At 45.5% G+C, this 55,812-nt stretch carries 60 protein-coding genes, 14 tRNA genes and 4 rRNA genes (2 of these 78 only partly in view); 10 read left to right on the forward strand and 68 right to left on the reverse strand.

The window, feature by feature from the left end; translation table 11 throughout:
- The 5 genes from cdaA to MKZ16_RS28890 all read right to left on the reverse strand — a co-directional run.
- Positions 1–551, reverse strand: the 5' portion of a protein-coding gene (cdaA, locus tag MKZ16_RS28870; RefSeq protein ID WP_036681290.1) for a diadenylate cyclase CdaA. It extends 280 nt beyond the left edge of the window; 551 of the gene's 831 nt are visible here — the first part of the coding sequence; the start codon lies at positions 549–551; the stop codon falls past the left edge of the window.
- Between the two features lie 214 nt (positions 552–765).
- Complete coding sequence (locus tag MKZ16_RS28875; RefSeq protein ID WP_036681404.1) at positions 766–1,380, reverse strand: zf-HC2 domain-containing protein; 615 nt, start codon at positions 1,378–1,380, stop codon at positions 766–768.
- Between the two features lie 121 nt (positions 1,381–1,501).
- The gene (gene sigW / locus MKZ16_RS28880) at positions 1,502–2,068 is read right to left on the reverse strand and encodes an RNA polymerase sigma factor SigW (RefSeq protein ID WP_036681288.1); all 567 of its coding nucleotides are present in this window, start codon (positions 2,066–2,068) and stop codon (positions 1,502–1,504) included.
- 514 nt (positions 2,069–2,582) lie between these two features.
- Positions 2,583–5,375, reverse strand: a complete 2,793-nt coding sequence (gene ppc, locus MKZ16_RS28885; protein ID WP_036681287.1) for a phosphoenolpyruvate carboxylase — start codon at positions 5,373–5,375, stop codon at positions 2,583–2,585.
- A 234-nt stretch (positions 5,376–5,609) separates the two neighbouring features.
- Entirely contained in the window at positions 5,610–6,503 is an 894-nt protein-coding gene (locus MKZ16_RS28890) for a LysR substrate-binding domain-containing protein (RefSeq protein WP_076105559.1), read from the reverse strand.
- Positions 6,504–6,668: 165 nt separating this feature from the next.
- On the opposite strand from MKZ16_RS28890, the gene MKZ16_RS28895 reads away from it, so the two are divergent.
- The 4 genes from MKZ16_RS28895 to MKZ16_RS28910 all read left to right on the forward strand — a co-directional run bounded on the left by MKZ16_RS28895 (position 6,669) and on the right by MKZ16_RS28910 (position 11,799).
- Positions 6,669–7,637, forward strand: coding sequence for an ABC transporter ATP-binding protein (locus MKZ16_RS28895; RefSeq protein WP_339815059.1), 969 nt, complete (start codon positions 6,669–6,671; stop codon positions 7,635–7,637).
- Between the two features lie 90 nt (positions 7,638–7,727).
- The gene (locus MKZ16_RS28900) at positions 7,728–8,807 is read left to right on the forward strand and encodes an ABC transporter substrate-binding protein (RefSeq protein WP_076105570.1); all 1,080 of its coding nucleotides are present in this window, start codon (positions 7,728–7,730) and stop codon (positions 8,805–8,807) included.
- A gap of 5 nt (positions 8,808–8,812) precedes the next feature.
- A complete protein-coding gene (locus tag MKZ16_RS28905; RefSeq protein ID WP_038573417.1) occupies positions 8,813–10,492 on the forward strand; it encodes an iron ABC transporter permease in 1,680 nt (559 codons plus the stop codon).
- A complete protein-coding gene (locus MKZ16_RS28910; RefSeq protein WP_076105558.1) occupies positions 10,489–11,799 on the forward strand; it encodes an MBL fold metallo-hydrolase in 1,311 nt (436 codons plus the stop codon). Before MKZ16_RS28905 ends, MKZ16_RS28910 begins: the two co-directional genes overlap by 4 nt.
- A 103-nt stretch (positions 11,800–11,902) precedes the next feature.
- Here MKZ16_RS28910 and MKZ16_RS28915 read toward each other — a convergent pair whose 3' ends face one another.
- From MKZ16_RS28915 to MKZ16_RS29030, 24 genes are all read right to left on the reverse strand, one after another.
- On the reverse strand, positions 11,903–12,184 hold the full coding sequence (locus MKZ16_RS28915; protein WP_076099882.1) for a holin: 282 nt from the start codon (positions 12,182–12,184) through the stop codon (positions 11,903–11,905).
- Between the two features lie 12 nt (positions 12,185–12,196).
- Positions 12,197–12,889 (reverse strand): M15 family metallopeptidase, encoded by a 693-nt coding sequence (locus MKZ16_RS28920; RefSeq protein ID WP_076105557.1) that lies wholly within the window; start codon positions 12,887–12,889, stop codon positions 12,197–12,199.
- Positions 12,861–13,274 (reverse strand): hypothetical protein, encoded by a 414-nt coding sequence (locus MKZ16_RS28925; protein ID WP_339815061.1) that lies wholly within the window; start codon positions 13,272–13,274, stop codon positions 12,861–12,863. The genes MKZ16_RS28920 and MKZ16_RS28925 overlap by 29 nt, the downstream gene beginning before the upstream one ends.
- Positions 13,243–13,443 carry a hypothetical protein gene (locus tag MKZ16_RS28930; RefSeq protein WP_036681274.1) on the reverse strand — a complete coding sequence of 67 codons (201 nt, stop codon included), beginning with the start codon at positions 13,441–13,443 and terminating at the stop codon, positions 13,243–13,245. The genes MKZ16_RS28925 and MKZ16_RS28930 overlap by 32 nt, the downstream gene beginning before the upstream one ends.
- A 2-nt stretch (positions 13,444–13,445) precedes the next feature.
- Positions 13,446–13,727 (reverse strand): hypothetical protein, encoded by a 282-nt coding sequence (locus MKZ16_RS28935; RefSeq protein ID WP_036681272.1) that lies wholly within the window; start codon positions 13,725–13,727, stop codon positions 13,446–13,448.
- Between the two features lie 94 nt (positions 13,728–13,821).
- A complete protein-coding gene (locus MKZ16_RS28940) occupies positions 13,822–14,040 on the reverse strand; it encodes a hypothetical protein (protein WP_036681268.1) in 219 nt (72 codons plus the stop codon).
- Positions 14,041–14,065: 25 nt separating this feature from the next.
- Complete coding sequence (locus MKZ16_RS28945; RefSeq protein WP_036681266.1) at positions 14,066–14,506, reverse strand: XkdW family protein; 441 nt, start codon at positions 14,504–14,506, stop codon at positions 14,066–14,068.
- 18 nt (positions 14,507–14,524) lie between these two features.
- Entirely contained in the window at positions 14,525–16,021 is a 1,497-nt protein-coding gene (locus MKZ16_RS28950) for a hypothetical protein (RefSeq protein WP_036681265.1), read from the reverse strand.
- Between the two features lie 11 nt (positions 16,022–16,032).
- Positions 16,033–16,644 carry a putative phage tail protein gene (locus MKZ16_RS28955; protein ID WP_076105556.1) on the reverse strand — a complete coding sequence of 204 codons (612 nt, stop codon included), beginning with the start codon at positions 16,642–16,644 and terminating at the stop codon, positions 16,033–16,035.
- Between the two features lie 3 nt (positions 16,645–16,647).
- Positions 16,648–16,983 (reverse strand): hypothetical protein, encoded by a 336-nt coding sequence (locus MKZ16_RS28960; protein WP_076099872.1) that lies wholly within the window; start codon positions 16,981–16,983, stop codon positions 16,648–16,650.
- An 11-nt stretch (positions 16,984–16,994) separates the two neighbouring features.
- Positions 16,995–18,017, reverse strand: coding sequence for a DUF2793 domain-containing protein (locus tag MKZ16_RS28965; protein ID WP_076105555.1), 1,023 nt, complete (start codon positions 18,015–18,017; stop codon positions 16,995–16,997).
- A gap of 1 nt (position 18,018) precedes the next feature.
- Positions 18,019–18,432, reverse strand: coding sequence for a hypothetical protein (locus tag MKZ16_RS28970; RefSeq protein ID WP_036681259.1), 414 nt, complete (start codon positions 18,430–18,432; stop codon positions 18,019–18,021).
- Between the two features lies 1 nt (position 18,433).
- On the reverse strand, positions 18,434–19,492 hold the full coding sequence (locus MKZ16_RS28975; RefSeq protein WP_076105554.1) for a baseplate J/gp47 family protein: 1,059 nt from the start codon (positions 19,490–19,492) through the stop codon (positions 18,434–18,436).
- Positions 19,485–19,916, reverse strand: coding sequence for a DUF2634 domain-containing protein (locus MKZ16_RS28980; protein ID WP_076099869.1), 432 nt, complete (start codon positions 19,914–19,916; stop codon positions 19,485–19,487). The genes MKZ16_RS28975 and MKZ16_RS28980 overlap by 8 nt, the downstream gene beginning before the upstream one ends.
- On the reverse strand, positions 19,913–20,209 hold the full coding sequence (locus MKZ16_RS28985; RefSeq protein WP_076105569.1) for a DUF2577 domain-containing protein: 297 nt from the start codon (positions 20,207–20,209) through the stop codon (positions 19,913–19,915). The genes MKZ16_RS28980 and MKZ16_RS28985 overlap by 4 nt, the downstream gene beginning before the upstream one ends.
- 5 nt (positions 20,210–20,214) lie before the next feature.
- Entirely contained in the window at positions 20,215–21,177 is a 963-nt protein-coding gene (locus MKZ16_RS28990) for a hypothetical protein (protein ID WP_076105553.1), read from the reverse strand.
- Between the two features lie 9 nt (positions 21,178–21,186).
- Positions 21,187–21,939: a LysM peptidoglycan-binding domain-containing protein gene (locus MKZ16_RS28995; RefSeq protein ID WP_076105552.1), complete on the reverse strand. Its 753-nt coding sequence runs from the start codon at positions 21,937–21,939 to the stop codon at positions 21,187–21,189.
- A gap of 1 nt (position 21,940) precedes the next feature.
- Positions 21,941–23,986 carry a hypothetical protein gene (locus MKZ16_RS29000; protein WP_038573435.1) on the reverse strand — a complete coding sequence of 682 codons (2,046 nt, stop codon included), beginning with the start codon at positions 23,984–23,986 and terminating at the stop codon, positions 21,941–21,943.
- 194 nt (positions 23,987–24,180) lie between these two features.
- Entirely contained in the window at positions 24,181–24,603 is a 423-nt protein-coding gene (locus MKZ16_RS29005; protein ID WP_036681247.1) for a phage portal protein, read from the reverse strand.
- 126 nt (positions 24,604–24,729) lie between these two features.
- Positions 24,730–25,200 carry a phage tail tube protein gene (locus MKZ16_RS29010; RefSeq protein WP_036681245.1) on the reverse strand — a complete coding sequence of 157 codons (471 nt, stop codon included), beginning with the start codon at positions 25,198–25,200 and terminating at the stop codon, positions 24,730–24,732.
- A gap of 1 nt (position 25,201) precedes the next feature.
- On the reverse strand, positions 25,202–26,524 hold the full coding sequence (locus MKZ16_RS29015) for a phage tail sheath family protein (protein ID WP_038573439.1): 1,323 nt from the start codon (positions 26,522–26,524) through the stop codon (positions 25,202–25,204).
- Positions 26,524–26,703, reverse strand: a complete 180-nt coding sequence (locus tag MKZ16_RS29020) for a hypothetical protein (protein WP_036681241.1) — start codon at positions 26,701–26,703, stop codon at positions 26,524–26,526. The genes MKZ16_RS29015 and MKZ16_RS29020 overlap by 1 nt, the downstream gene beginning before the upstream one ends.
- The gene (locus MKZ16_RS29025) at positions 26,700–27,113 is read right to left on the reverse strand and encodes a DUF6838 family protein (protein WP_076105551.1); all 414 of its coding nucleotides are present in this window, start codon (positions 27,111–27,113) and stop codon (positions 26,700–26,702) included. The genes MKZ16_RS29020 and MKZ16_RS29025 overlap by 4 nt, the downstream gene beginning before the upstream one ends.
- A gap of 531 nt (positions 27,114–27,644) precedes the next feature.
- On the reverse strand, positions 27,645–28,145 hold the full coding sequence (locus MKZ16_RS29030) for an ArpU family phage packaging/lysis transcriptional regulator (protein WP_094902361.1): 501 nt from the start codon (positions 28,143–28,145) through the stop codon (positions 27,645–27,647).
- Between the two features lie 286 nt (positions 28,146–28,431).
- On the opposite strand from MKZ16_RS29030, the gene MKZ16_RS29035 reads away from it, so the two are divergent.
- The gene (locus MKZ16_RS29035; RefSeq protein WP_038573442.1) at positions 28,432–28,863 is read left to right on the forward strand and encodes a transcriptional regulator; all 432 of its coding nucleotides are present in this window, start codon (positions 28,432–28,434) and stop codon (positions 28,861–28,863) included.
- Positions 28,864–28,891: 28 nt separating this feature from the next.
- The gene (locus tag MKZ16_RS29040; RefSeq protein WP_036681396.1) at positions 28,892–29,305 is read left to right on the forward strand and encodes an ImmA/IrrE family metallo-endopeptidase; all 414 of its coding nucleotides are present in this window, start codon (positions 28,892–28,894) and stop codon (positions 29,303–29,305) included.
- A 100-nt stretch (positions 29,306–29,405) separates the two neighbouring features.
- Here the strand turns inward: MKZ16_RS29040 and MKZ16_RS29045 are convergent.
- The 20 genes from MKZ16_RS29045 to MKZ16_RS29140 all read right to left on the reverse strand — a co-directional run bounded on the left by MKZ16_RS29045 (position 29,406) and on the right by MKZ16_RS29140 (position 37,267).
- Positions 29,406–29,479 (reverse strand) — tRNA-Pro (locus MKZ16_RS29045).
- 14 nt (positions 29,480–29,493) lie between these two features.
- Positions 29,494–29,567 (reverse strand) — tRNA-Gly (locus tag MKZ16_RS29050).
- 11 nt (positions 29,568–29,578) lie between these two features.
- Positions 29,579–29,652, reverse strand: a tRNA-Pro gene (locus MKZ16_RS29055).
- Positions 29,653–29,684: 32 nt separating this feature from the next.
- Positions 29,685–29,761: transfer RNA gene (locus MKZ16_RS29060), tRNA-Arg, on the reverse strand.
- Positions 29,762–29,768: 7 nt separating this feature from the next.
- Positions 29,769–29,843 (reverse strand) — tRNA-Gly (locus MKZ16_RS29065).
- Between the two features lie 6 nt (positions 29,844–29,849).
- Positions 29,850–29,933, reverse strand: a tRNA-Leu gene (locus MKZ16_RS29070).
- Between the two features lie 16 nt (positions 29,934–29,949).
- Positions 29,950–30,022 (reverse strand) — tRNA-Lys (locus tag MKZ16_RS29075).
- A gap of 5 nt (positions 30,023–30,027) precedes the next feature.
- Positions 30,028–30,102: transfer RNA gene (locus MKZ16_RS29080), tRNA-Gln, on the reverse strand.
- Positions 30,103–30,145: 43 nt separating this feature from the next.
- Positions 30,146–30,221: transfer RNA gene (locus tag MKZ16_RS29085), tRNA-Val, on the reverse strand.
- 40 nt (positions 30,222–30,261) lie between these two features.
- A tRNA-Glu gene (locus MKZ16_RS29090) sits at positions 30,262–30,336 on the reverse strand.
- 11 nt (positions 30,337–30,347) lie between these two features.
- A tRNA-Thr gene (locus MKZ16_RS29095) sits at positions 30,348–30,423 on the reverse strand.
- 1 nt (position 30,424) lies between these two features.
- Positions 30,425–30,500, reverse strand: a tRNA-Asn gene (locus MKZ16_RS29100).
- A 6-nt stretch (positions 30,501–30,506) separates the two neighbouring features.
- Positions 30,507–30,623, reverse strand: a 5S ribosomal RNA gene (gene rrf, locus MKZ16_RS29105).
- Positions 30,624–30,697: 74 nt separating this feature from the next.
- Positions 30,698–33,623 (reverse strand): 23S ribosomal RNA (locus MKZ16_RS29110).
- A gap of 170 nt (positions 33,624–33,793) precedes the next feature.
- A tRNA-Ala gene (locus MKZ16_RS29115) sits at positions 33,794–33,869 on the reverse strand.
- A gap of 24 nt (positions 33,870–33,893) precedes the next feature.
- Positions 33,894–33,970 (reverse strand) — tRNA-Ile (locus MKZ16_RS29120).
- Positions 33,971–34,016: 46 nt separating this feature from the next.
- Positions 34,017–34,133: ribosomal RNA gene (rrf, locus tag MKZ16_RS29125) — 5S ribosomal RNA — on the reverse strand.
- 124 nt (positions 34,134–34,257) lie between these two features.
- A 16S ribosomal RNA gene (locus tag MKZ16_RS29130) occupies positions 34,258–35,815 on the reverse strand.
- Together the 16S, 23S and 5S rRNA genes with 14 tRNA genes alongside form the textbook arrangement of a ribosomal RNA operon.
- A gap of 358 nt (positions 35,816–36,173) precedes the next feature.
- Positions 36,174–36,404: a hypothetical protein gene (locus MKZ16_RS29135; protein WP_036680631.1), complete on the reverse strand. Its 231-nt coding sequence runs from the start codon at positions 36,402–36,404 to the stop codon at positions 36,174–36,176.
- A gap of 251 nt (positions 36,405–36,655) precedes the next feature.
- The gene (locus MKZ16_RS29140) at positions 36,656–37,267 is read right to left on the reverse strand and encodes a stage II sporulation protein M (protein WP_036680630.1); all 612 of its coding nucleotides are present in this window, start codon (positions 37,265–37,267) and stop codon (positions 36,656–36,658) included.
- 108 nt (positions 37,268–37,375) lie between these two features.
- On the opposite strand from MKZ16_RS29140, the gene pdaB reads away from it, so the two are divergent.
- A complete protein-coding gene (pdaB, locus tag MKZ16_RS29145) occupies positions 37,376–38,179 on the forward strand; it encodes a polysaccharide deacetylase family sporulation protein PdaB (RefSeq protein WP_036680629.1) in 804 nt (267 codons plus the stop codon).
- Positions 38,180–38,229: 50 nt separating this feature from the next.
- On the opposite strand, the gene MKZ16_RS29150 is transcribed toward pdaB, so the two are convergent.
- Both MKZ16_RS29150 and MKZ16_RS29155 read right to left on the reverse strand, forming a co-directional pair.
- Positions 38,230–39,051 (reverse strand): PPK2 family polyphosphate kinase, encoded by an 822-nt coding sequence (locus MKZ16_RS29150; protein ID WP_052097348.1) that lies wholly within the window; start codon positions 39,049–39,051, stop codon positions 38,230–38,232.
- Between the two features lie 241 nt (positions 39,052–39,292).
- The gene (locus tag MKZ16_RS29155; RefSeq protein ID WP_038574906.1) at positions 39,293–39,883 is read right to left on the reverse strand and encodes a KinB-signaling pathway activation protein; all 591 of its coding nucleotides are present in this window, start codon (positions 39,881–39,883) and stop codon (positions 39,293–39,295) included.
- Between the two features lie 131 nt (positions 39,884–40,014).
- Here MKZ16_RS29155 and gerD point away from each other — a divergent pair, with 131 nt between their 5' ends.
- Positions 40,015–40,701: a spore germination lipoprotein GerD gene (gene gerD / locus MKZ16_RS29160; protein WP_036680627.1), complete on the forward strand. Its 687-nt coding sequence runs from the start codon at positions 40,015–40,017 to the stop codon at positions 40,699–40,701.
- A 59-nt stretch (positions 40,702–40,760) separates the two neighbouring features.
- Here gerD and MKZ16_RS29165 read toward each other — a convergent pair whose 3' ends face one another.
- From MKZ16_RS29165 to MKZ16_RS29180, 4 genes are all read right to left on the reverse strand, one after another.
- Positions 40,761–41,870, reverse strand: coding sequence for an Mrp/NBP35 family ATP-binding protein (locus MKZ16_RS29165; RefSeq protein ID WP_076106548.1), 1,110 nt, complete (start codon positions 41,868–41,870; stop codon positions 40,761–40,763).
- 90 nt (positions 41,871–41,960) lie between these two features.
- Positions 41,961–42,701: an N-acetylmuramoyl-L-alanine amidase CwlD gene (gene cwlD, locus MKZ16_RS29170; protein WP_038573445.1), complete on the reverse strand. Its 741-nt coding sequence runs from the start codon at positions 42,699–42,701 to the stop codon at positions 41,961–41,963.
- A gap of 86 nt (positions 42,702–42,787) precedes the next feature.
- Positions 42,788–43,948, reverse strand: a complete 1,161-nt coding sequence (gene sat / locus MKZ16_RS29175; RefSeq protein WP_076106550.1) for a sulfate adenylyltransferase — start codon at positions 43,946–43,948, stop codon at positions 42,788–42,790.
- 37 nt (positions 43,949–43,985) lie between these two features.
- Positions 43,986–44,678 carry a phosphoadenylyl-sulfate reductase gene (locus MKZ16_RS29180; protein ID WP_036680616.1) on the reverse strand — a complete coding sequence of 231 codons (693 nt, stop codon included), beginning with the start codon at positions 44,676–44,678 and terminating at the stop codon, positions 43,986–43,988.
- 657 nt (positions 44,679–45,335) lie between these two features.
- Here MKZ16_RS29180 and MKZ16_RS29185 point away from each other — a divergent pair.
- Positions 45,336–45,524 (forward strand): type II toxin-antitoxin system HicA family toxin, encoded by a 189-nt coding sequence (locus MKZ16_RS29185; RefSeq protein ID WP_076106552.1) that lies wholly within the window; start codon positions 45,336–45,338, stop codon positions 45,522–45,524.
- A 37-nt stretch (positions 45,525–45,561) separates the two neighbouring features.
- Entirely contained in the window at positions 45,562–45,981 is a 420-nt protein-coding gene (locus MKZ16_RS29190) for a type II toxin-antitoxin system HicB family antitoxin (protein ID WP_076106554.1), read from the forward strand.
- 163 nt (positions 45,982–46,144) lie between these two features.
- Here the strand turns inward: MKZ16_RS29190 and MKZ16_RS29195 are convergent, their stop codons facing one another.
- The 13 genes from MKZ16_RS29195 to MKZ16_RS29255 all read right to left on the reverse strand — a co-directional run.
- Positions 46,145–46,681, reverse strand: a complete 537-nt coding sequence (locus MKZ16_RS29195; RefSeq protein ID WP_076106556.1) for a hypothetical protein — start codon at positions 46,679–46,681, stop codon at positions 46,145–46,147.
- 117 nt (positions 46,682–46,798) lie between these two features.
- A complete protein-coding gene (locus tag MKZ16_RS29200; protein WP_076106558.1) occupies positions 46,799–47,131 on the reverse strand; it encodes a YolD-like family protein in 333 nt (110 codons plus the stop codon).
- An 11-nt stretch (positions 47,132–47,142) separates the two neighbouring features.
- On the reverse strand, positions 47,143–47,451 hold the full coding sequence (locus tag MKZ16_RS29205; RefSeq protein WP_076106559.1) for a hypothetical protein: 309 nt from the start codon (positions 47,449–47,451) through the stop codon (positions 47,143–47,145).
- Between the two features lie 84 nt (positions 47,452–47,535).
- The gene (locus MKZ16_RS29210) at positions 47,536–47,751 is read right to left on the reverse strand and encodes a helix-turn-helix transcriptional regulator (protein ID WP_036689206.1); all 216 of its coding nucleotides are present in this window, start codon (positions 47,749–47,751) and stop codon (positions 47,536–47,538) included.
- Between the two features lie 657 nt (positions 47,752–48,408).
- Positions 48,409–48,978, reverse strand: a complete 570-nt coding sequence (locus MKZ16_RS29215) for a lysozyme (protein WP_339815071.1) — start codon at positions 48,976–48,978, stop codon at positions 48,409–48,411.
- Between the two features lie 77 nt (positions 48,979–49,055).
- Positions 49,056–49,322: a phage holin family protein gene (locus tag MKZ16_RS29220; protein ID WP_339815073.1), complete on the reverse strand. Its 267-nt coding sequence runs from the start codon at positions 49,320–49,322 to the stop codon at positions 49,056–49,058.
- Positions 49,322–49,618 (reverse strand): hypothetical protein, encoded by a 297-nt coding sequence (locus tag MKZ16_RS29225; RefSeq protein ID WP_076106565.1) that lies wholly within the window; start codon positions 49,616–49,618, stop codon positions 49,322–49,324. The genes MKZ16_RS29220 and MKZ16_RS29225 overlap by 1 nt, the downstream gene beginning before the upstream one ends.
- A gap of 85 nt (positions 49,619–49,703) precedes the next feature.
- Positions 49,704–49,805, reverse strand: a complete 102-nt coding sequence (locus MKZ16_RS29230; protein ID WP_218640545.1) for a CD1375 family protein — start codon at positions 49,803–49,805, stop codon at positions 49,704–49,706.
- The gene (locus tag MKZ16_RS29235) at positions 49,798–50,088 is read right to left on the reverse strand and encodes a hypothetical protein (protein ID WP_339815075.1); all 291 of its coding nucleotides are present in this window, start codon (positions 50,086–50,088) and stop codon (positions 49,798–49,800) included. Before MKZ16_RS29235 ends, MKZ16_RS29230 begins: the two co-directional genes overlap by 8 nt.
- A complete protein-coding gene (locus MKZ16_RS29240; protein WP_339815077.1) occupies positions 50,078–50,350 on the reverse strand; it encodes a hypothetical protein in 273 nt (90 codons plus the stop codon). Before MKZ16_RS29240 ends, MKZ16_RS29235 begins: the two co-directional genes overlap by 11 nt.
- A gap of 53 nt (positions 50,351–50,403) precedes the next feature.
- Positions 50,404–54,912 carry a phage tail protein gene (locus MKZ16_RS29245; protein WP_076106907.1) on the reverse strand — a complete coding sequence of 1,503 codons (4,509 nt, stop codon included), beginning with the start codon at positions 54,910–54,912 and terminating at the stop codon, positions 50,404–50,406.
- The gene (locus MKZ16_RS29250) at positions 54,913–55,470 is read right to left on the reverse strand and encodes a phage tail protein I (protein ID WP_076106963.1); all 558 of its coding nucleotides are present in this window, start codon (positions 55,468–55,470) and stop codon (positions 54,913–54,915) included.
- Positions 55,463–55,812 carry the 3' end of a baseplate J/gp47 family protein gene (locus MKZ16_RS29255; protein WP_256715547.1) on the reverse strand. 778 nt of this gene lie beyond the right edge of the window, so the window shows 350 of its 1,128 coding nt (coding positions 779–1,128); its start codon lies off the right edge, out of view; its stop codon occupies positions 55,463–55,465. The genes MKZ16_RS29250 and MKZ16_RS29255 overlap by 8 nt, the downstream gene beginning before the upstream one ends.

The raw sequence follows: 55,812 nt of genomic DNA on the forward strand, positions 1-55,812 counted from the left end.
GCCGCAGCAATCTGATTTCCCTGCATAATAAGGGCTCCGTCATGCAGAGGTGTATTGGGAATGAAGATGTTAATGAGTAATTCGGAGCTGACCAGGGAACGCATGGGTATACCTGACTCTGTATATTCGTTTAGCCCCGTCTCCCGCTCAAAAACGATTAACGCCCCTATTTTTCTACGAGATAAATAATTCACGGCTTTAATCACTTCGCCGATTAACTTACTGATCTCTTCGTCACTTTCTCCAGCCCGTCCGAAAAATCTGCCCCGTCCAAGCTGCTCAAGTCCCCTTCGTAGTTCCGGCTGAAAAATGATAAAGACAGCTAGGACCCCGAAAGTAAACATTTGATTCATTAGCCATTTAAGTGTATACAAGTCCAAGATTGTGCTTACCGCCCAAATCAAGACCAGAACCAGTATCCCTTTTAAAAGCTGAATCGCCCGCGTCCCGCGTACCATATTAAGCACTTTATAAATAATGTAACTGACGATCAGGATATCAATTATATCTTTAATGGAATCTTTCCATGTTAGCTCAGTAAAATAACTCATTGCCTAAAACCCCCGTCATTTCAAATTAGCTGGGTTTATGTAAAATGTCTGTTAGCTCTGTATCATATCTAGGTTATAACGTTCGGGCTTCAGTTGCAAGTTTAGTCCCTCAATCCTTTCCGAAACCACCCAATTTAAGGAAACAAAAAAGCGCCATCTTTCCGGAAAAAGAGGCGCTAATTAATATTCCTGCTCAAGGTAACCACTGCCCGCATTAACGGTAGGCAACTTCAGAGAACATGTTCGTCACTTTATACCAGAACCAGCTTACTGCCTGGTCTATGCTTTTGACTTGCCCAGAAATATGAGCTGTTGAAGCCTGATATAGAGATCCGTCAATGACTGTCACGTTGCCGTTCACTTCTCCATATACCTGTGCTTTACCGTTCTCTATGGTAAGGTCTCCGGTAATTATTTTGCCGGAAGGTACAATTACAGTATCCCCTTTGATGACCACTTGATCCAAATCAACACCTCTAACTACAAGCTGTCTGTCTGGACTCCAAAAAGTTACGGTGCTCATCAGCATAACGACAAGGAATAGAGATGCCGCTGTAAGTGCAGGGTGTCTCTTGATCCAGGTAATAAAGGCTTTTTCTTTCTTAGTCTTTGGCAATGAACTCATTATCCGGCTCACAAGATCATCTGAAGCTACAGGATTCTGATGCATTAGGGAGAACATCAACATATCTGTCTGTTCCAATTCTTTAAACTTTGCACGGCAATCTGGACAGGATAGAAGATGCTCCTTCAATTCCCTCTGCTGCTGTTCGGGCAAGTCGTCATCCAAGTAGTCATGCATCATAGAGACGGCCAGTTTGCATTCCATAGGAGCCAATCCTTTCATGAGTGCTATTTAATTATCCTAAGACAAAGGGTCAGGACACATAAGACTTGCTTAACTTACATACGTCGCTCTCGAAAAGATGTTTCATAAAAAAAATCTATTTTTACATTTTCGGGCCTAATTTTTTACGCAAAAATTCACGGCCTCGGTGTACACGCGTCTTAATCGTGGTCACGGGCATATCCAGGACATCACTAATCTCCTGAAGTGACAGATCCTGCAGGTACCTCAGAATCATCACCGACCTGTATTTCACAGGCAGACTGTCAATCGCCTCATAGATTAGCCCCTGCGTCTCAGAGAGCAATAGTTCGGTCTCAGGTGTCACATTATCGCTCGGAATCAACGAGTAGCCATCAAGGCCCTCCTGATCGTTCATTTCAGCATCCAGCGAATAGGTTGGTTTTCGTTTACGCAATCTATCAATACAGAGGTTCGTTCCAATCCGGTAAATCCATGTGGAGAACTTCTGTTTATCATCATAACGATCCAAATTCCTATACACACGCAAAAAGGTCTCCTGAACAATATCCTCCGCCTCATGGCGATTGTTCAACATCCTGTAAGCTAAATGATATATTTTGTCTTTATATAGTTCCACAAGCTCGGCAAATGCCCTTTGGTCGCCCTTCAAGGCGAGCTTTGTCAATCTGCCTTCCAAATTCTCCACCTGTTAACTCCCCCAGACTTGCCGCCCTTGGTATTTCTTCGCAAATATCCACGGTACAAGCAATTAAATCGTAATTCAAGTTTGTGTAAAAATCAAGGATTGTATTGTAACCTTCTATGTAAACTGAGTTAAAAACTGGACAACTTGGTATAGGCGATTAAGTGCGGCTCCGAGAAATATTTGGACTTCCGGTCGCTGTTATCCTCACATTTTCTGATTATAAACCGCATATAGCGGTCGAAATCTGAGGATAAAGGCGAACGCTGGCGCTCCTACAGTTCCAAATATTCTCTACGCTGCTCCATCACCGAAGTAATAAGTGCCACGTTATTTACCTCCGATTACATCTCGGTTACTTGGGTAGGGTAATAAAAAAAATATCGGGTTTGACTCTCCAATATTTAGGCACAAGTAAAGTTCACAGCAGCAATATACAGTTTATGATCACAACAACTTGTATTAGGCAAAAAAAGTCCGCCCCAAATAGGGCGGACTTTTTGTTGTTAAGACTATATCAGCCGGTATTCCGAAGACCGGCGGCAATGCCGTTGATGGTAAGCAATACTTCGCGAAGCAGTTCGCTATCATCTCCATCGATTTCACGGAGCGCTCTAAGCTCGGATAGCAATTGAACCTGCAGGTAGCTAAGCGGATCAACGTATGGATTACGGAGTCTGATCGACTCTTGAATCACAGGAACGTTATCCAGAATATCCTGCTGGCCTGTAATCTTCAGGATCAGCTCAGAGGTCAGATTAAATTCATCTTCAATCTGGCCGAAGATCCGTTGACGTGCTTCCTCGTTCTTGCCCATGCTGGCGTATTCCTTAGCAATAATCAAGTCCGCTTTTGAAATAGCCATTTGCAGCGTATCTATCAGTGTAGTAAAGAATGAGAAGTTCTCATACATATGTTGCATTATCTTCAGATTCTCTTCCTTACCCTCATAGAAACTCTGCAGTCCGGTTCCAGCAGCGTACCAGGCTGGGAGCAAATAACGGCTTTGTGTCCATGCAAATACCCAAGGAATTGCACGCAGATCTTCAAAACGGTCGCTGTTCTTCCGCTTGGAAGGACGGGAACCGATATTAAGCTCTCCAACCTCAGGCAGAGGTGTTGATTCTTTGAAATAAGTCAGGAAATCCGGATCACGGAAGATCAAATCCTGATATTTGTTCAGCGAGACCTCAGAAATCCGGGCAACAATCTCTTCCCATTTCTCTTCATAAAGATCCGCTTGTGGCACTCTCGCACTAATTGCTGCTGTTACAAGCGCAGATGTTGCTTGCTCCAGACTGCGGTAAGCAATCCCCTGCATGGAGTAACGGGAGGAGATTACTTCTCCCTGCTCGGTAATCTTAATCCCGCCGCCAATTGTCGAAGCTGGCTGAGCAAGAATACTGCGGTTAAGCGGCATACCCCCGCGGCCGAGCGCTCCACCACGACCATGGAAGAACTTTAGCTTGATTCCGAACTGATCGGCTGTCGCTGTAATTTCTTTTAGGGCAACACGCAGTTCCCAGTTAGCAGTAACCACGCCGCCATCTTTATTACTATCTGAATATCCAAGCATGATTTCCTGCAAATCATTCATTGCTCTTACCGCATCACGGTAGATCGGCATACTGAGCAGTGTGTGCATAATTTGCGGTGCTTCATGCAAATCATCAATCGTTTCAAAAAGTGGCACAGCTTGCAGGGTACATACAACTGTACCGTCGTTATCCTTGCGGAATAGTCCTACCTCTTTGGCGAAGACCATAACCTCCAGAATGTCGCTTGCAGCTTCCGCCATACTGATCAGATAACTGGTGATACATTGTTTGCCGTACTCTTCCTGCGATGCGAAGATCGTCCGGTAAACCGCCAGACACTCCTCTGTACTTTCAGTGTAAGTCTGGTAAGAAGAGGTCAACGGACGTGGATCATTCAGCAATTTCTCCAGCAGATCAATCTTCTCGATCTCCGTCAACTTAGAGTAATCCGGCGAAATGTTCATCTTCGCCAAAATTTCTGTCATGGCATTCTCATGTTCTTGGCTGTGTTGACGCACGTCAAGAGTTGCCGTATGGAATCCGAACAGCTCCACTTGGCGGATTAGCTTTTTAATATAGGTATCGGCCACATAGTCGGCATAGTGATGTCGTAGACTGCGGTCAATGACATTCAAATCATCTATGAACTCCTCAGGTGTAGCATAACGCTCAGGAGTATCTTTTTTCTCATCATCCAAAACATTTTGTGTCTTAGAGATCATGTAGCTAAGTTTAATTCGGTAAGGTTCGTTGTCATTGCGCCATTCTTCCATCTTGCCTAGGTTAATGATCTCACGATCAGCTTCGATGGATTCTACTAGCTCAGGCGTCACTTTAACAATACTTGTGCTAAAGCTTAGATATTTCATGAGTTCACGCATAATCCGCTGATATTCACGAATGGCCAGCTTACGCTGCATGCGTAAAGTCTGCGCAGTGACTGTTGAGGTTACCGATGGGTTACCATCACGGTCTCCACCAATCCATGATCCAAAACGCAAGTAGGTTGGCACATGCCAATTCTGTCCAGGATAGTATTTGCTCAGACAGCGTTCAAGCTCTTGATACACATCCGGCAATACATGGAAAATAGTCTCATGGAAATAGTACATTCCATTGCGCACTTCATCGAGTACTGTCGGCTTGCGGTCACGTAGCTCATCCGTTTGCCAAAGCGTAATCACTTCATTCAATAGCTTCTCGCGAAGCTGTTCACGTTCACGGAAAGTTAGAGTAGGGTTATCAAGACCCATAACATCATCGGATATCCGTTTATGAATATCGAGAATCGCACGGCGCATGGCTTCCGTTGGATGTGCCGTCATTACAAGTTCCAGAGACAATCCTTCAATAATCTCGTTGACTTCCTCATGAGAGAAATCACGTTCACGAAGCTCTTGAATAGCGCTTTCTATAGAACCGGGTTGAACTGTCTCCCCAGCTGAACGTTCATAGTCACGTTTACGGCGAATCCGGTGGTTCTGTTCGGCAATATTCACCAATTGAAAATAAATGGCGAACGCTCTTATTACCTGATGACGGTTCTCCGGATCCAAAGAATTGATTAACTCCTTAAATTCACTATGCAGTTCAGGTAAAAATAGTGAGCGTAGCGATTTACTGGTCTCGCGGATCTTCTCCACGATCTCTAGCAGTTCGTTACCGCCTTGGTGAACCAAGACCTCTCCTAAAATGTTCCCCAAGAACCGTACGTCCCGTCGCAGCAGATTGTTAGAGTTGCTTTTGCTGACGGTAGTCGTAAGTTCGGTCATGCTGCTCCCCCCATTCTCTTCCGGATCAATGTGTTAAGTTTGTCTGTCTAAATATCGTCTATTAAAGCTTCCTCATATCATACAATAAAACCGTTTGAAAATCTGCAACTTTTTTGTGCTGTAAAGCGACACAGTACCTAAGATTATACACCAATTTCTGAATTTATACAGTCCTTATATTTTATGTATTCTTTCATATATATAATGGCTCTATCGTATATTCTCTATGTATGCTTATATTCGGATTGTGCGGAGCTGGTCAATGAACAGTCCAATTAAAGGAGAATAATGACGATCACGGTTATACGAATAATAAATATGTCTTTCAAAATTATAATCCGGAATGGCTCGCATTAGCAATCTTCCTCTGGCTACCTCGTCCTCCACAGCAAGTCGTGAAATAAATGAGACATGCTGTCCACTCATAAGCGATTGCTTAATCGCCTCCAGTGAATCGAGCAAAATATGCGGTTTTGATTCTTTTCCCTCTCGTTCAAACCATTTATCCGTCAAATGGCGTGTGCTTGATTCCTTGTCATGCAAAATAAAGCTCGCTGAAGCGATCATCGCCGAGTTTAAATTAGAAAATCCGGCAAAATCATGTGTAGGTGCAAAAACAAGGACAAGCTCATCTTCACATAAGGCTTGAGTATGCAGATCAGGCAGATAAAAAGATTCCGTAGACAAGATACCAAGATCAATCTCATGACTGGCAAGCATTTCTTTGATCACCGGTGAAGGCTTAACCGATAAAGAAATGGTAATCCCCGGATGTTGTTCGCCAAACAGCCCCAATATTTTTGGAAGAATATATGTAGCTGGAACATAACTGGCACCAATCTTCAGCGTCCCCCGGCCTGCCTGACTGAACTCTTTTACCACCCGCTCCGCTTCCGCTGCAAGCGCATTGATTTTAATCGCATAGTGAAGAAACGCTTTGCCACTCTCCGTAAGAATCATTTTATCCATTCTGGATTCAAATAACTTCTCCCCCAATTGCTGCTCTAAATTCTTCAAATGATACGTAACAGTGGGCTGCTTTAGTCCGAGTTTATCTGCTACCGTGGTAATTTTTTTATGTTTATACAGCAGTTCTACAATTTCCAGCTTCATTAGATTAAGGTTCATTCTCTTCCACTCCCTCGCCTTTTCCTAAACGGTAACATAGAAGAATTCTATGAATGTTAAAATAAATCGGCAAAAAAGTTAATATCACAGTTACATTCAGCAAATATAGCGGGAATTCTTTACCTTTACACTAAGAACAAGCTTAAGAACAGGCAGGTAGATAGAATGAAGGAAATTACAATCCACAGATTGGAAAAGAAATTCGGAGATGTGCATGCCCTGAAAGCTGCAGATCTGAAGATTCCCGCTGGAAGCTTTACGACATTACTCGGTCCTTCAGGTTGTGGAAAGACGACACTACTCCGTCTGATTGCTGGGCTGGAAACACCGGATGCAGGAGAAATTCTGATCGATGATGAGTTTATTTTTTCAGGCAGCAAAAGAATTAGCCACCCCATTCATCGCCGTAACTTTGGTATGGTTTTTCAAGATTTCGCCCTCTGGCCGCATCTGACTGTGTTCGAGAATGTAGCCTTCGGACTTCGAGCTTCCAAACAAAAAAAGAATTTACGGGTTCGGGTACAGGAGGCGCTTCGATCGGTCAAGCTGGAGGGGTTGGAGCTGCGTTTTCCACATCAGCTGTCCGGTGGACAACAGCAGCGGGTTGCTTTTGCCCGAGCCGTAGTCATGCGCCCTCAGCTTGTATTATTCGATGAGCCATTAAGTGCGCTAGATGCGGTCTTGCGAGATGAAATGAGGCAGGAGTTAATCTCCTTGGTGAAAAACATGGGCATTACAGCCCTGTATGTGACGCATGATCAAACCGAGGCGATGTCTATGTCAGATGAAGTAGTTGTAATGCAAGGTGGCACTATTTTACAGAGTGGTTCTCCTGAGGACATTTATCGTAAACCGAGTCATCCCTTTGTGGCACACTTTATTGGAAAATCCAACTGGATCGTTCCGGATAAACAGATGCTGCGTCCAGAACATTTACGCTGGTCTCAGGAGGATGCTTCCTTTCTTCCTTTTACAGGGACTATTCAGCATGTGAGTTATATGGGGGATCGCTATGAGATCATTCTGAACATGGAGCAAAATGGGACTTGGACCGCTTATCATGATCGGCGCCTACCTGTAGGGGAAAAGATTCAGCTGTACGCTTCAGAGCACCAAATCCATCATCTGAATTAAGCGTCCACTGCATGGAATGGCTCTATATGATGCTGTTCCATGCAGCAAGATGCACACAACAATATTAGGGAGGCAATTACATTGAATCAAATGAAAAAGACAAAAGGGTTAAGTTCACTTCTTCTAACAACCGCACTTGGCATTACTCTAGTGGGCTGCGGCTCCTCGAACACCCCTGCGGCTAACGCAAGCGACAACCAAACCGATACTGCGGCGGCGACGCAAACTGAAGCCCCACAACCAACAGAAAAGACACTAAGCGGCAATCTTGTCGTTTACAGTGCAGGCCCTGAAGGTTTAGCCAATAAAATCAAAGACGGCTTTGAAGCCAAAACTGGCGTTAAAGTTGAAATGTTCCAAGGCACTACAGGAAAAATACTTGCCCGCATGGAAGCAGAAAAATCCAATCCGGTCGTTGATGTTGTTGTCCTCGCCTCTCTTCCGTCCATGCAAGGAATGAAAAACGACGGATTATTACTTCCATATAAAGAAGCGATTAATGCAGACAAGCTGGTTAGCGATTGGTCAGATACAGATGAAGGTAACTATTTCAGTTACAGTGCATCCGCACTCGGTATCGTCTACAATACCAAAAAAGTAAGCTCACCGCCGACCTCCTGGGATGACCTCAGCAAAGCGGAATGGAAGGGTGCAGTCAATATCCCCGATCCTTCACTTTCCGGCTCGGCTCTTGATTTCATGACTGGGTATTTAAGTGCTAAGGGGGACAGTGGCTGGGATCTTTTTAAACAATATAAAAGCAATGAAGTAGCTATGTCAGGCGCCAATCAAGAGGCACTTGATCCGGTGATTACCGGTGCTAAATCCGTCGTTGCTGCTGGGGTAGATTACATGGCTTATAAAGCAAAAGCTGACGGAGAACCTGTGGATATCGTCTATCCTGCTGAAGGAACTGTAATCAGCCCTCGTCCGGCTGCGATCATTAAGACAAGCCCGAATGTAGATAACGCTAAGGCTTTTATCGACTACCTTCTCTCCGATGAAGCGCAAGCCCTTGTTGCCAAAGCCTATTTGCTGCCAGGCAGAACTGACGTGAAGGCAGAAAATCGTGCCAATCTTGAAGAAATCAAAACATTTGATGTGAATTGGGAATGGATGAATGAGCACAGCGATGAAGTTTCCTCGACCTTCACACAAATTTTTAAATAAGCGTAATGAATACTAACTCTTTGCGCTCATTTAAATGGGTGAGCGGTGGACTGGCTTTATTTATACTAACCGTGCTCGTGCTGCTGCCACTCCTGCTCATTTTCTGGACCAGTATTTATCCAGAGGGGCATCTCGACATAGCCGCACCACTACGAACCATTATGGGGAGCAATGACCTAGTAGAGGTGCTGCTGAATTCTATCGGGCTTGGGGTAAGCGTTATTCTGCTAACTACTTTGTTTGCGCTGCCTCTAGCCTGGATTATGGCAAAAACCGACTTAGGGCGTCACAACTGGCTGGATGTCGTGCTGTTAATTCCATTTATGACGCCGCCTTACATTGGTTCTATGGGCTGGATGTTGTTTATGCAGACGGGTGGGTATATGGAGCAATTTCTGCCCTCCTCCTCCGTGCTTACACCGTATTTCTTTAGTTATGGGGGTATGGTGCTGATCATGAGCCTTCACCTGTTCCCCTTCCTGTATCTGCTGCTGCGCAATGCGCTTTTGCAGATCGGGGGCAATCTGGAGGAAGCAGCCTCTGTTCACGGCGCCCCCTTCTTTTACAGATTTAAAAGAGTGATTATTCCTTTACTGCTCTCTAGCTATGGGCTTGGAGCACTGCTCATCTTCGTTAAAACAATTGCTGAATTCGGTACCCCTGCGACCTTTGGCCGTAGGATCGGCTTTTACGTTCTGACCTCTGAGATCCATAAATATATCTCCAGTTGGCCGATTGATTTCGGTAAGGCTACTTCACTAGCCTCCTTGCTGCTCGGAGTTTGCCTTGTCATGTGGTACATCCAAACTGTAATTAGCAGCCGCTACTCTTACCGTCTGATCGGTGGAAAAGGAACTCGTACTAACCGTTATAAGAGTACAGGAATCGTAGGGTTTCTTAGCTGGGGTTATGTTCTTCTATTGCTTCTGGCATCCATCGGCATTCCTTATTTCTCTATCATAACAGCCTCATTATTGAAGCTTCGGGGAGAAGGTGTATCCTGGAGCAATCTAACCTTAAAACATTATGCAGAGCTGTTATCCCCGGGTTCGCAAGGACTTGAGGCCTTATTAAATAGCTTTACATTAGCTATCGTTGCTTCCAGTATCGCTGTTATTCTCGGGACTTGGTTTGCCTTAACGGTAGGAAAAGGGGCTACATTCAAGCAGAAAATTACAGATTTATTCAGCTTGCTTCCAAATACAGTCCCGGGAATTGTAATTGTAGTAGGGCTAATTCTGCTGTGGAATGCCCGCTGGATGCCTATCCCGCTCTATAATACCTACTGGATGGTTGTACTGACTTATGTCGTACTTTTCCTTCCTTATACTGTTCAGTATGTAAAAGCAAGCTATGGGCAGATCGATTCCTCTCTGATGCAAGCGGGACAAGTATTCGGAGGAAGTAAGCTGTATGTGTTCCGCCGTATCCTGCTTCCCCTCATCCTTCCGGGGATGGTAGCTGGCTGGATGATGACCTTCACCATTTCCAACCGGGAACTGGTAGCCTCATTACTCATTCTGCCACCTTCAATGCAGACCTCGGCAACCTATATTTTTGCCCAGTTTGAACAAGGTGCGGTAGCCATGGGGATGGCCATGGCTGTTATCTCTGTAGGCATTACTACCCTACTACTATTAGTCTTAGAATATTTAAGCCCAGATAGAAAGCGGAGACAACAATGAGCAGACTAACGATTTGGGGAGGGGCCGGAGAGCATGGCCGTTCCTCCTATCTTTTGCAGGGCAAGGATTCACGAAATGGCATCCTGCTCGATTGTGGCGTAAAAAAAGAAGGCCCCGGTGAATACCCCCTACTTGATACGGATATTATTCCACATTTGCAGGCAGTATTTCTGTCTCATGCTCATGAGGATCATTCCATAGCGCTGCCCTTACTTTATAAACACGGATACAGAGGTAAGGTATGGACTACTAGATCCACCTCATTACAGCTTCCTGATTATTTCGAGGCCTGGGATAAATATGTGGCAGCTCAATCCGCCCCGCTCCCCTATGAGGAAACGGATAAAGAAGCTATTCAATTCAAGTATTTAGAGGAGTATGTCTCCCCTCAAACTTGGCTGACGCTTGCGCCTAACCTTCGAGTTCAATGGGGACGTAGCGGGCATTTAGCAGGTTCGGTTTGGCTGGGCCTAGAATGGGAGGACAAAACTGTATTTTTCTCAGGGGATTATACGGAGGAGTCACAGCTGCTCACGGCAGACACCCCAGCAATTATGGAAGCCGAAGCTAAAAATGTGGCTGATCTGTCCATTATCGATGCTGCTTATGGGGCAGATCCTGATGAGCAGCTTGTAAAATTACAGCAATTAGAGATAGCCATCCACAACACCTTGCAAAAAGAGGGTACAGTCCTCTTTCCTGTGCCTATCCATGGCAGAAGCCAGGAATTGATCGTATGGGCAAATGAATGTTTTCCAGATCATCAATTGATCGTTGAAGAAGCACTCGTCGCTCCTTTACGAGCATTAAGCGACAAGGTGGAATGGCTGAAAGAGGACGCTATTCCGCGCGCAAATGCGCTTTTTAACAGAAAAAACTTGTGTGTTGTATCTAATTCGGACGAACGCGCGAAGGCAATGTTGAATCTTAAGGGAGCTATCGTATTCACCAATGACGGGATGATGCAGTCGGCAAAAGCGCAAGAATACTTTCATCAACTCTCTGTTTCTCCTGACAACCATGTGATTTTTACGGGACATTTAGCGGCAGGAAGCTTTGGACATCGTCTCGTTAAGCAAGCTATGATCGAAGAATCTAGCAGCGTGCGCTGTACAGTCTCACTTATCCGCTATAAAGTCCATCAAGGCTTGCCGGACATTCGCAAAATGCTCCAAACGATTCCCAGCCACCGGACAGTGCTCGTCCATGCTCCCAAACCACATATCGACCATGTAGCTTCTATATTAAAAGAAGAAGGTTTCACAGGACTATATTCTTTACAACCCGGCAGCACGCTTTCGTTCTGAATCTTATTTATGTAATATCATGAGAAAAACAGTGGGGCTCTTCCTTAGGTCTTTTTCAGACTTTTTGGAACAGCCCTTTTTATGATTCGTACCTATTATCCGCTTACCCTTTCGTCGTGCCCGGGCGATCCTTAAAAGCTAGTTCAAACAACCCGGTTGCAGATAAGCCTGCAAGACCCCCAGCCCAAAGGCGAAGCACTAAATCAAGTTCGGTAAAAGGATACGCTACTACGCCGATGAACAAACCTATCAATAGTCCGATAATCGGTACTGCATTACGCGGGATGTTGATACTATTTTTGACCAACTGAACCAGTGCCAGTACGAATACTGCTAATATAGAGGCGAACGCCATAACATCATCTAAAATTGTTCCAGTTTCCATCCTTTTCCCTCCTTAGCGGGTACTTGTAATCTCAACCGTTCGAGTCGCAGAATCATAACCTACCTGAGCACCCAGCGCTTCTGCAATAACACGTACAGGGACGTAGGTGATGCCTTTTTCAAGCACTCCATCTGCAACCTTAACCCCATTAACCTTTACGACAGCAATAACATCACTCTTCAATTCTCCCTCCTCCTTCCGATTGATGACCTTATACGCTGACTCCACCGCAGATGTTGAGGGTTTTGTCCCTGCTCGTAACTGTGTGAGTGTTAACCCAAACGCCATTTGAAAATGGGGGTAATCCTTGAAGCTTGTCCAGTCGCCTCCCCACTCGAAGCCCAGCCCTTTTGCCTCCTTCACAACCTCCTGCCAATCTGCGATCTGGTTGTTATTGCCGTCCCGGCACATATCCCAAGACACACTAGATCCATTCGGCAGCAAAAGAGCAAAATCTACGGCCAATCCAAAATTATGATAGCTATATCCGCCACGTGCATTGGTGACAATCGCTCCGGGCTTGGTGCGGCCTTGGGCATATAGAGCATCCTGCTCGTCAATTGTGCGAAGTCCCTGCGTAATGAGAATGGGGATGTTGAGTTTGTAGCAACGTTCGATTAGAGCAGTAGCAGCGGAACGGACTACGGGGTGTAGGTTGGTTAGACGTTGGGCTGATTTATTTTTCACCTGAGTTATTGTCAGCATGAAGTTCCTCTTTTCTGTCTATCTTTTTCAGATAAATAAATTGGTCGTATTTCCCGGAACGTGTCAGTATCGCTAATATTATAATTCCACCAGTTGTACCGAATTGGGCAATAGCCCAGCTACAATTAAGCCAAGTCAGCCATGTTGCCATGTCCACTCCTAGTAATTCTGCCAAACGGAATAGTAGAACGATAAGCATATTGAATGTATAAGCCAATAAGAAAAAAAGCATAGCCAGCATAAACACGCTGACCACACCTTTTTGGAATCTTTCGTAAAAATATTGCCTGTGGCGATGAATAATGTATAATCCGCAAGCCGTATTAGTGCCATATAGCACCAATAATAAAAATTCAATCATGTGCATCATGATCCCCTCGATCATAAACTAAATATTTGGCGAACCGGTTACGATCAATCTCCTCCTGAATTTCCTGCGAGACATTTTTATAATGACTTATGGTCAGTGTAACGCTGGTAGAGGCTCTACGGAGCTCCATCTCTTTATCAACATGCCGGGGGAGAAGCAGCCGCCGAATCCATTGTGACAGCATTCCTAACTCCCCCTGTCTTCCGTATGGTCAATCTTCAGTTTCTTTAAGACGTCCAGTGTGGGCTGCATAAACTCCGAGCGCTCCTTATCCAAAATCGCTTGCAGACGATCCCGATCCTCCTCTGCCCGATCCAGCATTTCTCGCGGTACAAGGTTCCCTTTGACAATCGCACGCAATAACACCATCAGCACGATCATCAAAATGAAAGCAACAATATAAGCCAGCCCATACTTATCTGCCAGCGGCAGCAGCTTCTCCAATTGCGCAATATCCCCTTCGCCCATTCGTCCGCTCCTTTCTGTAATGATGTTGATGCGTAATAGCCCCCGGCACCACCGAGGGCACAAAAAAACACGCTCCTGTGTGGATGCGTGCTAATTATTTGGCTGATGAAGCTTGCTCAGTCGAATCGTTTTCAGCAAAATGAAATTCTGATCGTTTCTGGATAATCTGATCCTTAACCAAAATCTCATTATCCGGCTGCATGTTATAGGAAGAAATGATATTCTCTATCGGACCCTCCTCACGATCAAAACGAGTGATGCAGGCATTGGCCATCAAGCGGATTTTGGCGGCTGTTATTGAATCCATTGTCATAATTACAACTCACCTCCTTTTGGGTTTATATGCTGAGTAATTCAGCCATAATGACTTCGACATCTTGAAGCCTGTCTTGCAAAGCAGTATTCTCAGCACGGAGTTGCTCGACTTCGCTTAATTCTGGTGGTTTGTTAGCTTCTGCTTCTAGATATGCTTCCCACGCCGCTTCCAGTTCTTCTTCCGTTGGTTGCGGGGCGTCTAGGTTCCAAGCTGCGATGTATGGGCCACGTTCTACAATGTCATAGTCTTCACCCTCGACTAGTCGATTAAAATCCACTACATAACGATAGTGTACACCTTCTATATACTCGGTTTCGTCTTCATCTAATGGTCGGATTTCGTAGCGTGTCCGTCCGTGTACGCCTTCGTGTAATACGGGTTCAGCTCCATTATCTTGCACTATGAAATCTTTTATTGGGTCGGCGTTTGGGTATAGATACATAATTGCTTGTGCTATATTCATTGTTCCTCATCCCCTTTTCTATGCAACTTTAACTATTCTCAAATGACTGAAAAGACCGTCACCAGTTACCCCAACGTTAGATGTTCCGTAATGATAAATGTAAAATTCAAGCGTATGCCCAGCGCTAAGATCTGTATTAGAAACCCCAAGGACGGAAACGTCTTGCCCACTAGCTGACGCAACGGTTCTTCCAATGCACTGATCCCGCGCTCCGTTTTTATAAATTTGAATCTGAACCACAAATGGCAAGGGTACGGATGTGCATGTAGCCATAACATCAATAGCGTATATACCAGCAGCTTTTGCAGTGAAAACCCCGGTGGTCGCATTCCATTCACCTAAACGATCATAGTAAACCGATGGGAATAAAAGTTTAGTGAATGTGTTCGGTACGATTGTTTGTGTAGCGCTACCGCCGCACGCAATATTACTTCTGGAATTCGTTGTATTATCTCCCCATGGGTTAAGAACTCCACTTGTGATGATACCATTTAATGAGCCTTCGGGAGTTATTCCTGATGGCTGTGAGCCATATTTATAGATTGAACCGCCATGACTAGTGTAAAGACCTACGCCATTCGCTTGCCCCGTGTTTTCGAGTGATGTAACAATCGAAGCACTTCCGACTATTATTCCAAAGTTTCGTCCAGATACCGAAGAATTTCTAATGTCTGCGTTTTGACCTGCAATATTAATGCCCGGATAATTAGCGGTAGTTCCACAGGAGCAATTTTTAATGTCGATGTTTCCACCGTCATACGCATTAAAACCCATTGAGGTTGTGGTATTAGCAGAAAAACCGTCTATAACAATACGATTGCACCGTTCAGCCACGAAGGAGCGGATAGTTACAGAAGTACCCATAAATTGAACATGACCACCGCCTACTTTGCCGCTAATCCTCACATCTTCGGCATAGGTTCCAGATGTAACATTTATAGATGCAGTATGATTAACAACTTGAGGAATCATGCCGATAGCCCTATTGATTGTTTTAAATGCCCCTGCTGCCGTATTGGCTAAACCGTTGTTTATGTCATTCCCATCCGTCCGTACATAGTACGTAATATCCGCTGTCGTCTGCTGAGGCGTAGTAACCAACGGCGCCTTACCATTCAACTGCCCCTGAATCCCACTAGTCACCCCATCCAAATACCCAAACTCTGCGTTCGAGACCACGCCAGTCCCAATCTTCGAAGCATCAATTCCGGCTGAAGCATTAACATCGGCGTTTACAATCACCCCAGCCGCAATAGCCGTAACTCCATCACCAGTACTAGTGACATCCCCCGTGTGATTAGGATGCACATAATTATTCGCTCCCGTAGCAATCCCCGCCAGCTTCGTTTTCTCGGCAGCGGTGTAATCGTTCGTGGACAGCTGTTTGCCTGTTACTTTATCGACCTTACCATTCACTGCATTATCCAAAATGTCCATATTCCCGTTCAGATCGGCAATATCAACGATATCTGTTCCCTCTGGCTTCTTTAAGCCCAAATTTCCTGTGGTTTGCATATGTCACTCTCCTATCTATAAGTTCTTAATTCGTTCCATGTTTTACTGTGAGCACTCTCCCAAGTCAAAGCCTTAACAGAGTCCCACCAGGTATAGCTGAACACAAATTCATAAGCTAAATGCGCAGGTTTAATCTCTTCGATGATTTGAATCAACCCTGCCATATTCGGAGGAATCCCCAGTGTACTCACAAAATGAATCTCAAAACGGTACTCTTCAGGCACTTCCTTTACTTCAACCACTCCACCTGAAAAAGCTGACGCCGTCCGCTGAATCATTTCCGGTGTGGTCGTTCCATTTCCACGCAGCTTTGCCTTAATCATCTCTCGACGAGTGGCATAAGACTTGGATGGATCGCTGCTGAGTCCAAGTTCGGATTCCCAGCGCCCAAGGCTCACTGTAGCCGTTTCAATAAACGCCTGATCCAGTACATCTATAGTACCTACCTTCAGTCCACCAATTTCTAGCCCGATGGTCTCCTGAAGCTTCTCCATTTCGCGGACATCCTTATAATAATCCGGTAAATACTGCATTAGATCAGGCGCCTCGACTTCACCCGGATGGCTCGAATCTTTATCTGCGGAATATAACAATTCGCTGTATAAAGAGCTGCCGTAACTCATCCTCTACACCCCCTTCAGTTGATTCCAGGTTAGGGGGCCTTTGGGCAAATAATCATGTGTATGCGCCGCCGGAGGAAATACCACTGGTTTACCTGCTACCCCCGCCCAAGCTACACTATCCGCTTGTTGCGCAAAATCCACCTTGCCATTGTTATTCGTATCGTAAATGCTTTTCAGCATATCCCCGGTACTCTGCGCGGCTACCAGTAAGACATTGCCAGCGGCAGAACCAATGTACAGCTTGCCACTGTCTGTACAATACCCAAGCTCACCAATAGCCAGCGCTCCAATGGCGCTTTCCAAGCCGCGGCGTATTTGAATCAATGTTTTTAGAGCCATTGTCCCGCCCCCTAGAATGTTCCGCCATCAATACTGGCCACGGTAAGTTTATTGCCATTCGCAGCATCATAAACGATACTGCTTCCATCCACACTTACAGCTACACCGGCTGCATCCACGGTGATTCCTTTTCCAGCGGTAACCGCAATCGCGTCTGCAGTGACCGTGATCCCATTGCCCGCACCAATGTTCAGCGTCACAGCATCGGCTTGACCCCCACCAATCAGCCCGTTCCCGGCTGTAATGGTCTGTAGTGCACCACCGGTACGTACCCATGCGCTGCCGTTCCAGCTGTAAATCTTCTGCTCATCATCGACGTAAGCGGTCCAACCTACGGCAGGAACATAAAATACCCAAGCGGCAGATTGGTATTCAACAATTTGATTCGTTTTGCCCGCCCATGCCCCGGTTGCCCCTGCTGGAATAATATAACGATCCCCCTCAACCGGACTGGCAGGTGGAGCCAGCAGGTTCTGGTCTTTTACCGATGCTTGCGGTTCGATGTTATGCTTAGCCAGCTCAATTTCATTTTTAATCTTTTGCGCAGACCACAAGTCTGTAATCGTAGTCCCCGCATCATTGATCGTCCGGTGCTTGGCCACATCATCAATGTGAGTCTTGATCTCAGCGGCAGTCTTTACATTTGTCCCATCCGATACTTTATTGATATGTCCCGCACTAATATCCGCTTTAAGCACCTTCGCATAGGTTGCTCCATCAGCGATATCATCAATTGTACCTGTCAGATCGGTAAGCTTCTGCGCATTCACCCGCCGCCATGCTGCCCCATCATCAAAATATAAATATCCGCTATTCGAACCCGTAGTCACGTAATACAAACGACCAACGGATCCTGCAACCGGACGCGAAGCTTCTGGCCCTGACAGCGCCCTGCCGACCATGGAATTGGACGTGCCGTCACCAATATAAACTTCCTTAGTATCACTGCAAAAACCAAGCTCACCTGCCTTCAACACGCCATAACTCGTTAGCTCAGCCTTTGTACCCCGCTTTATTTGTATGGTCTGTGCCATTTTACACCTCTCTTCTAAATGATCCTCCGTCAATCTGGCCTTTGTTCTTATAACGCTCTATTTCAGTTTGGACAGCGGTAAGACTCACCTGCAAACCGTTAATATCCTCTGCTTCAACCGTATCGCCGGGGGTTTCGTAAGTCACATATACCTCAGGCACATCGGCAAAAATCTTAATCAACCGCCGCCAGGGCGCCTCATCCGGAAAAGACACAGTGAAATTGCGTAGCTCGATCCCGGAATACTGTGACCCTGTGTACACCGCAATGGTCTGATTATTAATATTGTCATGCGCTAGAAGACCACTGTAAACGCCATTTACAAGCGGTAATCTCTCTTCGATAACATAGCTGCTACCGTTTGCTTTTTTATTAAGTTTTTCTTGAAAAATATCAATTTGCTCTGGATAACCCATGCTACACCTCCAGTAGAACGTTACCGAACAACGGTACTTCTTCTTCGTTCAACATCACATTGCCCGCTCCACTGTTCAACTTCAGCTCTGTGTAATCCGCGACTCCTTCAGTAGCAAGCAATAATGCCCCGATGACAGACTGACTGATATAGGTTGCTGAAAAAGCCTTCTCCTTGCGATATTGCTCAAGCATCACCTGAAAGCCTTGGTTTACAGCTTGCAGTGCATAGCCAGAAGCAAGGGTTACCTTGGCGCTTATACTGATGTTTTTGCCCGCAGCCGGCGCCACGGTCACCACAGCCCCTACCGGTGCTTGTCCCTCACCCGCTCCTGAGACCGGATCAATGTATTGCTGCACCTGAGCCGCCAACAGCTCGGATGCAGGTTTTTTTTCGGCGTCCACAATAATCACCTTCACAGTTTTAGGACCTTTCCATAATGGAAAAACACGTGCGCCTCCTACACCCGGAACTTGCAGTCCCCACTCCATATAGTGATATTTATTTCCGCTAGTAGCTGGGCGTCTGGCTGAATCCAAATAACGCTGGCGTAGCGCATCATCCGTTTCAATGTCCTCCCCAGGGATCAGAAGAGAAGCTATTTCTCCGCGCGCTAGGTCTGAAATATAATCCACTGGCAGTAAAGAGCCAAAATATCGATTTCCTTCTTCTCCAGCGGTTTCACTTTCCAAGCGATACACTCCAGGAGATAACTTCTCCACAGCCGTATAATTCAGCATTTCGAGTGAGAAGCGGCTGCCGAGTGGAACATCCAACAATCCTCCATCCGCCTTATAAAAAATCCCTTTCAGCTGTGCCTTGCTGGCTTCACGCCTTACAATGCCTGACCAGGAGATGCTTCGCTCCAAGTACTCTCCGGTAGCCGTATCTGCAAAATACAGATTATTATTCACATCCAGCTCAATATACATCTGTGCCAACTCAGCGGCTGCTGGAGCCAACGCGTCATAAATGATGCTGCCCTCGCGTTTATCCAATCCTGATGGAATCCGGTCCAGCATCCGCTCCAAAAGAGCCTCATACGTCTGATCCTCATACATCCTCATTCCACTCCTTTCTCAGCTGAAAATTTCCGTAACGTGTGACGACCTTGCAGTCAAAAGTTAGATTATCTCCGGTAAACGAAACAACAATATTCTCTAAGCTAAGGATTCGTTCATCCTGAAGTAGTGCCTCACTAACGATACGTCTGATTTCAGCTCTAACCAGCAGCCGATCCTTGCCAAGCACCAACCGCCACTCTGTTCCGTAATCCGAACTGTAAATCAGATGTTCAAACCGATCGGTTCGCAAAATTTTTGCCGCTGCCTGTTGAACTGCTTCCAGTCCATCCGTTTGGCCTGTAATCCTTTTTCTCTCCCAATCCATTCGGTACGTAAGACTAGGACTTTCCCCACGCTCAAGGTTGACCTCCCCCTCAAGCAGGGCCGTTATCGGTCCAGCTTTTCCAATCGCCGGGATCATATCGGACTCACCAGCCGATCCAGAACAATGTAGCTTTGTCCGCCCTGCATTCGAACCATTAATACGCGGTCCCCACTCGCTAATCCTCGCCGAAGTATTACTTTTTTGCCCTCGATGTCGATCTTGCTTTCCATTACCGATTCAGGCAGCACTAACGCATTCCCCGATAAAACAAACCGCTGATCCACCTGAATCTGCAAAGGAGCTGCCACCGTTACCGTTCCATAAGAAAAAGCCACGGGATTTGTACTTCCCACGGCTCCTAGACTTGCTTTTTTAATAATATCTAACATCATTTCTACACCACCTTAATATCGAGGGACATTGTATGCTCCCCTCCAGAAATCTTATGGCTGCATTGGTCCACCAGAAACAATTGAGTCTCGAATTCATCCAATAGGACATAAATGAAATTGCCTGCTCTTACACGCATATCACCAATCGCCTGTATGGAGAGACTAAGCTTTTCACGATTGTGCATTTTCAGCAGATTGTTTGCCTTCTCCTGAATTTGTGCAGCATTCGCTTTGTCATCAGCCTTTTGATACAAGTGCAGGATACCCCAGCGTTTCACATTGTCCTTGTCACTGACCGGATAGAAATCGCGTTTGCCCGATGCCTCGTTGTCCTTGTACAGAAAAATCGTGTTGTACGTATCGTCATCAATACTTTTTTTGAGCGAATAATCGTACAGATAATGCCCCGCTCCCAGCACCAGGTTAAGCAGCATAGAATCCGGTTTACGCAGCGTCAGCTTCCCAAAATCATCGTAAAAAGCCATCAGCCGCCCCTTAAACTGAAGCTCACTGCCGATGGCTCCCATAATGATGTCCAACAGCTTTTTGTCATCTTCAATTAAAGAAGGAATCCGGTACTCTGTCTCCTCCAGCACACCTGTCTTTAATCCGTAGTCCGTTGTTATTTTCTTGATCACATCACTAGCCGTAACATCCTGCAAAACATAACTACCATTGCCCAGCAAATAACGAATCTGATCATAGGCAGTCAGCTTAATCTCTTGATCCGAGCCCGTATCAATGCTGAACACAAATCCGTAAAATACATCTACATTATCTTTACTGAACTGAATAATATCACCGTTGCTAATCCCGAACTTGGGGAGCTGATAAATTCCGTTGTCCACAAGCGTTAACTCTAGCGTTGACGGTTTACCTGACCGTGCAGTTTTCCAAGAAATATCTGAGACTATGCCAGAAATATCCCATATATTCCCTTCTTTATTCTTCACTAGCAGTTCCATAACAGCCTCCTACGGCAGCTTGATGACTTTACCGATGGGCAGCTTTTTCAGCTCACTATCCGGAATGCCATTAAGCTTCTGAATGGCTTTGTACTTCGAGCCATCTCCTAGGTTTTTTTGAGCGATGCTCCATAGACTGTCTCCAGCTTTTAAGGTATAGGTAGTAGGCTTTGCCTTTTCATTGGCCCTCTTCTGCTCCGCCTTCACTTCACCTTTAACAACCTTCACAGCTACCGCCTGATAGAATACGTATTTTTTGAGAGATAACGAATATTCAATATCCCCTGACGTACCCGCACTAAGCTTCCAAGTGAAACCTTCGATGCTCATAGCCATATTCACAGCAAAATCAATTTTTAAAGATGCATCCTCACTAATTGAAGATTCCTCTAGCCATTTCTGTGGTTTGTTTAACTTCTTTTTATCCTTTTTCGTATCATCGGGATACCTCACACCGGAGAACACAAACCGAATGGGCCGACGACTCGTCATCCATTTCTTAATAAGCTCCACATATTCAAAAGGTCTCTTCAGCCCGTCCTCCTGCACCAATACGAACGGATACCTTTGTGCCGGAAAAATACTTTCAATCGTGATCTCCGTAAGCTTCGGATAAGCAATCGTATTGATCTCACCCAGATCGATAATGGTATAGCTTTTTCCATCTCCACTCTCCTTGATTTCCAAGGTCTCTGGATTGACTGGCAGCCGGATTGCATCCTCCTGATTATTAAAACCCAAAAAAATCCCGTACTCTTCCACGTTACGTATACACCCCCTGCGCCGTAGAGACAAACTCCTCGTTCAGCTTTTGCCCGATCTTGTTGATAATCGTATCAATGTCTCCGGCATTGTTAATATTTCCGGTCGTCACCTGCACCGTCGGCGTAAGCTCCACAAAATTCTGGATCGCCTGAATCTCGGCCAGCTCGCGGAGCATTTTCAGATCATCACTGGAGATGTCTACGGTGTCGTTGATGGAGCCGAGCTCGTTCACACGGTTGACGGTGTTCAGATTACCAGGTACTCCTGCATTTTGAAAAGAACCTACAGCGGAAGGCGTATTTAACGCAGGAGTTTTCGTCACAGGAACTACTGGAACCTCAGGAATGGTAGGCGATTTCGGAGGTTTCGTTGAATCATCTTGATGAGTAGTATTCCATTGATTGATTGTAGTCTCGTTATTCGTATTCCCCCCTACGTTTAGGCTTTCTTTAAATTTGTTAACATCAAATTCTTGCGTATATTTCGCAGCCGTATCAAAAGTATTTTCAATGCTCATCTCCACGTTCTGTTTAAATTGACTGCTGTCAACCCGTTCAAGATGAAGATTAATCTCTGATTCTATACCTATAAATTTACCAACAGCCCCAATTACTTTATTAATACCACCTAATAAAAAATTGGCAGCATCAATGATACCATTAATAAATCCGGTCCATAGATCAATCACATAACCTACAAAATCTGCAACGATCTGTCCGAGAGCCCTGAACATATTGGCAAGAAAATCTCTTACTGGCTGAAGAGCTGCAACAATTCCTAAAAAAGCCACAATAAGTGCAATAACAAGTCCAATTACAAGCGCAATAGGATTGGCATTTAACACAGCGTTGTAAATCCCTTGCGCTGCGGTAGCGATCCCAGTCGCAATTGCTGACATATTTGTTGCGATTGCTGCTGCACCCATAGCAATTTTATAAGCAATAATCCCAGCAACAATTCCCAAAAGAATGGGTACTACATAAGGCAACGTGCTGCTAAGAACACTCCAAAGGAATAAGGCTCCCTGTACAACTTGTGAAAAACCTTGTGCTATAATAGCCAATCCAATGGCCATCCCATCGATAATAGGCTGAAAGGTTCCTTCTGAGAACGCATCGTTAAGAATGCTTAACAGCGGAGAAAATGCTGCAAGTGCCCCTTGTCCCATGCCAGCTAAGGAATTGTTATAGTTTCCAAGAAGTGTCTGCCACTGATTTACGGGTGAATCCATCATGGTTTGCAGCGAAGTACTCGTCATACCTGCCGTTGTCATGATATCTCCCAAAGTACTTAAAAAAGCGCCCATGTTCCCCGTACTGGCTACTAGGTCGAGTCCACCAAGCTCCTCTTCATCTACCTGAAGCATCGATGCTAAGTCACTAGAGTCTCCATCAAATGCAGAATTAATAGCTGATGAAGTATCGCCAATATCCTTACCTTCTGGAGACATCATACTAAGCCTTGTGGAATAATCCATTAGCTTATCTAGCTGGTCCGTATTTTGTGTTTTAGGATAAAACGACAAGACACTTTCCATAGACTTGCTGACGTCCTGTCCGGTTTCTAGCGCTCTCTTCTTGAATTTATCAAACATAGCTACACCAACATCAGCATTTCCGGTTTTTGCTTTGAAAAGATCTTCCCACTTTTGCTGCTCAGCAGCTGGCACAAGCACCTTCTCCATGACACCCTTAACTTTTTCCACCATACCCTTAGCCTTTTCAAAGGCCCCCGTAAGCTTTTCCCAGGTTCCTGCTTGCTTTTCAGCTCCTCCAGCCCCTCTATCAGCCGCATCATTCAGTCTCTCCTGAGCCTGAACCGCACCTCCAATAGAAGCTTGAATTCTGGTATAAGCTGCACTGTAATTATTAGTGATGTTGTACACGGGTTTATTGACTATTTTCATACTGATACGGTTTAAGGTTGCTGAAAAGGAATTTGAAATATTTGCCGAGACCTGTGTTGTAATCTGATTGGTTATATCATTGATCCATTGATTGGAAACTTGCTGTATTCCAGCTATATTATTTTGTACACCTGCCATTCTCTCACCCCCTAACTATCTCTTCCTCGCCTTACTCCGTGCCTGATCCCGCTTCTCCTTCTCCACACGAACAGCAATCATCGCATATATTGCGGCGCGTTCGCGGGAAGACAGCTTCATCAGCTCATGGGGTAAAATGTGCAGCTCATGGAGGGCGTAATAAGCAAAATTGGCTTCACTATCGCCCTCGTTGATTAGTTTTTTACTTCATCCACCAGCTCGTTCATGTCCGTGCCAAAACCATTTAAGGCCTGCACCCGCTCACCCAACGCCGCGAATTCACCCGGAAGCAGCATTTTACGCAGCAGTGTTTCAGCGCCAAGTACGCCATAAGAACGCTGCAATTCAGCATTTTTTAGATCCGGATGCATTACACTTGAGGTCATCAGCTTCGCCATATAATCGTTAGGCTCAATTTCAGAGGTATACACTCCGTTTTTCCCTTTGACTTTGCGGGTTGCGGCCTTGCGGCATTCCTGATTCTCATCCTCAGTCATACTGCGCAGCTTCCAGGCCACCGCATTTCCTTCCTTATCCTTAAAACGCTGGGATACCACAAACTCCTCGGTCGTGTCACATGCTACATTTTGGGCAAAAAACAAACTTAATTCGCTCATTGTCTTCCTCCTAGAATTATTTATTTAGATACTTCTCCTGCTACTAGCTGCCAATAGACAGAGAAGAGACCCGTCGCTCATTCTACGTTCGGGTCTTGCTTACTCCATTCTATCTAGTTGTCTTAATTAAAGCCCGGAACCTGCCGGAGCACCAAAAGCTTGCACAATCTGCACATCTTCAAAGGTAAAGCTAACTTCTTCTTCCAGAGCGTCTGACTCTGTATCGAGTGAGGCCATGATGACACTATCGAGGTTCACCCCTTTTAGAATAATCCGTTGTGCCCCCACGCTGGACGATGGATCCTCGTTCGTAACCTCAATATCGAAGTACTGATCAACACCCGTATTCATATAATCGAGCATCATCTGGCGGAAACGACTAGTCATATAAAAAATCGTCATCGAACCGCTGCCCGACCATCCAGTCGCTTTATGCTGAACACCCCGGCGGCCCAGTGTTTTCACTTCTGCTTTTGTTTTTTCTACTGTAGCTTCAAGAGTTTTCACATAGAACATCTCTTCAGTTTGCGTACCAATCACAGCATAAGCACGGCCCTCCTGGCCGGAAATCGTATCACTAGCTTTTAAAAATGCCATCTTAAACCACCTTCACTTTCATATATACTTTTTCTACGGAATCTACCGGTTTCACAGCCACATCCAGCACGATACTGTCACTATCTGCACCAGCCACAACTACAACATCTGTCTGCGCGTTAAAGCCCTCAATCGCACCCATATCCTGCAAATCATTCATATAAGTCGCACACTGTGACCAGAAAAGAGCACGGCCATCTTCATTATTCGCGACCTTACCGATATAGTAGTTCTCAAAAATACGCTTCATATCATTTGCAATTCCATCCAGCACGCGAAGTACACGATTTTTGGAGAATGCTTTGCCTTTGTCCGGTGAAAATGCGGTAAATGTATTAATATCCTGTTCCACCACAGCCCGTCCGCCACTGTAAGTAAAGATAAGCTCTCCTTTTAGCAACGCAGCTGTAGTCTCAGAATGGCTAAGTCTTACATCAGCATCCACCGAATCATCATAACCCTGATAAGTCAGCGATTCATTAACAGCTGCTGCTGCTGTAGCACCAGCTACCCAAGCAACGGCATTGACGTTATCAATCGTAGTTCCGTCGCTCAGTACTACCCCATTATTCACGCTAATCACACCTTCATGACCTGCAGCCGCATAATCGGATAGTACAGCCTGTACCTTTTTCCCTTCTGTATCCCGAAGCCGTCTCACAAAAGAACTGTAGAGTGCCTTGAGAGCACTATCCTGCGATACTAGACCCACGGTTTGGAATTCTTGCACCTCAAGAGCAGACAGGAAGTCACTATGTGCTCCATTCGTCACGGTTCCGTTAGCCCCCCCTGTAAGCGGCATGCCTGCAATTAGCTTCAAGCCTTCTGCACCATTTTTCTGGAATTGAACATAATCGTTCGCGACCAACTCCTCAGCCGTTCCAACCGTTTGCTTGTTCAGTTCTGTTCCATTAAGCAAAGTCTTTACATCAAAAAGAGCAACATTCTCTATATTTTTCTCAATCACAATCGAAAGATCATTTCCGCGTACACCGCCATATTTAGCTGTTACCTGAAGACCGTTATTTGTGACTGCCGCTTTAACGCCTTCATTCAATCGATAGAGCAGCAAGGTTCCCGCCCGTTTCAGCGCTTCACGCACTGGCAGTAGAGTTGGATGTTCCAAATCAACTCCTAGCAGCTTATTCACATCATCCTGCGGGGTAATCTTCATGATTACTCCCGGTTCTCCCCAAGATAGGGCAAGCGCCAATGCCGTAATCCCGCGTTCTCCCATTTTGCCGATGGCACCTTGATTTGATGCTACATTTACGTATACCCCAGGGCGCACCTTATTTTGCGTTGTCCATGTTCCGCCTGCCATTAGTTCATTACCTCCTTATTTTTGAACAATCCCATAGATTGCTTTGCTTCTTCGAGCGTATAGTTCTTGCCATCCTGCAAAATAACGTTCAATATATCCTTTTCCCTCGGCGTAAAAAGTGAGGAATTCACAATCTGTTCCTTACTGAACCCATTCCCGTTACTCCCTTTAGTACTCATTTCAATCGTTCTCCTCCAATCATTTGTCCCATCTTAATGCTGTCAGGCTTGTCGTTTTGCAAATACAACATATAGTCAACTGTAAACAGCGGCCCATGCCCCTCAGTTCCAGCTTCCCAAGCTTGCCTAACTACACGAAAAGCTCCACCATCCTGCTCCATCTCTGCCATCGCCTCACTTAGCTTATCTGCCATTCTTTCAGCTTCCAGCAAATTGCCTTGCTCATAACGGATGCCAAAACGGTAGACCGCTAAATACCTGCCCTCCCGCTGCCGATCCAGTGTTGCTGAGATCAGTCCGGGATGAAAATAGGCTGTTTGAGGTTTTTCTCCTTCTACATATACAGGCACATCAGGAAAATACCGTTCAAGTGTACTTGTAATGTGTTCTCGCAATTGTTGTACCGACATCACTCCATTCCTTTCTGATCTGCGATCGTTCGTCGATCTTTGATGGTGTTAACCTTCAACTGCATGAACATTAAGCAGACACCCCCTCAACTAGTTTAAGAAAAAAGGATACTATCCGAGGTTGGATAATATCCCTTCTTCATTAGGCAAATGCGAGAAGAATCTTTCACCGCTAGGTTTGTTCTCATCACCCTTAGGGCGGAACTATTAGCAGAGCATTCATGCTCTTGCGGTGTTCTTTTGCTTCATTTGCCATGTTATAATCATACCCCCATATTTTCCTTGCGGAGAGGGTAAACGGACGAGGTTTTGGCTAGCTTTTGGATGGTATAGAGCGGTTTTTCGGAGGAACATAATTGAAGACAAGCTTAAGAGCCTTCGTCCCTCCTTTTATGGACGGCAAGTTTTTGTGCGAGGATTATAAGGATAAAGTACATCCTGAAACTTATACTTTCTTATAATTCAAAAAAAGACCGCATCATCCACTCGGACGATACAGTCTTCTTTACTAATCACACTATTCTATTTCTATTAAGTAATACTCATTTTCTCTTTCTTTACCCTAGGCGCTGTTGTTACTAAAGTTTGCAGAGATAGTAAACCGAGATCCGTTAACGCTAATGCCATCTTGTAAAAAGCCTTCGAGCGTATCTTCACGTAAGTGTCCTTACTTACCGGTGGATCAAACACATGATTGTAAATCGTATAATCGTACATCTCGTCTCTTCTCATATACCTTTCCCGTACCAGCTGCTGTTCTCTCGTATCGAGTCTCTCTACCACAGAGTCTATTGCGGAACAATAAGCTCTCCTTGCGGCGGGGATGTCCACATTATAAGAAGCTATCGCAGCAGTCTGATCAGTTACAGTGTTAGTAGGACCATGGAATCTTTCTGTGTATGAATAGGTTGTGCTTGCTTCCTTAGCTTCAAATGTAACGGTCTTAAAAATACGGTATTTCTCCAACATGCTCTCTATAGCGACCTGGGTTCGGCGACGGTCCAACTCTGGTAAAGTTGATATGTTCATCATTTATGCACTCCTTTTGGGTTTAACTGAATGAGATTTAATTTGCGGAATTTTCCAGCCCAATGTGATAAAATAAATCTTGTTCGTATTCTGTTCGTATTTTTTCTATAATATACCACTTCTTTACCAATCTCGTAAAACCCCGTTTTAGGCTGTTTTTATCGAAAAAGAGCGTATATCCCTCCATTATCTTGCCTTTTGGCAATAATATACGCTTTGTTGTTTACCTATTGGCAAAAATGGCTTATATTATTATCATAAGGTTACAGCCAATAAGGAGTGAGTTGAGATGAAACAGGAATTCGGGGATTATATGAAGCATCTTCGGGAAACAAAGGGACTCACCATTAATCAATTAGCAGCAGCAGCCGGAATTAGCGGTTCGCAAATTTCCCGGATTGAGAATGGATTAAGAGGGGTTCCTAAACCAACCACGTTACGCAAAATTGCCGAGGCTACTGGTGTCCCCTACGAGGAGCTAATGGATCAGGCAGGGTATTTGCAGGACCAGACTCTTTCAAGCGATGAGGCTGTCCCAGATTGGGCTACAAGCAAAGATAAACGAGACTTTCGAAAAATGCTAGAGGATGATGGAGAGCTGATGTTTGATGGGATTCCATTAGACAAAGAAGATAAACAGAGGATAAAAGATGTACTAACCGGATTGTTCTGGGAAGCCAAACAGATGAATAAGAGAAAAAAATCCAAAGACACTAAATAACTATACTAACATGCTGCAGGTGAAGAACATGGATGAACTGATCAATAGTCTGATTAAAAAATATAAAACCAACTGCCCGTTCGAGCTTGCCGCAGCACTAGGCATTCAAATTCGCTTCATGAACCTGGGGACTGGCACAAAGGGATTATATTATCGAAAACTAAGAAGAAGGTTTATCGTCATTCATAATGAGTTGCCTGTAGAATGGCAGCGCTTCGTTTGTGCGCATGAATTAGGGCATGATCGGCTTCACAAGGGGATCAATCGCTTTTTTCTGGAGGAAAGCTCCTATTTCTCTCCTGGGAAGCTTGAACGTCAAGCTAATGTCTTTGCTGTAAAATTACTTTCTTCGGGCAGAAGCCCCGAACAAGAGGAATCATGGAGAAACTATTATCTACGGATTGGAATTCCACCGGAAGTCCGATTTTTTTTGGAGGAATAATAGAACATACGTTCTTAGTCTGTATTTATATGTTTATTCAATACATAACAAAAAAGCCCTTACCGAAGTAAGAGCTTTTGAGCAGCGATTAAGCTGAGTATCGGGATGACACGATTTGAACATGCGACCCCCTGGTCCCAAACCAGGTGCTCTACCAAGCTGAGCTACATCCCGTTACTATAAAATTATGGAGCGGGTGATGGGAATCGAACCCACGCTATCAGCTTGGAAGGCTGAAGTTCTACCATTGAACTACACCCGCAAAGGTGAAAATCGGGATGACACGATTTGAACATGCGACCCCCTGGTCCCAAACCAGGTGCTCTACCAAGCTGAGCTACATCCCGTTATAAATACTATAATTGCTTAATAATAAAAATGGCGCGCCCTGAGAGATTCGAACTCCCGGCCTTTTGATTCGTAGTCAAACGCTCTATCCAGCTGAGCTAAGGGCGCAAAATTATGGAGCGGACGACGGGAATCGAACCCGCGACCCTCGCCTTGGCAAGGCGATGCTCTACCGCTGAGCCACGTCCGCAATAAGTGGTGCGCGTGAAGGGACTTGAACCCCCACGTCGTGAAACGCCAGATCCTAAGTCTGGTGCGTCTGCCATTCCGCCACACGCGCATGATAATAATAAAAGTGAGCCATGAAGGACTCGAACCTTCGACACCCTGATTAAAAGTCAGGTGCTCTACCAACTGAGCTAATGGCTCGCACTTGGCTGGGGATATAGGATTCGAACCTATGAGTGACGGAGTCAAAGTCCGTTGCCTTACCGCTTGGCTAATCCCCATTGATGGTACCTCTATGTTGCCCACAATCTCTTAGGAAGATTATGGTGGAGGCTGAGGGGATCGAACCCCCGACCCTCTGCTTGTAAGGCAGATGCTCTCCCAGCTGAGCTAAGCCTCCATATCTATGGGACCCTCTAAGGGTAAGTACAAGTAAAAGTTGGTGACCCGTATGGGATTCGAACCCATGTTACCTCCGTGAAAGGGAGGTGTCTTAACCCCTTGACCAACGGGCCTTGCAAATCTGTGGAGCTCTCAACCGGATTCGAACCGGTGACCTCTTCCTTACCATGGAAGCACTCTACCTGCTGAGCTATGAGAGCATGGCTCCCCGAACAGGACTCGAACCTGTGACAACTCGATTAACAGTCGAGTGCTCTACCAACTGAGCTATCAGGGAATATCCGCTTGGCAACGTCCTACTCTCCCAGGACCCTTCGGTCCAAGTACCATCGGCGCTGGAGGGCTTAACGGTCGTGTTCGGGATGGGTACGTGTGGAACCCCTCCGCTATCGCCACCAAACGGGCATTTACAGCGTAAATGCTCAGGCTTAATCGCCTGAAAACTGAATCCGAAACGAATCTGCATTCTAAGTATAGGATAAGCCCTCGACCGATTAGTATTGGTCAGCTCCATGCATTGCTGCACTTCCACCTCCAACCTATCTACCTCGTCGTCTTCAAGGGGTCTTACTAATTGGGAAATCTCATCTTGAGGGGGGCTTCACGCTTAGATGCTTTCAGCGCTTATCCCGTCCGTACGTAGCTACCCAGCCATGCTCCTGGCGGAACAACTGGTGCACCAGCGGTACGTCCATCCCGGTCCTCTCGTACTAAGGACAGCTCCTCTCAAATTTCCTGCGCCCACGACAGATAGGGACCGAACTGTCTCACGACGTTCTGAACCCAGCTCGCGTACCGCTTTAATGGGCGAACAGCCCAACCCTTGGGACCTACTTCAGCCCCAGGATGCGATGAGCCGACATCGAGGTGCCAAACCTCCCCGTCGATGTGGACTCTTGGGGGAGATAAGCCTGTTATCCCCAGGGTAGCTTTTATCCGTTGAGCGATGGCCCTTCCATGCGGTACCACCGGATCACTAAGTCCGACTTTCGTCCCTGCTCGACTTGTAGGTCTCGCAGTCAAGCTCCCTTATGCCTTTGCACTCTGCGAATGATTTCCAACCATTCTGAGGGAACCTTGGAACGCCTCCGTTACTCTTTAGGAGGCGACCGCCCCAGTCAAACTGCCCGCCTGACACGGTCCCCGTACCCGATAAGGGTACTAGGTTAGAACCTAGATACGATCAGGGTGGTATCCCAACGGCGCCTCCACCGAAGCTTGCGCTCCGATTTCTACGGCTCCCACCTATCCTGTACAGATCGTACCCAAATTCAATATCAAGCTGCAGTAAAGCTCCATGGGGTCTTTCCGTCTTGTCGCGGGTAACCTGCATCTTCACAGGTATTAAAATTTCACCGGATCTCTCGTTGAGACAGCGCCCAAGTCGTTACGCCATTCGTGCGGGTCAGAATTTACCTGACAAGGAATTTCGCTACCTTAGGACCGTTATAGTTACGGCCGCCGTTTACTGGGGCTTCGGTTCATAGCTTCGGGTTACCCCTAACCACTCCCCTTAACCTTCCAGCACCGGGCAGGCGTCAGCCCGTATACTTCGCCTTGCGGCTTCGCACAGACCTGTGTTTTTGCTAAACAGTCGCTTGGGCCTTTTCACTGCGGCCCCCTCGTGCTATTCACACTACCGGGGCACCCCTTCTCCCGAAGTTACGGGGTCATTTTGCCGAGTTCCTTAACGAGAGTTCTTCCGCGCGCCTTAGAATTCTCTTCTCGCCTACCTGTGTCGGTTTGCGGTACGGGCACCTTCTCCTGGCTAGAGGCTTTTCTTGGCAGTGTGAGATCATGACCTTCGCTACTATAATTTTCGCTCCCCATCACAGCCCAGCCTTATCGATGTGCGGATTTGCCTACACATCAGCCTCACTGCTTAGACGGACATCCATCAGTCCGCGTCACTACCCTCCTGCGTCACCCCATCGCTCATAGCGGATTACGGTGGTACAGTAATTTCAAACTGTTGTCCTTCGACTACGCCTTTCGGCCTCGCCTTAGGTCCCGACTTACCCTGAGCGGACGAGCCTTCCTCAGGAAACCTTGGGCTTTCGGCGGATCAGATTCTCACTGATCTTTTCGTTACTCATACCGGCATTCTCACTTGTGTAGTGTCCAGCGCTCTTTTCAGTACACCTTCAACCCCTACACAACGCTCCCCTACCCCAGATACATAGTATCTAGCCATAGCTTCGGTGGTGTGTTTAGCCCCGTTACATTTTCGGCGCAGAGTCACTCGACCAGTGAGCTATTACGCACTCTTTCAATGGTGGCTGCTTCTAAGCCAACATCCTGGTTGTCTGTGCAACTCCACATCCTTTCCCACTTAACACACACTTGGGGACCTTAGCTGATGGTCTGGGCTGTTTCCCTTTTGACAATGGATCTTAGCACTCACTGTCTGACTCCCGGCAATAAGTATATGGCATTCGGAGTTTGACTGAGCTTGGTAATCCTTGCGGACCCCGCACCCAATCAGTGCTCTACCTCCACTACTCTTATACCGAGGCTAGCCCTAAAGCTATTTCGGGGAGAACCAGCTATCTCCGAGTTCGATTGGAATTTCTCCGCTACCCCCACCTCATCCCCGCACTTTTCAACGTACGTGGGTTCGGGCCTCCAGTGCGTGTTACCGCACCTTCACCCTGGACAGGGGTAGATCACACGGTTTCGGGTCTACGTCCACATACTAAATCGCCCTATTCAGACTCGCTTTCGCTGCGGCTCCACCTTCTCGGCTTAACCTTGCATGTTAAACGTAACTCGCCGGTTCATTCTACAAAAGGCACGCCATCACCCATAGATCGGGCTCTGACTTTTTGTAAGCACACGGTTTCAGGTTCTATTTCACTCCCCTTCCGGGGTGCTTTTCACCTTTCCCTCACGGTACTGTTTCACTATCGGTCGCCAGGTAGTATTTAGCCTTAGCAGATGGTCCTGCTGGATTCATACGGGGTTTCACGTGCCCCGCACTACTCGGGATCCGTCTCGGAGAGAATACAGTTTAGGTTACAGGGCTTTTACCTCTATCGCGGGCCTTTCCAGACCTCTTCACCTACCATATTCCTTTGTAACTCCATGTGAGACGTCCCACAACCCCAAGAGGCAAGCCCCTTGGTTTAGGCTGTTCCGCGTTCGCTCGCCGCTACTGACGGAATCACTATTGTTTTCTCTTCCTCAGGGTACTTAGATGTTTCAGTTCCCCTGGTCTGCCTCTACACACCCTATGTATTCAGGTATGAGTAACTGCGAATTACCACAGCTGGGTTTCCCCATTCGGACACCCCCGGATCAAAGCTTGCTTACAGCTCCCCGAGGCAGTTTCGTTGTTCGCCACGTCCTTCGTCGGCTCCTGGCGCCTAGGCATCCTCCGTGTGCTCTTATTAGCTTAACCTTGATTTTTCCGCAGGAAAATATCATACGATGACATTTTCTTTTGGAATCATCTCACTAATAACATTTACTTGTTTACACAAGTTGCTAAAAGATGTTCTAAAACGCAAATTCGTTTCGGTATCCAGTTTTCAAGGATCAAGTTAAAAAAATTATTCATTTAAAAATTTATGGTGGAGCCAAGCGGGATCGAACCGCTGACCTCCTGCTTGCAAGGCAGGCGCTCTCCCAGCTGAGCTATGGCCCCATAAAATTACTCTATAATGTTATATGGTGGGCCTTGGTGGACTCGAACCACCGACCTCACCCTTATCAGAGGTGCGCTCTAACCAACTGAGCTAAAAGCCCATATAACATATATAACATTGTGAATCAACCAATGAATTGGTTGTCCGCTTGGCAACGTCCTACTCTCCCAGGACCCTTCGGTCCAAGTACCATCGGCGCTGGAGGGCTTAACGGTCGTGTTCGGGATGGGTACGTGTGGAACCCCTCCGCTATCGCCACCAAACGCATGCGAAAGAGACTTGCTCTTTCAAAACTGAACACGAGTGAGTGTTCGAACCCGAAGGTCCTATTGTGGAAGCTTAGCTTCCGATTTGAATGTCCTCATTGCAGAGAACGATTCTCCATAGAAAGGAGGTGATCCAGCCGCACCTTCCGATACGGCTACCTTGTTACGACTTCACCCCAATCATCTACCCCACCTTCGGCGGCTGGCTCCCTTGCGGGTTACCCCACCGACTTCGGGTGTTGTAAACTCTCGTGGTGTGACGGGCGGTGTGTACAAGACCCGGGAACGTATTCACCGCGGCATGCTGATCCGCGATTACTAGCAATTCCGACTTCATGCAGGCGAGTTGCAGCCTGCAATCCGAACTGAGACCGGCTTTGATGGGATTGGCTCCACCTCGCGGCTTCGCTTCCCGTTGTACCGGCCATTGTAGTACGTGTGTAGCCCAGGTCATAAGGGGCATGATGATTTGACGTCATCCCCACCTTCCTCCGGTTTGTCACCGGCAGTCACTCTAGAGTGCCCAGCATTACCTGCTGGCAACTAAAGTTAAGGGTTGCGCTCGTTGCGGGACTTAACCCAACATCTCACGACACGAGCTGACGACAACCATGCACCACCTGTCTCCTCTGTCCCGAAGGCCGCTGCTATCTCTAGCAGATTCAGAGGGATGTCAAGACCTGGTAAGGTTCTTCGCGTTGCTTCGAATTAAACCACATACTCCACTGCTTGTGCGGGTCCCCGTCAATTCCTTTGAGTTTCAGTCTTGCGACCGTACTCCCCAGGCGGAGTGCTTACTGTGTTAACTTCGGCACCAAGGGTATCGAAACCCCTAACACCTAGCACTCATCGTTTACGGCGTGGACTACCAGGGTATCTAATCCTGTTTGCTCCCCACGCTTTCGCGCCTCAGCGTCAGTTACAGCCCAGAAAGTCGCCTTCGCCACTGGTGTTCCTCCACATATCTACGCATTTCACCGCTACACGTGGAATTCCACTTTCCTCTTCTGTACTCAAGCCACCCAGTTTCCAGTGCGACCTCAGGTTGAGCCCAAGGTTTAAACACCAGACTTAAATAGCCGCCTGCGCGCGCTTTACGCCCAATAATTCCGGACAACGCTTGCCCCCTACGTATTACCGCGGCTGCTGGCACGTAGTTAGCCGGGGCTTTCTTCTCAGGTACCGTCACTCCGGTAGCAGTTACTCTACCGGACGTTCTTCCCTGGCAACAGAGCTTTACGATCCGAAAACCTTCATCACTCACGCGGCGTTGCTCCGTCAGGCTTTCGCCCATTGCGGAAGATTCCCTACTGCTGCCTCCCGTAGGAGTCTGGGCCGTGTCTCAGTCCCAGTGTGGCCGTTCACCCTCTCAGGTCGGCTACGCATCGTCGCCTTGGTGGGCCGTTACCCCACCAACTAGCTAATGCGCCGCAGGCCCATCCCTCAGTGACAGATTGCTCCGTCTTTCATTCTTCTCTCAGGAGAAAAAAGAAATTATCCGGTATTAGCTACCGTTTCCGGTAGTTATCCCAGTCTGAAGGGCAGGTTGCCTACGTGTTACTCACCCGTCCGCCGCTAAGTTACTTTGAAAGCAAGCTTTCAAAGTAACTCCGCTCGACTTGCATGTATTAGGCACGCCGCCAGCGTTCGTCCTGAGCCAGGATCAAACTCTCCAATTAGTATTGAAAAGAGCGATATGCTCATTTTGAAACATCTGACGAGAAAATTAATTCTCTAATTTGGATTTCACTTACGTGATTTCCCACTCACTCGTTGTTCAGTTTTCAAAGATCAATGTCTCTCATTTCGTCGTCGTTGTTTATCAGCGGCGACCTTTATAATATATCACAGTGTTAAGCTGTTTGGCAAGTCTTTTTTTTGAAAAATCTTTTTTTCAATTTTTCTTGCCTTCCGCTTCCCTTTTACACAAGCAAAAGGAGCGCGAGATATAATTTATCATGAGCACTCCTTTTTAGTCAAGCTATTTTATTAAATAATCTGAAAACTTTATAAAACTGTAGCAATTCTCGTATATCTTCAGTGTTTATACTGAGAAGAACGCCCACCCCATGCATACTTGGAAAGCTCTTTCTGAGGAGCGAAGCGAGCATACATCCGGAATACAGTCTTATATCTATTAGCGATGGCGTGCCTGATATTTTGGTCCAAGCGCTGATCACTCAAATCTAACAGCATCTCATCTAGTTCTTTTCTCAAAACATAATCCAGTTCCTTGCATTCCTTTTCGTTAAACAACATTCCCAACATATGCTTGGCCTCCTTCATGAAGTTGCAATTAACACCTTCTCTAAACCCCCAAAACCTTTTTGCATAATCAGTAAGTACATCTCATGGAGAAAGCTGCCTTAAGATCCTCTTACACTAGATTAACCGGAGTCCTCTTTTTATAACCATAATTATTAAAATTCCCTTTATGGTTTCGTCTCGATTATATACTCCTTACCTTTAGGCAATCCTTGGATGAACGCCCTTAATGTTATGCTCTATTCCCGGAAGTTTTATGATAAAAGTGAAAAAGTAATTGTACTTTCAATAATGGCTGCAACAAATAACAGGATTACAGTCCATATAGAAGCCGTAAGTGTTTGACGCATGAATGCAGACCAGTCTGCGCTTCTTTCCTCTTTTCTATCTGTAGATCGAAATAAACTTGAAATCACTTTCCCGCCAAAATGCAGTCCAAAGGCACAAGCGATAATGATTGCCGGAATCTCTATAATCCCGTGTGGCAGCAATCCTTTTACGATTAAATCGAACAAATCCTGCCCTTGCAGTGCGGATAAATGTATCAAGTAGCCAATTACCGCTCCGTTTATAAATAAGAATATAGCTGGCAATATGCCGAACAACGCTCCCAGGAAAATAATAACCACTCCCTTGATGGCGTTATTCAGAAATATAAATACAAAGAAGTTCCATTGCGGATTAGAGGTATCTCTTAAGTTCCCACTGATCTCACTTAGCCCTTCCAATTGCTGAACCAATAGTTTTTCCAGACTACTTGTCGCTACCCAGCCAACAACCGCTCCTATTACGAAGAGCAGACAGGACAGCAGCAAAGCCTTGCGGATCGATTTAATATCTTTAACAAACGTGAAGAACGACAACATAAATACCTCCTGAAATTGTGATCTCTGTTTCTTAGGTCATAACCGTGCGGTACGAGCATACATTTAGAACAAACAAGCATTTCGCATGGGAGAGGAGCGCTGTCATTAATGAATTCTTTTTATGTATTCAGCGGCAAAAAGATCAAAAGGTTCATCTATATCTTCGCCGCTGTGCTTCTTGCTGCTGGAGTTGTCTATGTCGAGAGGGGTAATATCACCGTTTTTTCTGAAGCTGGACCTTCTGCCATTTACAGTGTGCCAACAGAGAAGAAGCTGATTGCCCTAACCTTCGATATTAGCTGGGGGGAAAAGAGACCCGAACCAATTTTGAAGGTACTTGAAGACAAGAAAGTGGACAAAGCCACCTTCTTCCTATCGTCACCATGGAGTAAGACTCACCCGGATATTGTAACAAGCATTAAAAACGCAGGATTCGAAATTGGCAGCCATGGCCATAAACACGTCAATTACAGCACTCTAAGTAACGAAGAGATTCGCACTCAGATCACAACGGCTCACACTGTGCTTACAGAATTAACCGGTAAAGAACCCAATCTAATTCGTATGCCTAATGGTGATTTTGACAAAAGAGTTCTGCAAGTGGCCAATGATCTTGGTTACAAAGTCATCCAGTGGGACACAGACTCTCTAGACTGGAAGAACATAGGTGTAGACAATATCGTGAAGCGTGTAACGACTAAAGCACATCCTGGTGATATCGTTCTACTGCATGCCAGTGATTCCTGCAAACAAACTCACGAAGCTCTTCCGCAAATTATCGATGAGCTCCGCAGACAAGGTTATGAATTCGTTACCGTCTCTGAGCTGATCAGCCAAAGCAACGCAGAGGGTAAAGAGGTTCGTGACTCAGCCTCACTAAATAGTGCCTTAGAGGATGCTGCCGGGCTGTAACGCTCCTCCCAATCTTAGGTACCGCAATAGATGTTGGTCTTATCCAAATATTAATGACGCGGGGAAATGAGCTCCGATATGTCGGGTGTGGGGGTATTCAGCTTCGGATAGCTCAGATCCAGACTCTCCAGTGTCTTTACAACGATGGATAAGGCCAAATAGTTGCGGTACCATTGATGATTGGCTGGTATCCAGTACCAGGGTGCTTTATCAATACTAGACTCCTTAAAAACATCTACATATGCCTCTTGGTAATCATCCCAAAACTCCCGCTCCTGTAGATCACTTGCGTCGAATTTCCAGTGTTTTTTGGGATCTTCAAGCCGTTCTTTGATTTTCTTAAGCTGCTTCTCTTTTGAAATATGCAGAAAAAGCTTGATAATTGTCGTTCCCTCTTCCACCAGCATCTCCTCAAACTGCCGTATGTAACGAAAGCGGCGCTTCAAATCATCCTTTTTCAATCCCCCATGTACCCGCGGTACCAATACATCTTCATAGTGTGAGCGGTTAAATGCAGAGATGTAGCCTTTAGGGGGTGTCTTTTGATGCACTCTCCATAAGAAATCGTGAGCTTCTTCCTCCAGAGAAGGTTTCTTGAAGCTGGTCACTATAAAGCCTTGTGGATTAATCCCTGAAAAAATATGTTTAACCGTTCCATCCTTACCGCTGGAATCCATCCCTTGCAGAATTACGAGCAGTGAATGCTTTTTCTGTGCAAAAAGAATATCTTGAAGCTCTGCCAACCGTTCCTTTAACTGCTCTGTTTTGGCTTCTGCTTCTTTTTTTGATTTAAAATTACCTGTATCGTCCGGGTCCAGCTTGTTAAGCTGGATTTCATTTGTGTCTTTTATCATATAGCGCTTGATGTCCATATATTCCCCTCCTGAAAGTTTTGTGAGCGATGCTACGCTTTGTATTACTACGTACAAAACTCGCTTCGGAAGCATCTACTTAGTTTTGTGAGCGTTGCTACACACAAAGAATCCGCTCTATTGTTCTTTAAGATTAACCTCCTCCAGCGGATTTTAATCGTTAGAATACATTAGAGCAAAAAACCCCGTCTTCTGAAGGCCAGAGCACGGGGTTCATGATTTGCTGAATTCGCCCCAGCCTTTATCCGGCTGCCGGCTTGAGAATACGGTGAAGCATCAAAATTTGGAATGCATTACAGGCGATGAGCGGAACAACAATAAACACTGTCGCACTATCAACACCTATACGGAGCACGCCGATAATTTCCACAATTGAAATAGCTGTCATAAAAAAGAGGGTTGGAATCCAAGCTGAGATGTTTGTACTTTTCACTTTGAAATAAGACACAATAATGGCAGCTAACAAAATAAAGATTCCTAGTATTAGATCAGACAAGACACTTCTTTCCCCGCCAACGACGGTACGCAAAAAAATCAGTTCAAGCAATGCAAGCACAGAAAGCACCAGTTGTATGTATTTCCAAATTTTTGGTGGGAAAACACCATTGCCCATGTAATTCAAAATTAGATAAGCAAAAAAACCAAGTTGCGCATAAACACTGACAAGCATACCGTAGCCGAATAGTATCAGCGGGTATAAAAAGAAATCAGCGACACTTTTGAAATCAATTCGACCGTTCACGAATTGCAGTGCCAGACCTGCGATTACTGCTCCGCCCGCTCCTATTAGAAGGGTTGTCCAAAATAAATAAAACCATTTTTTTATACTCAGCCACTTCACCTCCCCTATGTCAGATTTATTTTACCAAGGATACCGACAAAACACCATTACATCAGCAACATAAATGTGTGTTAATGCGGCATAATACAACTGGAGAATCCTAATAAAGGAGGGCAGCGCCAATGAAATGGAGATTTATCGGATCTGTGGGTTTGGCTTTAAGCTTTGTTATGGCCTTAACGGCTTGCGGAAGTGAGCAGAGCAGTTCTTCTTCTGGTCAGGGCAGTTATAAAGAAATGAAGACCATGGTTATTGATATATTAAAAAGTGAAGATGGGAAAAAAGCGGTTGAGGAATCATTATCAAATTCCAGTTCTGGAGGCACCAGCGGAATGAGTATGAAAATGATGCCACTTCAAACAACAGAGGATATAAAAACCGCTGTTAAAGATACCCTCACTGCACCGGAATATCAAAAGGAAATCGAGAAAATTATGACTGATCCCAAGTTCGCAGGCGATTTTGCTAAAGCCATTCAATCACAAAGCAAAGAATTGCACCTGCAACTAATTAAAGATCCCACATATCAAAAATCCGTCGAAGAAATCATGAAGTCTCCAGAAATGATGACCATGTTTCTTAATCTCACCAAAACACCTGACTACCGAAAGCAATCCATGAAGACCATCCAGGAATCTATGCAGACTCCATTATTCCGGATGGAGGTATTGAATTTACTTAAAAAGGTCGTTCAGGACGAGCTCGAGCCGAAGGAACAGAAAAAGGGCGGCGAAAGCGGCGATAAACAGGAAGGCAGCGGCAGCGGTGGTGAAAGTGGCAGCGGTAGCGGCGATGATTCAAGCACATAACAAAAAAGAGGCCTTATCCCACCTAACAACGTGGGACGGCCTCTTTTTATGCACAATAATTAGTGCTCATATTTCGCAATCAGCTTATCGGCGATATCAGCAAACAACAACGCAGTTGCTGTGTCTTCCTTGTATACAGAAGGTGAGAAATCCGGTTCAGAAATATGGTTGTCCGGTGCGCCCAATGGAACTTGTGCAAGCAGCTCCGTATGGAGTGTCTCCGCAAGCCGAGCGCCTCCGCCTCTGCCAAAAATATAATCTTTTTTACCGCAGTCTTTACACTCATAATAAGCCATGTTCTCAATGACCCCAATAATCTCATGTTCTGTCTGCAGAGCCATAGAGCCCGCTCTAGCCGCCACAAACGCTGCGGTAGCATGAGGGGTAGTAACAATAATCTCTTTGCTGTGAGGGAGCATCTGATGTACGTCAAGCGCCACATCACCTGTACCTGGAGGAAGATCAAGCAGCATATAATCAAGTTCTCCCCAGCCCACATCACCAAAGAATTGGCGCAGCATTTTGCCAAGCATAGGTCCCCGCCAAATTACCGGACTATTCTCACGGATAAAGAAGCCCATAGACATGACCTTCACTCCGAAACGTTCCACAGGAATAATGATTCCCTCTTCTACAACGGGGCCCTCTTCGATTCCCATCATATCAGGGATGCTAAACCCATAAATGTCCGCATCAATCAATCCAACCTTTTTACCTTTTCTAGCCAGAGCTACTGCCAAATTCACAGTAACCGTAGACTTTCCAACCCCGCCTTTACCACTGGCAATGGCGATAAAGTTAACACCAGAGTTCTCATTGATTAATTCATGATCGTCAAGGCCTGCTGCATGTCCCTTAAGTTTCCCCGGTTCATCAGCCAATGGCTCTTCCCCAGCACTCTCTCCGCGAAGCAGAGCACGTTCATAATCGGTTGCATCACGCAGCCGGATATGTACATTATTGACTCCACCCGCTTCAAGCAACTCACGAACCTGTTGTTCTAGGTCCATGCGACTTTGCTCTTCAGGATCAAGACATACGATTGACAAAGAAATACGATCTTCTTTAATCATAATGTCACGGATCAGCTGTAGTTCCACAAGGCTTTTTCCGGTTTCCGGGTCTGTTAATGACTGCAGTATTTCCTGGATATGTTCCCTAGTCAGCATGGAAAGCACCTCTGTTTCCTTTCCGGAGGAGAATTCTTCCGGAGTTTTTGTCTATTATAGCATTACCCATCTCCTGATGAGTAGTCCCGGCTACTCGGAAGCATAACGAAGAATGCCACGATATATGCTAGTCGCTACCTTGCGTTGATAAACATCATCTCCGAGCAGAACTGATTCCTGAGGGTGCGACAAGAAACCGACCTCTACAAGGATCGCAGGTATTTTTAATGCTTTTAATAGATAAACAGTATTTACAGTCTTAGCTACACGATCAGTATTTTCCAGGGTAGTCTTCAGCTCACTCTGTACAAACTCTGCTATAGCTTTATTATCCTTGTGATTGGGATAGTAAAAGGTCTGCGCCCCGCTCCACCGGTTCGAAGGCACACTGTTCATATGAACGCTTATAAAAAGATCTGCGCCCTTCTCCTCAATGCTTCTTACTCTTTGCTTAAGATCTTCAGTCTTGCGCTTAGAATAGCCCTTAGTGCCCTCCTGAGCTAAATCATAATCCCCTTCACGGGTCATGACAACAATAGCCCCTGCCTGTTGCAGGTAATCACGTAAATAAAGAGAGACCGCAAGATTAATGTCTTTCTCAATTAGCCCTTCCCGGCTAACTGCCCCTCCATCTGCTCCCCCATGTCCAGCGTCGATAGCGATCACTTTACCAGACAAAGGCAGACTCCAATAATTTAACGTTTTGGCAGTAGGCATGTCATACGCTATAATGCCGATCATTATAGCCAGCAGTGTCGCGCCCAGCATACATTTTTTGATACTGCTCCATGAGATCCAGACCGAGACTTTACTGTGTTTTCGGCCAGACATAACAAAGACCCCCTCGTCCCGATAGATAATACTCATCTATATGGGACAAGAAGGCCAAATAGTACTAGCTAACGATGATTAAGCTGTTACTCTTGAGTCATGCCTTCAATTAGAATCTGCGCAACCTCAGGTCGCGTAAATTCAGGAGGTGGACATTGACCCTCCCGAAGCAAAGCCCGTACCTTTGTACCCGACAAAGTCATATGATCGTCGCCAGGATGCGGGCAGGTTTTACTGGAAGCCATATTTCCGCATTTTTTACAGAAGAAGCTGTGTTCAAAAAATAATGGAGTAATATCAAGTTCCTCAGCGGTAAAATTCGCGAAAATTTCTTGTGCTTCATAAGTTCCGTAGTAATCACCTACACCCGCATGGTCACGTCCGACAATAAAATGGGTGCAGCCGTAATTTTTGCGAACCATAGCATGAAAAATCGCTTCTCTCGGACCTGCATAACGCATGGCTGCCGGGAAAACACCTAGAAAGGTACGATCCTCAGGATAATAATTCTCCAAAAGCGCCAGGTAGCTCTTCATTCGTACATTTGCCGGTACATCATCAGACTTCGTCTCACCCACAAGCGGGTTTAAGAACAGAGCGTCTACAACCTCCATAGCGCACTTCTGAATATATTCATGTGCACGATGAACTGGGTTACGCGTCTGGAAGCCTACAACTGTTCTCCAGCCTTTGTCTGCAAATATCTTACGTGTAGCTGAAGGGTCAAAATAAAATTCTCCGAACTTTTCTGGCTGTGGTCTATTCAGCACTGTAATTGGTCCTCCTACATAGGTAGCCGGGCGGGCCAACAGCTTACTTACTCCTGGATGTTCAGGGTCTGTTGTTTTGAATACATTTTGCGCTTCAAGGTTTTGATCAACCGTATAAAGACTCTCAATATCCAATAAACCGTAGATCTCGCCATCCTCTTCACCGATTAGAGATACTTTGTCTCCAATAGCTAAACCAGAGACCACATCCTCTTCTACAGCAAGTGTTATTGGAATGCTCCACACTGTGCCATCTGCTAAACGCATGTTTTTGACTACGGAGTGATAATCTTGTTCATTCAAAAATCCAGTCAGTGGAGAAAATGCACCTACCGCTATTAGATCCAAATCAGATAAAGTCCAGGTGTTCACGGCAATCGCCTTATATTCACGTGCAAGCTGCAGCAATTCTTCTCTTTCTGTACCCTCTACTACACGGTTAACTAATGTTCCGCCATGCGGACGTATTGAAGTCATTATCGTCTCTCCTTCTGGGTTCTCACGGGGATAGGTCTTACTTGTGTAATCCGCACTCAGTCTTCTCTGATCCAGCCCAACGTCCAGCACGCGGATCTTCACCAGGCATAACCTGCCGTGTACATTGCTCACAGCCGATACTTGGATAGTTACGGTCATGTAGAGGGTTATAAATTACATCATTTTCACGAATATAGTTCCATACATCCTCAGTTGTCCAATCCGCAATTGGATTAAACTTAACCAAACCAAATTTATAATCATACTCAACCTTTTTGGCATTAGCACGGGTAGGCGCTTGGTCACGACGAATGCCTGTAATCCAAGCTTCATATTGAGATAGGATACGAGTCAGCGGCTCTACTTTACGAATCCCACAACATTGGTTAGGATCTACTGTCCATAACGCATCACCGTGTTGAAGTGCTTGCTCCTGCGGAGTGATTTGTGGAGACACTCGTACGAACTCCAGCCCGTATTTATCCGCCATCAAATCTCTGGTCTCATAGGTTTCCTTAAAATGATAATCTGTATCGAGATAAAAGACGTCTGTAGAAGGACTAACTTTGTGAAGCATATCAACTAGCACTACATCTTCGGCACCAAAGCTGCAGGCAAAAGTAATGTTAGGAAATGTTTCTACAGCCCAGCGGATAATTTCCTCGGGTGAAGCAGTTTCTAATTCTTCGGCCTTAACTTTGATTAAATCCTCTTTCTCGAGCAGGTTCATTAAGGTATTCCTCCATCCAAAATATTAATCGTATGAATAAATGAGGTAAAAGAAGTAATAAAACCAACTAATTCTATATGAAATAGTATATAACTTTTACTGAGGAAGTCAATGCGTTTCAACCGTTAGAATTAGTAAATAGATGCAAAAAAAGCCCATTTCTTGTGGAAAGGGGCAATAAAAAATAAAACCCTCGGCCATAAGGCCAAGGGTTGAATTCTGTAGATATTAACGTTTCGAGAACTGAGGCGCACGACGTGCAGCCTTCAAGCCGTATTTCTTACGTTCTTAAATAATCACTTCCTATTAGTTCAGATTGCCGCATATAATAGGAAGTTTCTCGTTTTCAGTTCCTATTAATTCCGATTAGTTCAGATACAAATATGGTCAAAATATGGTCGCGGACTCAGGCATAAAAAGCTGGGTCCTCCACTTTCAAATATCTCGGAATGGTATCTTCACAATATCATTATACCCCCGACTGATATGAATTTGTTATTTGTCACCATCCAACTTTCTGGATATGCTAAGCCAGTGTTGGTGATACGGAAGAAGCCATATAGACAAGAAGAAGTTATCCGATTATTAAATACGTGTTATCTATACGTTGACACGTGTTATTTATACGTGTATAATAGAAGTATAAGGAGGGTTGAGATGAAGGTTTACAGTTCAAGGGAAATTATAAAAATTATCGAAGGAGACGGATGGTACTTAGTCGGAGTACATGGAAGTCATCATTACTACAAACATCCAAGTAAGCCCGGTAAAATAACGGTGCCGCATCCTAGAAGCAGCTTTCCTCCCAAGACACAAAAGAGTATTCTTAAATCAGCAGGGTTGTAGGGGCGCAAGCCCCTCTCCCCCAAGGAGGTTAATATAAATGAGTAAGAAAGATGTTTATCGCTACTGGGCGTTGCTAGACACTGCAGACGAAGGAATATCTGTTCGTTTTCCTGATTTGCCTGGATGCCTGACGGCTGGGGACACTGCCGAAGAAGCATACGCTGCAGCGCGGGAAGCCTTAGAGGGTTTTTTGTATGTGATGGAGCAAGACGGGGATTCCATTCCCGATCCGTCCACACTGGACATAATCTTAAAGCAGGCAGAAGCTGGAGAGGCTGCTTTGGACGTAATGGTATGGATGCCTACTGTTAGAGCGGCTATGGAGTCCAAAGCTATCAAGAAGACGCTGACCGTGCCTAAGTGGCTGAATGATGAAGCTGAGCGGCAACACCTTAATTTCAGCCAGGTTTTGCAAGAAGGATTGAAGCATAGTCTCGGAATTGAGAAGCGCTCATAAAACCGCCTGATGATGGGCGGAGGGGAACCGACTGAAATCATTTTGCATTACGGAGCAGGTGGTCGCGGGAATCCCTAGGGGCTATCTTTACAAGGATAGTCTCCGTATTGATTTAAAATAAAAATCCCCTGCCGTATAATAGCAGGGGATTTTTATTAATACTTTATTTCATTAGCATTGCCATTTGCCGATCCAATAACATAATACTATCTGCATATCCGTCATCATTGAACATAGCTGAAATTACATAGACTTTTGTGTTATCGTCAGACTTCTTTGACGATTCTTTTAAAAACTGCTTACTGATTGAATCGTAAACATAATCTAAGTTTTTTTCATAATCGCCTTGATGTTGATCTCCATAAACTTCTTTGATTTCATCTTTCAGCATTCCAATTTTTAAACCACTAACCGTTTCATAAGCATCGGCTGATTCATCGGTTAAAGAAATGCCTGCTACTTTATCATTTCGATACATAATTCTCACACCAGAATTGTACGTGAATGAATCGCCAATAGTCATCTTCTCGCCTTTACCCAGAACCTTTTCAGAATCAGCGCGACTCATCCCATACTTAATAACTGCTTTCTGGTCATCTACCTTTACTATCGCTAGGTCATCAACGGTAAGCCCACTTTTTGAAGATCCGCAAGCAGTTAATAGAATTAAAAACAATAAAACAAATACACCTCGGCGCATCTGTATCCCCCTCATCACTTTCCTAAAGTTTACCATGTCCCAATAAACAAAAAAAGAACTACCAAACAATATATAGTTTAATAGGCTTTGTCATAATCCCAAACGCTTGGGAATTTTCTATGTATTAGCACCTACAACATCCTCTATTTTAATCCAATCCCAATCATCATCATGACGAAACTTTATCTGACCCAGCTGACGGTCAACCCTCATAACTATGCCGTGAATTGATTTGTCCTCAATCGGATCAAACAACGCTAGTGTGATTGGGCTATGATCCTCCATTGATTGAGTTATTGTTTGTTGGATCTCTTCTATCGCTTGAGGATCTAGCTCAGGCTTGCTACGAACCTCTTCTTGCCGCGAATCAGAAAGAATACGCTGCTTGTGCTCAGGCATAATCATTCGACTTCCCTCCCATAGTCCATTAGCTTCTAATTTTCCAGCCATCCCAAATCCTCCTAGTACTTAGTCCAATATTCGATGTTTCCGCCATCCATGCCCCATTGAATCTCATTATTCACTGTCCCAAGCCTTTTAAAACGAGAATCTGTGCGTTCCCATCCTTCAATTATGATTGCTGTCTCAGGCGGTGTGTTTGGATTCCACTCGATATAGTTTTCTTGTATCAATTCAAGTAAAGCCGCTTTAATTGGTACTGGCATACGTCCACTTAGACGTTCCAGTTCAGGCAGACTCGGCATATGAGCATGATGATTCGCTGAGTGAGTCATGATCATGAGCAGTTTCCGTGCTGTGTCACTGAGCATTGTTTCCCCTCCAAAACAAGAACATTCGTTTGTATTATAACCAAACATACGTTCTTAAATCAATGTAAAAAAAAGGAGCCACGGTTATTCTCCGGGTTCCTCCACGTATTCAATCAATTGATCGATGTGCTTTAACTTGAAGTATTTCATGAGCGTTTCTAAGTGTTCAGGCGGCCAATGTTTAGCAGTGTTCTTCTCCATATCGCTTAGGGTGTTCCAACGTATACCAGTTGCTTCGCTTAATTGACGTACACTCAGATCTTCTAATTCTCTTAGTTGTTTAATTTTTAACCTAAGCATCCTTTTCACCTCAACTAGAATATACACTATTACAATAAATAGTTCAACGTTTTTCGTTGACATTCAACGAATTTCGTTGTATAATAAAGATAGAAAGGAGGTGAACAAGGCACATGAAAGATTGGGTTACGCTCCTTACAGCAATCATTCAACTCATTACCGCAACGCTGCTGCTAAAGGACAAAAAGAAAGGAACCAAAAAACGCCGCGGACCACGCAAACGTAAATAGGTTCCCGGAGAGTAAGGGTTGCACCCCTTGCTCTCCACCCAATCATAACATAAACGGTTTGAACGATACAATTAGTAAGCCGGGCATACACAGGAGGAAATACGGAAATGGCGAGATTAGCTATAGTTCTCTGGAGTTTTGGGGGATCAAATGAAATTTGGGTGACTGAAGATGAGCTTTTTGATCTTGAACAGTCACCGTCAGTTTCGAAGATTTTCTTTAAGTAACGGGGGGGGCTGCGGCCCCTCTAAAGGAGGAATAAATTATGTTGAACGTGATTACCTGGATAGTAATTGTGGCTGCATTGGTCCTCTCGATTGCAGCACTAATTAAAGCCAGTGGACGCCGTTAATCCATATAACAAAAAAGCCCCACTGACCTTATTTAGGTTAGTAGGGCTTTTTCATAATCTCAAACGTTTGAGTATTTACTTTTTAGCAACAGTAAACGACAGCCAAGCAAGCTCAGATGTCGTCAACGTCTTTTTGTCGATCTTATCAAGCCAAGTCTTGTCATTGATTGTACCAGCTGTCAGGAGAGTCTTAACCTGTGTTTGCAGCATTGTCCATTGATAATTAGTCAGTTCCAAAGTGTCGTCCTCCTTGGCATTTGGGGATTCTTTTTTGATTGATACGTCTTCTTTATTGAACAGATCGAGTTCCGCCTTACGCCGTCTTACTAGACCAGCTAAAACATTGCCGCCGCCTTTGTTGTACTTAGTAATGTTCTGAGCGATCTCTGTTATCGTCCGCCCTACGCAAAGTTTTTTTAAGCTGCCGTTGCCGCAGTTATAGCAAAAACTTGTGAGTGCATCAAATTGATTTTGACTGAGCCACGCTGTAATAAGCACGTACGACGCATCATTAACATATGCCTCATACTTTGCCAGATCGGATAGAAGCATACTGTCAGCCTGTGCCTGCGTGATGGTCATACCTGCTTTAACATCTGGACCATAGTGACCCCATCCGATTGTCCAGTATGTTTCAGTAGGCACAGGCTTGTACGCCGTGAGACGGCAGCCCTCAAAAGACTTGATAAGGGAAATTCCCACTTGCGAAATTTTGCGACTCATTACTCATCACCCGCTTTACGAGACTGCTTGACCAGTTGGTTACCATATACAGCTACAGCACCACATAGGATGCCTTGTATAAAGCTTGTAATGACAAACCCTAACATCAGTACAGCAAATACGATGGCCATCAGCGTAACGATGTATACAATACTCCAATCTGGCACTTTCGGCGTTTTTTTCAAAACATAGCCTATGATCCAACAAGCTACAACGACAGCCATTAATTCGGGATTAATAAACTCCATAACTGCATTCCATTCCATTACAAATCACCTCTTCTATTTTCTTCAAATCGGTCAAGCCGCTTGTGATACGATTTAGAAGCCTCTTCAATACGCGTTACACGCTCTGAAAGTAAATCAAATCTCTGCCCCTGGGCTCGCTGCTCTAAACGCATATCATCCACGCCCCGTTTGATATACTCAACGTCAGTACGAAGTGACGCACCATTACCAGCCTCTTGTGCAACATCCTTTTTAAATGCTTGGGTTTTCCCCGTCCAGCCCAAGACAACCCCACTTACTGCCGCAATCATTGCTACGATTGTTGTAGGCTCCACTCCCGTTTCCCCCTCAATATAAATAGCCCCCGGGAATCCCGAGGGCAAAATAAAAACGCCTACTATGTGGCGCTAGTAATTTAATCTATTCTTTTAGCTCTGCTGCGACATCCTCACGGATAATCTCCGGTACTTGCTCTAACTTCTTAAGTCCTTTACGGATCAAGCTTGCATATATTTTAGCCATTATCTATTTCACCTCCCACTACAGGTTCTGTAGGTGCTACGGGTTGTCCGGCAAGTACTAGCTCATAAAGCTCTGTGAGCGCCAATTGTGCGTCTGCCGCCTCTTGTTTGGCAGTCTGTAACTCTTCATAATTTTCTGTAAGAGCAAGCTGCGCTTCTTGCAGTTGTGTTTCGGTTTGATCAAGTCTTTCCAAGGTCTCTACAAGTTTCTTATTGGTTTGTTCTAGCTCCTGAACCGTTTTAGCATTTTCTCCCTCTACCATTTCGATTCGTTTAATTAACACATCTGCTTAAGCTTCCCCCAGGATAGGTAAACTCCAAATCCTCCGTATCAGGATTAACGCGGTAGCCATTGCACTCAGCGAACTCTCGACGAAACTGACCATATTTGAGCTTTACTACGCCAATAGTATCGCGGACCCGTTCAGCCAGTGCCTTATATGTTGCAAAGTCCTGATCCTCGGTTGTCTCCACTACCAACCTACCTACCTGTTCACCCGTATTTACTACCACGTTTCCTGTTGCTTTTTCAAAGTATATTTTCATGCCAATTTCCATCATAATCCCTCCCAATAAAATATCTAGCGGTTTGTCTACGTCTACTGTATTGCAATCCATGTATAAGGATAGTATCCGTTTATAACTGGTAGTTTAAAACCCGTACTGTTCACATATACAGGTGATGCCTCCCTGAATATGTTAAGGTCTGGAGTTGATGTTCTTCCACCTAGTGTTGTGATTCTGTAGTTCGCATCCATTCTAGCGTCATACACGATATGGTCTTTGTTTGTGTTGGATGCATTACCATTCTTTATAATGATCACTGTGGGCTTGAAGGTTAGTCCCGAAACGATTAGTGATGCGGCTATAACTGTGCTACCATCAGCCCTTGTGTACGTCTCAAGATCACCAGATTCAATCGTGCCGGAGGCAACTTGTGGTAGTCCAGCAGAATTCAGTTGGGCTACAGTCACTTTTATTTCTCCAGCACCCATCCCGCCTTTTCTATAACCTTCCAGTGGGTAGACAGCTAGATCACCGTTTCCCCATCTCCCCACACCCGAAGCTACATCAACCCCAGCTATAACAGGCATAGTCCCCTGTTTTCCGAACATCGTTCTGTCACTTCTCCAATTGCTAGGGTCTGCTAAGTTACCGTCATATGAATGGATAGAAGACGTTGTATTATAATACCCTTCCGGTGTATTTAAATATAAATCCCCACCGACCAAAGTAGTCCCTGCGGCATCCTTAGCAATACTACGATTATCAGGCATTGTCCCGTTTACCAGTCCGTTTTCTGTGCCTATCGTTTTTCCAGCCAGGACTTCCGCTGCTGTAGCTGTTCCATATTCACCCCCTTCACCCTGTAAGATAAAAGCCGTTCCATCGTATACAACCGTATAGACACCACCAAGAGCCAAAGGCGGGTTATTGCCGTTTGGCTTTTTGATAGATTTAGCGCCCAGACCATTTACATTGAGTGTAACCGGACCTGTTGTAGCTGCATGTGCTTTAAAAGATATTCGATCTCCAGCTATAAGAGATGTTATGACACCACCCGCGATACTTGCTGTTAACGCTGGAGCTGTACCTTTAGTTAACCCAGCATAGGTTAAGGTACCGTTTGCGATTTCTCCCATGTTTTTTCCAGCATGTAAATCCGCATCCAACCCACTACCTACCCCATCTACTGTAAGCAACTTTAATAAAATATCAGCAGCAGTGTATGAAGTCGCTGGCAAAGGGACGAAACCTAACGAAGAACCCATAACAGGCGAAGTGTGGACGCCTACACCAATACCGCCCGCAACAACCACAGGCATAGCTATCTGCACTATGTCACCCGACGTTGCGAAAATATTAGGAGCAGCATTCGAATATCCATTCGCCGAGGGTATTGTTTTTTCGATGTGTACCCATCCATCAGCAGGAGTCAAAGTAATATTAGCGGACATAGTAACACCATTTTTCCGTAACCTTGCTTCTTTGGTTATGACGGCATTTTTACCGGACTTAACCCTTATCCAGAAGGACACAGTAAATAGTTTATCGACCCCACCAGCAGGAAAATTGTTGTTCACAGTCATTAAATATGTTCCTGAAACGCTCCCTGCATTACTTATCCCAGAACCCATTGTAAACGAGGCTATGTTAAATTCAGTGCCATATCTTAACCCCCCTAGACCTAAAGCCGCTATGAGACTAATGACCTCATCTGTTAACGCCCCGTTTGTCCCTCCGTTAGTGGAATTATCATGGTAGAACCTGCCACCACTAGCGACTGTAGTCCCATTATAAGGAGAAAAGAAAGAATTATTAGCGAATGAGGCGGTGAGCTGTAATGATCTTGGGTCACCATCAGTACCCATAAATCTGCCTGAGTCCCCAAGTAAATTCACAACTCCACCATATGGCAGATTATTCACACTTACAAATCCATTATTGTCTAGTCCCGCATACCCGTTAGCTACGTTCTTTTTGTCGGTTGTTTCTGACATCCTCCAAGCAGACCATATAGTGCTCTTTGTTCGGGTATATATGTTTCCGTTAGTAACATCAATAACTTCTTGCTTAATGTAGTTAGTGCTAGTGTCCGCTTTGTACACAAACAAGATACCAAAAGAAATGTTTGGAGAATTGACATAAGTTATCGTCCCGCCTGCTTGGTACAGTGACCAAATTCCGTTAGTTGTTAGGTTGTTAAAGTCGGTATTGTTTGCTATTGCGGCTCTAGTCATAACTATAGGGGAGTCGTTATAGCCATTCCACATAGGAACCCAAGCCGCCCACGCACCCTCATTTACTTTCCGACGTGCCCACACACCGCCTAGTGTACTGTAGAATATTTGCCATATCCAGTTGGTAGTGTTGTTATGCAGGTCTCCTTGACTGACATGAACCATAAGCTGACCGTACTCTGAAGGAGCTGGACTACCTGTAGCACCCGAAAGTATGCTGTACACACCCGCCGTATATGCTGTGTTTAGATCGGAGATTCCACCTGCGCCACCTAAAGAGCTGTAGGTATTGGCACGAGGTACCTTTGCAGTAGCATCCAGCCCGGCATACCCGTTGTTGGCGTTTTTTTTGCCGGAATGCTCTAGCTCGTACCACTCGGAGATGGTCCCGTTATAGATGTTACGTGTGAACACACGCATATTAGCACCGGGTGAGTAAGACGTGAATGTCTGGTTAAATCCTGCGTGTTTGGTGACCTTCAGGAAAAAGGACTGCCCAGCAACTGCTGCTGGGAGGTTTAACATAGTCGCCGCGCTGGCGTTACTAGGGCAGCAGTACTCTCCTTCACCTAGAGCGTTCAAGTCCGTAGCGTCAGCAAGCGTGCCCGCCTTACGCGCCAAGTACAGAGGAATCTGAGCATCCATAAACTTAGCATCCGAACCCAGCCCAGCGTATCCGCTCGCCACGTTCTTGCGACTAGCGTTTTCTTCTTCTATCCAATCACCCCAAACGCTGTTATAGCACTCTCGAATGTAAGTGCGAGGGACAGTGGAGAACGTAGTTGCTCGTTGGAAAAAGATAGTGTCAGGGTTTTGTGAGTGTGCGAATACTTCGATAAAGAACCAAGCACCTGTGTTGTTACCTGGCGCGTTTATCAGAGGGTAACCATCGTACTGCCCGTTTCGGTTAACCGTGTTTAGGTCCGTACTAGGGGCGAGACGGATGACCTTTCCGCTGTTATCAGTGAGCTTGTACTTCTGAAACTCTTGCCCCGATTGGAGAACAGTGTCATCGGGAATTGTCTGTACTGCTACAGGTAGTGCAGTAGGTGCTGCGCCGCTGTAAACTGCACTCAGATTCCACGTTGGTGGCGCAGTAGGGCTCGCATGCTTTACAGATACAGCAAAGGCAATAGCAGCCCCTGGCGCATGTCGTGCTTCTATACTTATTTTCCAACGAGAGTTAGTGGCGTCCCAACTAATATCAGATAGAGATATGTGCTGATTGATAAGACCCGTTACTTCTGGGTATTGCGTGCTCTGATAATTTAGGGTAGTAGCAGCAGCAGCAACCACATTAAAACGCTTCGTCATTTTACCAGCTGCGTTCACTGCATTCCAACTAGCCGTCACAGTCACCTCAATGTAGCCTGACAATGCACCAGTTGTAAATAAGTCAATTCTTTGATTAGCTACGCTGTTTGAGAATGAAAATCCAAGAACGCGTTCAGATATTCTACTAGATAACACATTACCATCTGAAACCGCCATTCTATTCGCATCTAAAGCTGTAACACCATTAGCCACATTTCTGTCGGTTTTTGGAATGTATTTAGCGTCAGCAGTACCTGGCATAGCATTCCAAGCAGTACGCTCTGCGGCTGTGATGTGCCTTGTAGTGTCATCAACGTGCGTCTTAGTTGCAGCTAGTGTGATGTCTGGAGCATCAAACGGATTTGCTTTCCCTGTGATGGCTTTGAAGTACTTAGTAATCCAAGAGAACCACTGAGTGATCGAACCTACTAAACCATAAGCTGTTGCTGTTGTAGGATCTGCAGTGCGTGTACCCATAGCGGCATCATTGACAGATCCTCCCGCATAACTAGCAGAGGTGAGTTTAGGACCATCACCTGCAGCTCCTGTGTGTTTATGTCCTCCGGATGCGTCAAACTTAGCGTTAAATTCAGATTCTCTTGTAAATACCAAAGAATCATCGATTGTAGCTGATACATTTGACGCTGTACCTATTACCACAATGCAGTCAATGGTCTTTTCTATTACATTACTACCGCCAACAGCAGGTATATATTCAGCATCGGTTCCCGCGTTAGTATAGCAATATAGGATTTCTCCCTCATCAGGATCTTGAGCAAATACACCAATTTCCCGGAAGTAAAACCCTGTTGTTACGTCTTGATTTGATAGAACCGTACCAATGACAGCTTTGTTTGGTGGTTGCATTCTCAGTCGTGTTACAGGTAATGATTTTTTCTGATCAATAAGTCCATTAAGCAATAAAATAGACTGCCCACCGAGTTGACCACTCCCGACGGCAATCCTTGTGTAATTTAGCTTTGATCCGGCTTGGGCTTTTGACTGAAGCGTCCTGCCCTTGTTTGTTAGAGTAAAACTCCCAAATGCGCCCATTTATTCCCCTACTCTCATGATTTCGCCGATGTGCAAGGCTCCACCGAAATATAATTCTAAATCTTCTGTTTGCGAGATTGTAACCCGATCCAAAACCACTGAAAGACGTTTCACAGAATCCACCGCTTGAATGAACTCTTGAGCTCGGGCGTTTGTTACGTCAGCGTTATTGGTTATGACTTGAAAATGATAAGGTCGCCCTCCGTATTCAAACCATTCTTCTACACGCCCCTCACCAAAGAGCAGCTTAACTAGATCCTCAACAGCTCTAGGAGTTCCTTTCTTACGGTGAAATTGTATGGCTGTTCTAACCAGCTCACGCCGCTGTTCCAAAGGCAACTCCGGATCATAGTAAGGAGGCTTGTACTGCCACGCCAGTTCGTCAACTTCCTCGCTGCTCCATTCCTCAGATCGTCCGAGAATGTCTAACTTACGGATCTCCGATGTAGTCACCTGTAACTCTGTATCCAATGCTGCGGCGGCTGCAGCAATAGCCGGATCGTTGGCGATACTCGGTGGCAGAATATCTCGCAGACTTAGCTTCTGGATATCAATCATCAACGAGCCCTCCATAGGTCAATGTCGTTATACCTTGCTGTGCAACTTGAATAGCTGTCAGAGGTGTATAAACTGGCGCTGTGACATTTACCCTCAGCGCTCCGGCAGCCATGACGCGGGCAATCAACTCAGAGGGGTTAATGTGTCGCCCAAGCTTTGATCTCTGCCAGTGTTGGTAAGCCTCCACCGCTGATGTAACTGCTGTCTGGATAGCTGTAACTTCTGATGCGCGGTTACGACTGATATAGTAAGTCAGTGTGGTGGTATAAGGTACAGATATCGGTGCAGTGACTGTCACATGATCAGTCAAAGGTCTGATGCCGCGATCTTCTAGCGTCTCCG

Origin of the sequence: Paenibacillus sp. FSL R5-0928, from assembly GCF_037970385.1 — a bacterium.
Classification (GTDB): Bacteria; Bacillota; Bacilli; order Paenibacillales; family Paenibacillaceae; genus Paenibacillus_AQ; species Paenibacillus_AQ odorifer.

Bases quoted from the DNA above. Each gene is read 5' to 3' on its own strand.
- MKZ16_RS28875 (WP_036681404.1), bottom strand. From the start codon at position 1,380: ATGGAATGCAAACTGGCCGTCTCTATGATGCATGACTACTTGGATGAC.
- ppc (WP_036681287.1), bottom strand. From the start codon at position 5,375: ATGACCGAACTTACGACTACCGTCAGCAAAAGCAACTCTAACAATCTG.
- MKZ16_RS28890 (WP_076105559.1), bottom strand. From the start codon at position 6,503: ATGAACCTTAATCTAATGAAGCTGGAAATTGTAGAACTGCTGTATAAA.
- MKZ16_RS28895 (WP_339815059.1), top strand. From the start codon at position 6,669: ATGAAGGAAATTACAATCCACAGATTGGAAAAGAAATTCGGAGATGTG.
- MKZ16_RS28900 (WP_076105570.1), top strand. From the start codon at position 7,728: ATGAAAAAGACAAAAGGGTTAAGTTCACTTCTTCTAACAACCGCACTT.
- MKZ16_RS28905 (WP_038573417.1), top strand. From the start codon at position 8,813: ATGAATACTAACTCTTTGCGCTCATTTAAATGGGTGAGCGGTGGACTG.
- MKZ16_RS28910 (WP_076105558.1), top strand. From the start codon at position 10,489: ATGAGCAGACTAACGATTTGGGGAGGGGCCGGAGAGCATGGCCGTTCC.
- MKZ16_RS28915 (WP_076099882.1), bottom strand. From the start codon at position 12,184: ATGGAAACTGGAACAATTTTAGATGATGTTATGGCGTTCGCCTCTATA.
- MKZ16_RS28920 (WP_076105557.1), bottom strand. From the start codon at position 12,889: ATGCTGACAATAACTCAGGTGAAAAATAAATCAGCCCAACGTCTAACC.
- MKZ16_RS28925 (WP_339815061.1), bottom strand. From the start codon at position 13,274: ATGATCGAGGGGATCATGATGCACATGATTGAATTTTTATTATTGGTG.
- MKZ16_RS28930 (WP_036681274.1), bottom strand. From the start codon at position 13,443: ATGCTGTCACAATGGATTCGGCGGCTGCTTCTCCCCCGGCATGTTGAT.
- MKZ16_RS28935 (WP_036681272.1), bottom strand. From the start codon at position 13,727: ATGGGCGAAGGGGATATTGCGCAATTGGAGAAGCTGCTGCCGCTGGCA.
- MKZ16_RS28940 (WP_036681268.1), bottom strand. From the start codon at position 14,040: ATGACAATGGATTCAATAACAGCCGCCAAAATCCGCTTGATGGCCAAT.
- MKZ16_RS28945 (WP_036681266.1), bottom strand. From the start codon at position 14,506: ATGAATATAGCACAAGCAATTATGTATCTATACCCAAACGCCGACCCA.
- MKZ16_RS28950 (WP_036681265.1), bottom strand. From the start codon at position 16,021: ATGCAAACCACAGGAAATTTGGGCTTAAAGAAGCCAGAGGGAACAGAT.
- MKZ16_RS28955 (WP_076105556.1), bottom strand. From the start codon at position 16,644: ATGAGTTACGGCAGCTCTTTATACAGCGAATTGTTATATTCCGCAGAT.
- MKZ16_RS28960 (WP_076099872.1), bottom strand. From the start codon at position 16,983: ATGGCTCTAAAAACATTGATTCAAATACGCCGCGGCTTGGAAAGCGCC.
- MKZ16_RS28965 (WP_076105555.1), bottom strand. From the start codon at position 18,017: ATGGCACAGACCATACAAATAAAGCGGGGTACAAAGGCTGAGCTAACG.
- MKZ16_RS28970 (WP_036681259.1), bottom strand. From the start codon at position 18,432: ATGGGTTATCCAGAGCAAATTGATATTTTTCAAGAAAAACTTAATAAA.
- MKZ16_RS28975 (WP_076105554.1), bottom strand. From the start codon at position 19,492: ATGTATGAGGATCAGACGTATGAGGCTCTTTTGGAGCGGATGCTGGAC.
- MKZ16_RS28980 (WP_076099869.1), bottom strand. From the start codon at position 19,916: ATGATCCCGGCGATTGGAAAAGCTGGACCGATAACGGCCCTGCTTGAG.
- MKZ16_RS28985 (WP_076105569.1), bottom strand. From the start codon at position 20,209: ATGTTAGATATTATTAAAAAAGCAAGTCTAGGAGCCGTGGGAAGTACA.
- MKZ16_RS28990 (WP_076105553.1), bottom strand. From the start codon at position 21,177: ATGGAACTGCTAGTGAAGAATAAAGAAGGGAATATATGGGATATTTCT.
- MKZ16_RS29000 (WP_038573435.1), bottom strand. From the start codon at position 23,986: ATGGCAGGTGTACAAAATAATATAGCTGGAATACAGCAAGTTTCCAAT.
- MKZ16_RS29005 (WP_036681247.1), bottom strand. From the start codon at position 24,603: ATGAGCGAATTAAGTTTGTTTTTTGCCCAAAATGTAGCATGTGACACG.
- MKZ16_RS29010 (WP_036681245.1), bottom strand. From the start codon at position 25,200: ATGGCATTTTTAAAAGCTAGTGATACGATTTCCGGCCAGGAGGGCCGT.
- MKZ16_RS29015 (WP_038573439.1), bottom strand. From the start codon at position 26,524: ATGGCAGGCGGAACATGGACAACGCAAAATAAGGTGCGCCCTGGGGTA.
- MKZ16_RS29020 (WP_036681241.1), bottom strand. From the start codon at position 26,703: ATGAGTACTAAAGGGAGTAACGGGAATGGGTTCAGTAAGGAACAGATT.
- MKZ16_RS29025 (WP_076105551.1), bottom strand. From the start codon at position 27,113: ATGTCGGTACAACAATTGCGAGAACACATTACAAGTACACTTGAACGG.
- MKZ16_RS29030 (WP_094902361.1), bottom strand. From the start codon at position 28,145: ATGATGAACATATCAACTTTACCAGAGTTGGACCGTCGCCGAACCCAG.
- MKZ16_RS29035 (WP_038573442.1), top strand. From the start codon at position 28,432: ATGAAACAGGAATTCGGGGATTATATGAAGCATCTTCGGGAAACAAAG.
- MKZ16_RS29040 (WP_036681396.1), top strand. From the start codon at position 28,892: ATGGATGAACTGATCAATAGTCTGATTAAAAAATATAAAACCAACTGC.
- MKZ16_RS29135 (WP_036680631.1), bottom strand. From the start codon at position 36,404: ATGTTGGGAATGTTGTTTAACGAAAAGGAATGCAAGGAACTGGATTAT.
- MKZ16_RS29140 (WP_036680630.1), bottom strand. From the start codon at position 37,267: ATGTTGTCGTTCTTCACGTTTGTTAAAGATATTAAATCGATCCGCAAG.
- pdaB (WP_036680629.1), top strand. From the start codon at position 37,376: ATGAATTCTTTTTATGTATTCAGCGGCAAAAAGATCAAAAGGTTCATC.
- MKZ16_RS29150 (WP_052097348.1), bottom strand. From the start codon at position 39,051: ATGGACATCAAGCGCTATATGATAAAAGACACAAATGAAATCCAGCTT.
- gerD (WP_036680627.1), top strand. From the start codon at position 40,015: ATGAAATGGAGATTTATCGGATCTGTGGGTTTGGCTTTAAGCTTTGTT.
- MKZ16_RS29165 (WP_076106548.1), bottom strand. From the start codon at position 41,870: ATGCTGACTAGGGAACATATCCAGGAAATACTGCAGTCATTAACAGAC.
- cwlD (WP_038573445.1), bottom strand. From the start codon at position 42,701: ATGTCTGGCCGAAAACACAGTAAAGTCTCGGTCTGGATCTCATGGAGC.
- sat (WP_076106550.1), bottom strand. From the start codon at position 43,948: ATGACTTCAATACGTCCGCATGGCGGAACATTAGTTAACCGTGTAGTA.
- MKZ16_RS29180 (WP_036680616.1), bottom strand. From the start codon at position 44,678: ATGAACCTGCTCGAGAAAGAGGATTTAATCAAAGTTAAGGCCGAAGAA.
- MKZ16_RS29185 (WP_076106552.1), top strand. From the start codon at position 45,336: ATGAAGGTTTACAGTTCAAGGGAAATTATAAAAATTATCGAAGGAGAC.
- MKZ16_RS29190 (WP_076106554.1), top strand. From the start codon at position 45,562: ATGAGTAAGAAAGATGTTTATCGCTACTGGGCGTTGCTAGACACTGCA.
- MKZ16_RS29195 (WP_076106556.1), bottom strand. From the start codon at position 46,681: ATGCGCCGAGGTGTATTTGTTTTATTGTTTTTAATTCTATTAACTGCT.
- MKZ16_RS29200 (WP_076106558.1), bottom strand. From the start codon at position 47,131: ATGGCTGGAAAATTAGAAGCTAATGGACTATGGGAGGGAAGTCGAATG.
- MKZ16_RS29205 (WP_076106559.1), bottom strand. From the start codon at position 47,451: ATGCTCAGTGACACAGCACGGAAACTGCTCATGATCATGACTCACTCA.
- MKZ16_RS29210 (WP_036689206.1), bottom strand. From the start codon at position 47,751: ATGCTTAGGTTAAAAATTAAACAACTAAGAGAATTAGAAGATCTGAGT.
- MKZ16_RS29220 (WP_339815073.1), bottom strand. From the start codon at position 49,322: ATGGAATGGAATGCAGTTATGGAGTTTATTAATCCCGAATTAATGGCT.
- MKZ16_RS29230 (WP_218640545.1), bottom strand. From the start codon at position 49,805: ATGGCTAAAATATATGCAAGCTTGATCCGTAAAGGACTTAAGAAGTTA.
- MKZ16_RS29240 (WP_339815077.1), bottom strand. From the start codon at position 50,350: ATGAAAATATACTTTGAAAAAGCAACAGGAAACGTGGTAGTAAATACG.
- MKZ16_RS29245 (WP_076106907.1), bottom strand. From the start codon at position 54,912: ATGGGCGCATTTGGGAGTTTTACTCTAACAAACAAGGGCAGGACGCTT.
- MKZ16_RS29250 (WP_076106963.1), bottom strand. From the start codon at position 55,470: ATGATTGATATCCAGAAGCTAAGTCTGCGAGATATTCTGCCACCGAGT.